This window comes from Neobacillus sp. NPDC093127 (assembly GCF_044754175.1).
In the GTDB taxonomy this organism is placed as follows: Bacteria; Bacillota; Bacilli; order Bacillales; family Cytobacillaceae; genus Neobacillus.
Genome location: NZ_JBIVOP010000017.1, coordinates 1 through 57,671 on the forward strand (window position 1 = coordinate 1; position 57,671 = coordinate 57,671).

Consider the following 57,671-nt stretch of genomic DNA (forward strand, 5'->3'; position numbering starts at 1 on the left):
TGACTGATACTAATCGTTCGAGGACTTAACCATTTTTAAAAGCGAACTCGTTTTTACTTAAACTTCTTCTGCATTATCTAGTTTTGAGGGAATGATACCTCAAATGAATATAGTCTGGCAGTAATGGCGAGAAGGTCACACCCGTTCCCATACCGAACACGGAAGTTAAGCTTTTCAGCGCCGATGGTAGTTGGGGCATGCGCCCCTGTGAGAGTAGGACGCTGCCGGGCTGTTTCTTTAAAACTATTTGTAACAGGAAAATCACGTTGTATTTTGGCGGTGTAGCTCAGCTGGCTAGAGCGTACGGTTCATACCCGTAAGGTCGGGGGTTCGATCCCCTCCGCCGCTACCAAAATTGATCTTTTTTTAAAATATTGGAGGAATACCCAAGTTTGGCTGAAGGGATCGGTCTTGAAAACCGACAGGCGGGTAACACCGCGCGGGGGTTCGAATCCCTCTTCCTCCTCCAGTTTTATTTATTCTTTAATATGTGGAGGGGTAGCGAAGTGGCTAAACGCGGCGGACTGTAAATCCGCTCCCTCCGGGTTCGGCGGTTCGAATCCGTCCCCCTCCACCATTTTAGGGGCATAGTTTAAAGGTAGAACTAAGGTCTCCAAAACCTTCAGTGTGGGTTCGATTCCTACTGCCCCTGCCAAATATACGCAAATTTTGATTTCATAGTTCAGGCTATGGGATTTTTTTGTTTTAAGGACCAACTGCAGGAAAATTTCATTTACAAATACCTAAGGAAAATCCCGCCATTGCAGGCGGGATTTTTTTTGCACTGGAATTTTTAAAATAGTTTGCTAATTTGTCAAAAAAAAATAAAAGTAATTGTTTCGGATTTTGTTTAAATGTAATATACTATATAATAATAAGTATAGCACATTTATTTTAAACACTAATAAATATAGCATATTAAACCGAAACGAGGGGGTGATAATGATTAAACTTACAGAACGGCAGGATAAAATCCTCCAAATTGTTAAGAAAAATGGACCAATAACCGGACAAGAAATTGCAGAAAAGCTTTCTTTAACAAGAGCTGCGCTGAGACCAGACCTCGCGATTTTAACCATGTCAGGCAAATTAGATGCCAGACCGCGCGTTGGTTATTTTTTCAATGAAAATTATGAAGTTAAGCGTCAAGCTGAAAAGTTTCTCCATCAAAAGGTTATCGATTATAAGGCACATCCAATTGTCGTCGATAAATCAACCGCCGTTTATGATGCGATTGTCCAGTTGTTTTTAGAGGATGTCGGTACGCTTTACGCAGTAGATTCTAGGGGCCATTTAGCCGGGGTAGTCTCACGTAAGGATTTGCTCAGGGCATCACTAGGAAATAAAAATCTCCATGAATTACCTGTTAGTGTCATTATGACGAGGATGCCTAATATTTTCACCATCCAGCCTGATGCAACCTTGCTCGAAGCAGCGAAGAAAATGATTGATAATCATATTGACTCCCTGCCTGTTGTGAAGGAAGTGGAGGAGCAGGAGAATACATATTTGCTGTTAGGACGGATCACGAAAACCACGATCACACGCGCTTATTTAGAAATTATGGAAAGATGAGACGAAGAGGAGCTGCTGCCATTTTGGTACAGAAAGAAGTTGTTTATGTTATATCTGATTCGGTTGGGGAAACTGCTGAGTTTGTCGTAAAAGCAGTCGCCACTCAATTTAACGGCGGCCAAGTTGACATTCGCCGAAATTCATATGTGGAAGATATTGAAGATATTGAAGATGTCATTCTATTGGCAAAAAAGGAACACTCCATCATTGCCTATACAATTGTTATTCCCGCTTTAAAGGATTACTTAGATAGAAGAGCACTAGAGGAAGGGATATTAGCAGTCGACCTGCTAAGTCCCTTAATGAATGCTTTCGTCACTAAGTTTAACAAGCCGCCCCATCATCGTCCAGGATTAATGAGAAAACTAGATGAAGAATATTTTCGTAAAATCGAAGCAATCGAATTTGCTGTTAAGTATGATGATGGCCGCGATCCAAGAGGGATTACCAAGGCAGATATTGTTTTAGTAGGAGTATCAAGGACGTCTAAAACACCGTTGTCAATGTACTTAGCACATAAACGCTTTAAGGTAGCGAATGTCCCGTTGGTTCCAGAGGTGCCGCCGCCGGATGAATTATTCGAAATCCCAAGGAAAAATTGTATTGGCTTAATCATTTCGCCTGATAAATTAAACGAAATTCGTAAGGAACGCTTAAAGGCATTAGGATTAGCCTCACAGGCAAATTATGCAAGCTTTGAGCGCATTCTAGAGGAACTTGACCATGCTGAAAAAATTATGAAGCGTGTTGGCTGTCCGGTCATAGATGTCTCAAATAAGGCAATAGAAGAGACGGCTGGGTTAATTTTAGACATATTGAAAAAAGAGAGGAGCTTTTGATAATGGATAAATTGGTCTATTTATTTCACGAAGGTCATGGAGATATGAAAGAACTGCTAGGGGGAAAGGGTGCTAACTTAGCAGAAATGACGCGAATCGGCCTCCCGGTCCCTTATGGATTTACGATTACTACACAGGCATGTAATGCTTACTATGAAGCTAGCAAAACAATCCCTGCTCTAGTAGAGAAACAAACCTTAGAAGCGCTTACCAGTTTAGAAGAAAAAATGGGCAAGAAACTAGGTGATCCGCAAAATCCATTACTTGTCTCTGTCCGTTCTGGTTCTGTGTTCTCCATGCCTGGAATGATGGATACGATTTTAAACCTTGGAATGAATGATGAAACCGTGGCCGGCTTGGCTAATTTAACAAATAACCCGCGGTTTGCATATGATTCCTACCGCCGTTTTATTCAAATGTTCAGTAATGTCGTTCTTGAAATTGATACCTATTATTTTGAGCAATTTTTAGAAGAAACACGTGAACATAAAGGCTATTCCTCTGACCCGGAAATGAGTGCGGCGGATTGGCAAGAGGTGATCATTGGCTACAAAGCAATTGTTAAAAAGCACACAAGAAAAGAGTTCCCGCAGGATCCGAATGAGCAGCTTTTCCTTGCGATTAATGCTGTCTTTAATTCTTGGAATAATCAGCGTGCGATTGTTTACCGCCGCCTGAATAAGATTCCCGACCACCTAGGTACTGCCGTTAACATTCAAAGCATGGTATTCGGAAATATGGGAAATGATTCCGGCACTGGCGTTGCCTTCACGCGAAATCCTTCGACGGGCGAGCACGTTCTTTACGGTGAATACTTAATCAATGCTCAAGGGGAAGATGTAGTTGCAGGGATTCGCACGCCGCAGCCAATCGCCGCCTTGAAGGATGAAATGCCGGATGTATACCAGCAATTTGCCGATACTTGCAAACGGCTCGAGCAACATTACCTAGAAATGCAGGACATTGAGTTTACGGTGGAACGCGGTCAGCTGTTTATCCTGCAAACTCGTAATGGCAAACGCACAGCGCAAGCGGCCATCCGCATTGCCGTTGAAATGGTCGAAGCAGGAATTATTGATAAAAAGACCGCACTGTTACGTGTGGATCCGGATCAATTAAATCAATTGCTGCACCGCCGCATTGATGACTCGTTTGAAAAAAGAATTTTGGCAAAAGGCTTGCCGGCATCACCGGGCGCTGCGACAGGTCAAGTCGTCTTTGACGCGGATGAAGCGGAGCTTTTAGCCACTGAAGGCAAAAAAGTGATTCTTGTTAGGCCGGAAACAACACCGGATGATATTCACGGCATTGTTGCTTCGCAAGCTATTTTGACTAGCCGCGGCGGTATGACCAGCCATGCAGCTGTTGTCGCGCGCGGGATGGGAAAAGCATGTATTTGCGGATGTGAAGCCGTTAAGATTGATTTAAAAGCAAAACAATTTGCTGTTGGTGACACGGTTGTTAACTATGGTGAAATCATCACACTTGATGGTTCTACTGGTGAAATCATGCTAGGGGAAATTCCGATGATTGATCCAGAGCTTTCGGATGAGTTCCAGCTGTTGCTTGCATGGGCAGACCAAGAACGGAAATTAGGTGTCCGTGCTAATGCCGATAATCCGGAAGATGCAAAAAAGGCGTTTGAATTTGGTGCCGGCGGTGTAGGGTTGTGCCGGACTGAACATATGTTTATGGATTTAAAACGAATTCCGATTGTCCAAAAAATGATTCTTGCGGAAAATTATCCGGAAAGAATGAAAGCACTTGGAGAGCTTTTACCGATGCAGCAGGGTGATTTTGAAGGGATTTTTGAAGCAATGCAAGGATTCCCGGTAACGATTCGGTTATTAGACCCGCCGCTTCATGAATTTATGCCAGATAAAGAAGAACTTTTAGTGGACGTAACGAAACTGCAAATCTTAGATCCAGAGTCAGCGGAATTGAAGAAAAAAGAGCAATTGCTGAAAAAGGTTCGCCAATTAGATGAGTTTAATCCAATGCTTGGCCATCGCGGCTGCCGTCTGGGCATGATTTACCCTGAAATCTACGAAATGCAGGCGAAGGCGATTTTCTATGCCGCGGCAAAATTAGCGGAAAAGGGAATAGATGTACAGCCGGAGATCATGATTCCACTTGTTGGCCATGTGAATGAATTGAAACAAATGCGTCAGTTGGTTATTGATGTGGCTGTACTTGTCCAGGAAGAAACGGGTAAAAGGATAGAGTACACGGTCGGAACCATGATTGAAATTCCTCGTGCCGCCCTAACAGCGGATCAGATTGCTGAGGAAGCTGATTTCTTCTCTTTTGGAACGAATGATTTAACACAAACAACGTTTGGCTACAGCCGTGATGATGCGGAGGGCAAATTCCTGCAAGCATATATCGAAAATAAAGTGCTTCCTGAAAATCCATTTGCGGTGCTTGATCAAGAGGGTGTTGGTAAGCTAGTAGAAACAGGTGTGAAACTTGGCCGCACGGCAAAGCCTACCTTAAAAACAGGTATTTGCGGTGAACATGGCGGAGAAAAGAGCTCAATTGATTTCTGTTACAGAACGGGCTTAGATTATGTCAGCTGCTCACCATACCGAGTGCCGCTTGCTCGTTTGGCTGCAGCACAGGCAACGATTCGCCATGAGCAAAAGAAAGAAGAGGTTTATACAACAGCTTAATTTCTTAGTAGGGGACGGTACTAAAAAGGTGCCGTCCTCTTTTTTAATGGTAAATTTCGATTCGCAAATAAAACCATTTTTCCGCCGAATTTTTAGCGATAAAGGTAAAACGCGTTTAGCCTTTCGTCGGATTAGCTTCCAAATTTCTGCTTATACTATAAAAAAGTGAAAAAGGGGACTCAAAATGGGGGCTATTGAACGCAGCGGATATCGGTTTGTACCGGAATACAGTGTCATTCAACAAAACGGGGCTGTCCACGTCTACAACAAAGATCAATTTATCGAAGAAATAAAATTTCAGTTTTCAGGAAAATTTCCTGAACTAGACCAAATCGAAGACCTAGTAGACCAATATTGCAATCAACATGATATTTAAGACCGAATACTTGTTCGGTCTTTTGCTTTGTGATAGAATAAAGTCAAGAAAATTTGAAAAGGAGGGACGTTCATGAGTAAATTAATAACCATTTACCCTCAAGCGATCGAGCATACAAAAACGAAAATATATGAAGATATTGACCGGTATTTAGAAACGAAAGAATCGCTGCCAAGCTTTGAACAATACATAGTCGACCGGAGCCATTACATTGAACAAATTTGGGTGAATGTTTGGCTGAATAAAGCGACGAACGATGTTCCCAAAAATGAAAAAAAACAATTTTTAAGCGAAAAAGGGTTTGAAGTACAAGGCGTGGACCGAAAATTACTGAATAAGCTTTTCCGCGATGAAATGCGGACGTATCAGCCCTTCGATACAATGGGATGGATAAAGGAAACTTTCGCAGGATATGAAGAAAATTGGGGAAAACGGTATGTTGATGCAAAGAATCACTTATTAAAGCGCGAAGAACAGAAGCAGCTTGAGGAACAGAAGCAAGCAATTAGGAGCGAAATTGAAGATACTGCTGTTGGTATTTTGGAAGAACAATATGACCTTTTCTATTTATATGTACGTCACTTCGTTGCCCAACAACTAGCGGCCGACTTGCAAAATAATATTAAGTTTCAAGCGGTCGATCCCATTGCCCTTGAGGAGAAATTAGTGGATCAGGGTGCCTTTAATCCTTCTGCTTATACAACGGTGTCCGCTTTTTTTGAAGAACTAACAGGTGATATTCATAAAACACTAAACTGGGGCCGGAGCACCTATGAATATCAAACCTATTTCTTTGTCTATGAAAGCTTAATTTCTGATTACATGTCAGAACTAATACCAGAGAAAGTATTAGCGGAACTGCCACCAGAGCTTAAAGATATGTTTGTAAAAACCTTTAATGAAAAATTATCGCCTTCTTTTGTAAAGGGCAGCATTGCTCAGCTTCTTTATGATGTTGAGGGGTTCATGATAGAGGATATTCAAGCAGAATATCTTTCTGACTTAATTAGTTTAGCTGAAATCCCATTTGATCCGATGGTGCATAAAGCTATTTTCGAAAAGGATTTAGATGAGCGGGAAAGAAAACAAAGAGAAGAGCATGCTGAAATTAAGCGAAAAAAAGAAGCAGAAGAACGGATGATGAAAGACATATTTGGTGCGGAGTACGACCCTTCCTTACAACGCCATGTTCGCTTTTGTCTTCACATTGGCGAAACGAATACAGGAAAAACGCACCACGCTCTTGAAAAAATGAAGGCAGCAGCCAGCGGCCTGTATTTGGCACCGCTGCGGCTATTAGCCCTTGAAGTTTATGATAAGTTAAATGCAGAAGGCACACCTTGCTCGTTGAAAACGGGTGAAGAGGAAAAAATCGTCCCTAATGCTGCCCATATCTCCTGTACGGTAGAAATGTTCCATGAAAAAGAGGTTTATGATGTGGTGGTCATTGATGAAGCACAGATGATCACCGATAAGGACCGCGGCTTTTCCTGGTATAAGGCAATCACGAAGGCGAATGCTGAAGAAGTACATATTATTGGCAGCAAAAATTCGAAAACGATGCTGCTCGAGCTTTTAGGTGATTCAACTATCGAAATTCACGAGTACAGCCGTGACACTCCGCTTGAGGTCGAAACGAAAGAATTTCATATAAAGCATATTAAAAAAGGAGATGCCCTGATTTGTTTTTCCAGAAGACGTGTGCTTGAGACTGCATCAAGGCTGCAAAATGACGGCCATTCTGTAAGCATGATTTACGGCAGCATGCCCCCGGAAACGCGGAAAAAGCAGATCGAGCAGTTTAATAAAGGAAAGACAAAGGTCATTGTCGCGACCGATGCGATTGGAATGGGCTTAAACCTGCCGATTCACCGGATTGTTTTTCTAGAAAATGAAAAATTCGATGGAACCCGCAGGCGTCTCTTAACCTCCCAAGAAGTAAAGCAAATTGCCGGTCGTGCCGGTCGTAAAGGGATTTATGATATCGGAAAAGTTGCCTTTACAAGTGATATCAAAAAAATGCGGAATTTGCTTGTGCAGGTGGATGAACCTGTTCATACATTTTCGATTGCCCCTACCAATTCTGTTTTTGAACGGTTTCAACGCTATTACCGTGATTTAGGAACCTTTTTTGAGTTATGGGGAAAATTTGAAAGTCCGAAGGGAACAAAAAAGGCCTCGCTTTCAGAGGAGAAGTCTCTATATCAATTAATTGCCGGAACAGAAATTGAAGCACGGATGCCGTTAATGGATTTATATGGCTTTTTACACCTGCCTTTTTCGAAAAATGAGCCAGTATTAACGAGGCAATGAGAAGAAACGATGTATAGCATCATTCAGGAAAAAGAACTGCCTGAACCGATTGTAAAAGACCGGAGCTTGGAAGAATTGGAACTGAGCTATAAAGCCGTTGGACTTCATCTCTTATTTTTATACCGATTAGGGGAACGAACGGAAGCGATTTATTGGGAACGGCTCCGGGAGGAAATCAGCGATCAGGTCCAGGAGCGGTTAAAGACCGACATTAAAAAATTTGTTAAGAAATGCAAGACCTGCGGCAAAAAACTGCCATGGGATCATCCATTCCCAACTTGTGAATCGTGCTATCGGGAAAAGCATAGAAGGTATCGGTATGATGAGTATGATTTTTAAAAGACTGCATGAACCTTGGATTTTCTATACATCCAAATTCATGTAATTATGGTAAAATAGGTCTTAAAAATCTTCTCCCAATGAAAGTGAAGTGAAAATGATGCAGTTATCATTAACCGTTAGGGGACAAGGAGCCGAAGCAGTTTCCTATTTAGCGGCTAAAAACCCCAACAATTTATATGAACGCGATGAAAAGGGATTAACAGTCCGTCTTGTCTATACCGCTTTTTCAAGCGAAGAAGTCCAGTTTCTACTTTATGTAAAGACTGACCCGATAAACTTAGTAAAAAATTCACCAGATTATTATGATATTACCCATTATATCAATGATCGTGAGTTTGCTGCCAGCAGCATCTTTGTTTCCGCCATTCGGAAGGCATTGGGGACAGCATTAAATGGAAAACCGAATGAAGAATATACGGCATGGGTCGGGCACCCATTTGAAATGGAATTTATCTTCGGCCCGATTGCCTCTGATTTGCGTGACTCAGAGCTTGAAGCGTTATTCACGCCAATGGGATATAAAGTGGAAATTGAGAGCGGGAAGAGCTTCATCCGGGAAAAGAGTTCGGCTAGATTCATTACTTTAAAGGGGAACCAAACCATTCAGAACGCCTTAAAGCATGTTTCAATCTTAATTCCGGTTATTGATAACTATAAACATTATTTTATCGATGAAAGAGAAATCGAGAAGTTTGACCGTTACGGGGAAGGATGGCTCGAGAATCACCCCTTAAAAGCCTTGATTGTAAAACGATCTTTACGTTTCCAAAACATGATTTCGCAATCAAAATTCTTTGAAAAAGTGGCAAAAACTGAAGAGATGAATGTGGCCCCAAAGGTTCGGTTAAATGACCTGCGCTATGAAGCGATTTTAAACTATATCGAGGCATTACCAAAAAGAGAAACCATTGTTGACCTTGGTGCAGGTGAAGGGAAATTATCGGTTCAACTCGGGTTTATTGAAGGAGTTAAAGAGATTCTTTCCGTGGAGCCGGCTAACAAATCGAGGTTGCGGGCAATGGAGAGATTCGAGCAAGCAAAGGGAAAACGTGGTTTCATCGAGCCCATTTCTATTGCAGGTTCGTTATTTTATTATGATGAGCGGCTTAACAACAAGGATGTCATGGTTTTATGTGAAGTGATTGAGCATATCGATGAATACCGTTTAGCGCCAATATTCGAAACTATTTTTAAAGATTATCGGCCAAGGGTGCTAATTGTAACCACTCCGAATCAAGAATACAATGTTGTCTATGAAATGGATGATGCAATGCGCCACAGCGATCATCGTTTTGAGTGGACAAGGGATGAATTTCGCCAAAAAGTTCAAGAATGGACAAAGGGTTACCCTTATCAAGTGAGCTTTCAAGGGATTGGTGAAGAACATCAACCATACGGACATCCAACGCAAATGGCTATTTTCAGAAGGGAGCAGGAATAATGGTGACCATAAATTTGCCTCATGCGGGTATCGTATTACTCGTGGGCCCTTCTAATTCTGGTAAAACAACATTATTAAATCAATTAATTCAAGAAAAGCAAATTCTTGCATCTGAAGTGGTAAGCTCCGACCAATTTAGGATTCTGGTTAGTGATGTTGAATTTATTAACTGGAATCAGCGTTCAAAGCTTGAAGCGGATGCCCTTTTTGATGAATACCAACAAATTTCGAAAGAAGCATTTGAAGCGATGGACTATTTAGTCGCTAAACGCTGTCGCCTCAATAAATTAACCTTCATTGATGCTACTCATTTACGTGATAATGAACGGGAGAAATATCTGCAAATGGCCAAGAAGTATCATGTTCCGGCGATTGCAATTGTGCTTAATTTGCCAGAAACGGAATTACTTAGACGCGACTTAGTACGCGATTCACCGCGAGGAAAGAACCGAATCAGGCAGCAATACCAACATTTCAAAAAGACGCTGCGCTTCATCAAAAAGGAAGATTTTCGCCGCTGCTACGTTTTTGGGGAAGAAGAATTGCAGGTATTAAATGTGAACCGACTTGAAAATCCATTATTAATTGACGTTGGCAAAGGCATTGATTTTATCGGAGATATCCACGGCTGCTATGAAGAGTTTATTGAGCTATTGAGGAAGCTTGGATATGAAGAATCCGAAGCAGGTTATTTTGTCCATCCTGAAGGGCGAAAAATTCTTTCACTTGGTGACGTCATGAGCAGGGGACCACGTTCTTTGGAGACGCTGAAATTTTTCCAAAAGCATGTTGCAGCAGGAAACGCCTATATGATTGACAGCAATCATGGCTGGAAAATTGCCCGCTGGCTTGATGGCAAGAATGTTAAACTTGCCCATGGTGATGAAAATGTCGCGGCTGAGTTTGACGAGTACGAAAGAACATTCGGTAAAGAGGAGACACTGCGTTTCAAGGACCAGGTAAAAGACATGCTGTTAGAGGCGAAATCACATTACATTATCCGGAAGAATGGTGTCAATGCTGCTGTTGCCGTTCACGCGGGAATAAAGGACTATTATATTGGCAAGCAATCGCCGCGTATTTCCGACTTTTGCCGCTACGGGGATTCGGATGGCCTCGACGAAAATGGAAAACCAATTCGAAAAGACTGGACGCTGGCACATAAATCTAATGCCCTTATTCTTTGGGGACATGATCCGAAACCGCAGCCATTATTGGTCAACAACACGCTTAATATTGATCAAGGAGTTGTGTTTGGCGGCAGTTTAACGGCCTATCGTTTTCCGGAAAGGCAATTTATTTCGGTTAAAGCGAAAGTGGATTATGCAAATGTGGCGGACAATCCTCTGAAGGAATGGGAACGGAAAAGGCTCTCGGCGCCTAATTTGGCAAAATTCATCGAGGGTTATTCCGTGTTAACCGAACAGTATGGGGAGATTTCCATTTATGCGGATGGCGCGAAGTCAGCGTTGGATGATCTTTCCCATTTCACGCTGCCGCTTGAGGAAATTGTCTATCTGCCGCCGACAATGAGTCCGACCCCGAAATCTTCGAAATTAGACGGGTACCTGGAGCATCCATTAGAAGCGTTTGAATACTATCAAGCTAATGGCGTGGAGAGGATGGTTGTTGAGAAAAAGCATATGGGCAGCCGTGGGATTTTGTTTCTTTTTAAAAACAAGGAAGCAGCAAAACAGTATATTGGCAGGGAATCATTAGGTGCGATTTACTCGAGGACTGGCCGCGCCTTTTTTCAAAAAGAACTGGAGGAACGAATAGTACATGTATTAAATGCAGACCTCAGTGGTTATTTTGAAAAATACAACACTGATTTTGTCCTGCTGGATGCGGAAATACTTCCATGGAATTTGAAAGCAAAAGAGCTAATCATGAATCAATATGCCCATGTCGGTGAAATGGCGCTGTTTGATCGGAGTAAATTGCGGGATCAACTGAAAAAGGCCCGCGAAAATGGAAAAGATGTGGCAAGCTGGATAGAGGAAACGGATGAAAAGATTGCCAATGCCACGGTTTTTAATGAAGTGTACCAAAAATATTGTTGGGAAACGGAAGGGCTGGAAGGAATACAAATTGCCCCTTTCCATACATTAGCCCACAGTACAGAGACATTTTTCACTCAACCGCATACATGGCATATGGAGAAAAATAAAGAGTTTAGCGGGTTATCGGATTTGTTTGTCGAAACGGAATACCAGGTTGTTGATGATGAGGAATCGATGAATGCAGCAATCCAGTGGTGGGAAGAAATGACCGAGGACGGCCATGAAGGCTTTGTTGTCAAACCTGAAACGTATGTTGCACGGCATAATGGCAAGCTTCTTCAGCCGGCAATTAAAGTAAGAGGCCGGAAGTATTTGCATATTATCTATGGAATAGATTATCTTCAACCGGAGAACTTGTCCCGGTTGAAGCAGCGAAATGCCGGCAAGAAACAGCGCAATGCCTTGAAGGAGTTTTCCTTAGGGGTTGAATCAGTGAATCGCTTTGTTAGACGAGAGTCGTTAGAGCGGTACCATGAATGTGTGCTCGGGGTTTTGGCGTTAGAAGCCGAACCGATTGATCCACGACTATAGAAATTTTTAAAACGAACTTGTCTGCCGGCAAGTTTGTTTTTTTACTGCAAGGTCCAAGTATATTAACTTCGTTCGCCCATATGATGGATAGAAAGGAGTGTGAGAGGTTTATGGCAGTTCATGTGGTAAAGAAGGGCGAGAACTTGGGGACAATTTCAACGATGTATGGAGTTTCAATTCAAACAATTGTAGAGATGAATGGGTTACTATCTGCAAATTCACTGGTCCCAGGACTTGCATTATTCCTTCCTGATACCTTGCTGCCAATCCGTCCTTTTCAAATAAAAGCCGGCGATCAAATTTGGCAGCTGGCACAACAATTCAATATTGACATTCCAACCATCTTAACGGCAAATCCCGGCATTGATCCGAAAAAACTTTTTATCGGCCAAATCATCAATATTCCTTCATCATTAAAATTAGAAATAGCCACACTCGGGTTTTTAGTTCCCTCGTCTGAAAGTGCAAACCTTGCAACGATAGATAATCTAGCGGGGCAGCTGACGTTTTTAGCAGTTGTCGCTTATTCGTTTACTGAGGAAGGATTTGCATTTAATGTGATAGAGGATGCACCCCTTGTTTCAAGATGCAATCAACTGAACATCACTCCGTTATTAATGATACGAAATATTGCCGGAAATGATTTTAGTGCGGAATTGGCAGGGCGAGTACTCCAAAATCCAACCTATCGTGGAAATTTGATAGCTAGTTTGGTGAATTTAACAAGAACTAGGGGTTTTGGCGGTGTCAGCATCGACCTTGAATTTATACCGCCGGCACAACGCCATGATTTTATTTCCTTTCTAACAGATTTAAAGAATGCGTTAGGCGAGCTTATCCTGCATGTGAATGTTCATGCGAAAACAGCGGATATTCCAACTAATCGAATCATCGGTGCTTACGATTATGCATCGATTGGCAGTGTGGTAGATCTCGTTGCCGTGATGACCATGGATTACGGCTATCCCGGAGGTCCGCCAGATCCGATTGCCACGATTACGTGGATAGAACAAGTTATCCGCTATTCAATCACCCAAATCAGTCCGCAAAAGCTGCAAATTGCAATGCCGCTTTATGGGTATGATAAGGTTGTTCCTACGAAAGCTGCCCATGCCCTATCGGTGCTTGCTGCTCAAAATATGGCTATTTCCACCGGTTCGACGATTGAATTTGACAACACGGCTAAATCGCCGTGGTATAGGTATTGGCATGGAGTAGAGGAGCACGTTGTCTGGTTTGAAGATATTCGTAGTTTTATAGAAAAATATCGGCTCATCGATCTCTACCAATTGGCAGGCACAACCTTTTGGCAAATCAGCCTGCCGGCACCGCAAAATTGGGCTTACCTTAATAAAAACCTTCAAGTGGTCAAGAATAGAATTTAGAAATTACATTCAATTTATCAAATATGAAGTGGAAAAGTTCTAAGGAAGGCTGGATTTAGATTGATTAAAAAGGTTAAATTTTTCATCCTAATTTTATTAATGGTAATCATCCCCTGCAGTCAAGTTACCGCAAAGAATGATCATGAGAAAATGGTTCAGCAGCTCAATCAATTGATTAAGAATGACCCGGATTTACAAGGGGCGATCACAGGTGTGAGCATTCGCTCTGCCGAAAGCGGGGAAATCATTTATGATCATCAAGGTGATGTCCGTTTGCGGCCCGCTTCAAATCTGAAGCTGCTAACGGCCGCTGCTGCTCTTCATGTTTTAGGAGAAGACTACAGCTTTCCTACGGAAATACTTACGGATGGAGCCATGAAAAAGAATATACTTCAGGGAAATCTTTTTATAAAAGGGAAAGGTGATCCGACTCTGTTAAAATCCGATTTTGATAAAATGGCAGTGGAGCTACAGAAGCTAGGTATCAAAAAAATAACCGGAAATCTCGTTGGTGATGATTCCTGGTATGATGATGTCCGCTATTCGCTCGACTTACCGTGGAGTGATGAGACGACTCATTATGGGGCGCAGATTTCTGCGCTAACAGCCTCACCGACAACAGATTACGATGCGGGTTCCGTCATGGTTTCCATAAAACCGGGAAAAAAATCTGGGGACAAACCCGTAGTAGAAATCACCCCGAAAACGAACTACGTAAAAATAATAAATCATGCTGAAACAGTTCCGGCTGACAGCAGTAAGGAAATCAAAATAGAACGGGAACACGCCAAAAACATAATAACAATAAAAGGAAACTTACCAATCAACGCAAAGGTTGAAAAAAATTGGATTGGTGTCTGGGACCCAACCCGATTTGCCCTATCCCTTATGGAACAGTCATTATCAGAACAGGGGATTACCATTACGGGAAAAATTAAAACAGGATTGGTGCCTGACACCGCAGAAACTTTGGTGACCCACCGCTCGATGCCATTATCAGAGCTACTGGTGCCATTTATGAAGTTGAGTAATAACGGTCATGCTGAAATGTTGATGAAGGAAATGGGCAAGGTGGTCAAAGGGGAGGGCAGCTGGGAAAAAGGAATTGAAGTGTTGAAAACCGAAATCGCAAAATGGGGCCTCAACCCCAAAACGATGGTTATCCGTGATGGATCAGGTGTTTCTCATGTTGATTTAATTCCTGCCAATCAAGTATCGCAACTGTTATTTGCAGTAAAGAAGGAAAAGTGGTTTCCCCACTATCTTTATTCCTTACCTGTGGCCGGTGCACGAGAAAAGATGGTCGGCGGCACACTAAGAAATCGCTTGAAAGATCAAGAAGTTCAAGGAAAAGTCCAAGCGAAAACGGGAACCATTTCTACTGTCAGTTCGTTATCAGGCTATCTGGAAACAAAAAGTGGGCAAACAATAATTTTTTCGATTTTATTAAATAATTTGCTGGACGAAGAAAAAGGAAAAAAAATTGAGGACCGAATCGTTCAGCTGTTAGCAAATTCATGATTTTCCTTGTATTGAAGGTATTTTCATCGATATTTTAGGTTTATATGTAAAAAAAAATGGAAGCGTTTTACTGCGTATGAACATTAAAATCGTCTTGGACATGACATTCGTCATACCCAGCACATGACACCTGCTACTAACAAGTCCAACTCCCTTCCTTTATAATTCGAATTAACAACACATATAAGGAAGGGAATTCGAATAAAATGACCTTACAAAACACGAAAACTTTGAAAAAGCAAATTGCACCTTTTGAAAAATCAACGACAAGGGAAAGTGTATGGCAGATCATCAACACGGTCGGACCATTTATTATCTTATGGATCCTAGCGTATATAAGCCTTTCCGTATCTTATTGGTTAACGCTTGTTCCCGTTGTGATAGCCGCAGGCTTTTTAACACGGATTTTCATTATTTTTCATGATTGTACCCATCATTCCTTTTTTAAAAGCCGCCGTCTCAATCGCATCGTTGGAACAGCCATGGGAGTTTTAACCATCTTCCCGTTTGATCAATGGGGGCATGAGCATTCCGTTCATCACGCAACAAGTGGGAATTTGGATAAGCGGGGTACAGGAGATATATGGACGCTTACAGTAGACGAATATTTAGCCGCACCACTAAGACTTCGTCTAGCCTATCGTTTTTATCGCAATCCATTCGTGATGTTTGGATTAGGACCGATTTATGTTTTCCTTTTAAAAAATAGATTTAACCGTAAAGGTGCAAAAAAGAAAGAACGCATGAACACCTATTTAACGAATGTATTAATCGTTGCATTAATTGGATTACTCTGCTGGGCAGTCGGCTGGCAGTCGTTTCTATTAGTACAGGGCTCGATTTTCATGATTTCAGGAGCTGCAGGCATTTGGCTGTTTTATGTACAGCACACTTTTGAAGATTCTTATTTTGAAGAAGATAAAGAGTGGGAGTACGTGAAAGCGGCAGTGGAAGGAAGTTCGTTCTATAAGCTTCCAAAACTGATGCAATTTCTAACTGGTAATATTGGTTATCACCATGTGCACCATTTAAGCCCTAGGGTGCCAAACTATAAACTGGAAGAGGCGCACGAGAATACGCCTCCATTACAAAACGTACCAACCATCACTCTTGCAACTAGCTTGAAGTCACTCCGTTTCCGCCTATGGGATGAGGAGAGAAAGAATTTTGTGACCTTTAAAGAAATAAAATCTTTAACTAAAAGCAGGATTTCCATTCAAGCGAAACCTGAGCTATAATCGCACCATTTTCGCAGACTCCCTTTTAAGGGAGTCTTAGCTTATAAAGTGCTGCCGGATAAGGAGAGAACTGGGATGATTCGAATTGTAATTGCTGAGGATCAGGAAATGCTGTTAGAGGCAATCGGTTCCCTCCTCAATTTGGAAGATGATATGGAAGTGGTTGGTCAGGCGAGAAATGGAGAAGAGGCCCTTGCTCTAGTGAGTCGTTTCAAGCCGGATGTTTGTATCATGGATATAGAGATGCCGGAAATGAGCGGACTTGAGGCAGCAGACGCTTTAAAGCAATTTGGGTGCAAAGTGATTCTTTTTACCACCTTTGCTAGGACCGGTTATTTTGAACGGGTATTACAAGCGGATGTAAGAGGTTATTTATTGAAGGATAGTCCAAGTGAGGAGTTAGCCTGTTCGATTCGCAGCATTATGAATGGTGAGCGAATTTACTCCCCCGAATTAATCGACAAAGAATCCAATCCTACCGAACGGGTACCGGGCGATGGGCAAGGCCAAATGGATTGCACAACACAGCAAAGTACCATCAATGGGACCGTAAAAAGCTATTTATCAACCATAATTGATAAAATAAAGTTACCAACCGGATGAAAATTCATACAATACAAAGGACTGTCCTTTTTAAAAGGGTGGTCTTTTCATTTTGTCAGCAGATGTTTTTACTATTCAAGTATTGATTTTTCTATCGAAATAATGATTAGATAATAGTAAGGAAGAAAAGCACTGAAATAGGAGCGCAAAATGAATATGAATAAAAAAGGGCCATTATTGTCAGAACGGTTTGAGGTAGCATACAACCAGGTACACGATGCTTTGAGGGATATTGTGCAAATTAATGATGATAGATTTGTAGTTTTGGTCAAGGTTGGGGCAAAAAAATATCAAATCATTGAAACCTATAAAAAAGATCTGGAGCAATATGCTAGACTACGAAATGCAATCGTCCATGAAAAAATGGAGGTAGGCTTTTATATTGCAGAGCCCAACGCAAAAGTGGTTTCCCATATTGAAAAAATCGCCAATGTGTTTAGCCGCCCTAATTACGCACTTTCCATCGCCACGAAACATGTGGTTTATTTTGATTATCATGACAGCATTTTGAAAGTGACAGCAGCGATAAAGGAACATGGTTATTCCAAATTTCCAATCTATAAAAATAAAAAATGTGTCGGGCTTTTGACGGCAGGATCGATTGTTAAATGGATGGCGCAAAATATGGAGAGCGGTCTAGTAAATCTATCCGATATCCATGTTTGGGATATAATGAATTATCAAAAAGAACTTATGATTGAAATCGTTCCAAAAGAGATAAATATTTTTGAGGTTGAAAATATTTTCGAAAAAGCACATAAAAAGAAACGGAAATTAGAAGGCGTCCTTATTACGGAAAACGGCAAAACCGACGAGGCGCCGCTAGGGATAATCACTGCTTGGGATCTGATTGAAATTGATTATACAGTTGATTAAGGAAAGGGAGCATCCAAATGGCATGCTCCCTTGTTTTCTTTATGGATTATCGGCAAAATCAAACTCGCTTAGTTGGTCCATGTGGCTGGCAATCATCGCAATAATGGTACTAGCTTCTTCTTTGCTAAAAATAAAATGGGATTCATCTCTAATCAACTCGTCTTCGGTTGTCCAGATTCGGTTGATCCGTTTAAGGACGCCGTCTCCTGTCGCTTGAACAACCCCAAATTGATAGGTAACTTCTACTTCATCTGCATGCTTAAAGGCAGTAACTTCAGGAGTGGACCAGTCAACGTCAATTTCTTCAAAAATGTCGTTATTGTTGAGTTGTTCAGCCTGATAATATTCCCCTTCTTCGTCATCGGATTCAAAAACCTCCACATCGTCGAACACATCATTTGACTGGGGGTAGACGCCATCATCTGAATAGTCGTCATCGCCGTTCATGTAATCATGAAGACTCCCATGGACTTCGTCGATAATGTCTTCAATGTCTGAAAGGATGATTTTCGCCGTAAGTCCGCTGTCAGCATCGAAGGTATCAATATAAAATTCCTCATTTTGCGGGTCAAAGAACAGCGAGCAGAAATATTCACGGTCAAGCTCTTCGGTATCGACATCAGCGGTATCGACGAAAAACTCAATCCTCGGATGTTTAGCCGCTCTTTCAATTGTCATTTGGCCAACCTGATCATATTCATCACAAATAGACTCCAGGTGTTCTTGCAATTCTCCACATACTCTGTCAAACCATTCTAACGACATCAAACATCCCATCCTTTCAATGTTAATCGAGGTTATTATTACCAACATTTAAAAATTTATGTTCATCTTGGGGTTCAAATATTGTAAATACTTGGATACATCTAGTGGAAAAAAATGATATACTCGAGACAAGAATTTAGAGATGATAGGAGGTTTCCGATGCTTTTCCTAGTAGATGAATTAAGTCAAATTTGCACTAACTTTCCCCTAAGAGAAAAAATCGTTATCGTTGATTCCCATGCCATTGGGGAACAAATCAATGAGGCGTTTATCAAGGAAGGCCATCAGGCAATCAATTTGAAGTATAAAACTGTCCATGATCTTGCCAAGAACCTAGTAGAGCTGCATACAGACCAACCGCTAAATAGTTTGGATCATACCGTCGGGGTCCATTTTACTTCAACATTGCTTACGGAACTGAAGGAACAAGGCAGGCTTCGGTACTTCCGCGAAATGGAGATTACGCCTTCCTTTTGCCATGCCATTTATACAACCATTCAAACATTACGACTAACTGGATATACAAAAGACACGTTGAAAAAGGATGCTTTCATCACAGGAGATAAGGCGGAAGATGTATATGAAATCCTTTCTGAATATGAAAAGGTCTTAACCACCCATCAATTTTCTGACAACGCAGCTCTTATAGCTAAAGCACTGGAATTCGCGCAAATCGATGAAAAGGCAACTTATATTTTACAATCCGGCCTAAATCTTTCATACCTCGAAGAACAACTCCTTCGTGAAATGATACCTGGGTCTGGATATAAACTGCCGCTCGCACCTGTTTATGGCATCAATACACCGGAGGGGACAAGCATTGGTTCGATTCGAACAGGAGAACCGACTTCGCTAAGCTTTCTCTATCAGCAGGAAGAAGCAACCGGTGAGCTGGACTTATGTATTTTTACCGCAAAAACAGAGGAAATAGAAGTTAAACAAATCTTAGAAAAAATTAAAACAACAAAGGCACCACTTGATGAGTGCGTTGTTTATTATACAAACAATGATTCTTACATAACGCTTTTTTATCACCTATCACAAAAGCTGGACATCCCAATTACCTTTGGCGAGGGACTGCCGGTTTCTTTCAGCCGCCCGGGACGGTTAGTTTCCGGATTAATAGGCTGGATTCAGTCCAATTATAGTGTCCAAGCCTTTCTTGATTTATTGAATGAGGGCTTGATTGTACTTGGTGAAGATGCTCCTTCTAAATCAAAAATCGCAAGATTACTCCGCGATTTACAAATTGGCTGGGCGCAGGAACGCTACCTAACACATCTCGAAATGGAAATCGACCGGCTGGGTGAAAAGCAGTTGCAAGTGAAAGAAAATCCTTCCTATGAAAACCGCCTGAAAGATCTTTCATGGTTAAAGCATTGGTTTGCGTCCCTTTTTAAAAAGCTTCCGCCCCTAGATAATACAATCAACTATAAAACATGCTTAACTGGATTCTCCTATATTCTCAGAAATAATAGTAAAATGAGCTCCGCTCTTGATGAAATTTCGAACGTTTCCTTGTTGGATGAAATCGATAAGATTATCCCGTATGCGGATGAATCGTTATCAAGCTACGACGTGTTTGAAAAGGTGAAGGACTTACTGCTATCCGTTCGGATTAACCAATCACGTCCAAAACCAGGTCATCTGCATGTCTCTTCCTATAGAGATGGCATTTACAATAGCCGGACAACTGTCTTTATCGCGGGCTTAGATAATAAAAAGTTCCCTGGCAATTCCAGTGAAGACCCGTTACTGCTGGACATGGAGCGGATTCAGTTAGGAAACAAGCTGCCATTACTGCGGGAAAAAGGCCAGATGAACTTATATACACTATTACAGGTTTTGGCGCAATCGACAGGTACGGTAACAGTCAGCTGCTGTAATTTTGATATCAATGCTAATCGTACCGTTAACCCAGCCTTTGTTTTTTTGCAGTGTTATCGATTAATCGCTGGCAATAAAGACGCCGAATTCAAAGAGTTAGCATCCTTGCCTTCCACCATCATTGCTAATGATATTTTTGAAGAAAAGGACTATTGGGATGAAAAATTAATCAGCTTCGAGACTGTTCAACTAACGGAAGGGATATTAAACCATTTTCAAAATGTTAAAGATGGAATGGAAGCTGAAACTGCTCGCCATACTAACAATTTTTCGGAATTCGACGGACTCGTGCAAATTGATAAAGCGCAGTATGATCCCCGCCTTAATCCGGAGAAAACCATGACTGCCGGCAAACTTGAAACTCTCGCGAAATGTCCGTATTCCTATTTTTTAAAGGAAGTGTTGAGAATAAGACCAATTGAGGATGTTTCGTTTGATGCCAACAAATGGCTCGACCCAGCGACACGGGGAAGCCTGATCCACAGCATCTTTGAAAATTTCTATAAGCAATTAAAGGGGGAAAAAGCCAAGCCTGCCTATGCCTTACATGTGGACAAAATCTTAGCGATTGCAGTTAATCTAGTCGAACAGCATAAAGAAAATCTGCCGCCGCCAAATGACAGAGTTTACATTCGTGAGTTAAACGATATTTTGGCCTGCTGCAAAATTTTTCTGAAAGAAGAGGAGCGTCACTGCGAAAATTACAATCCGCTTCACTTTGAATATTCCTTTGGCATCGGCGAAACTGTCCCAGCCATTATCACACTTCCATCAGGGAAAGTAAAAATCTCGGGAATTATTGACCGCGTCGATCAAGCGAACGATGGCAGCTACCACATTATCGATTATAAAACGGGGAGCACCTACAGTTATAAGCAAAATGGCGCATTTAGTGGCGGACGTCAGCTTCAGCATCTGATATACGCTTTAGCGATTGAACAGCACTTAAATCTTGGTGCCGGGGCAGTGGAAGAAAGCTCGTATTATTTTCCAACCGTGAAAGGGATGGCCGAGCGGTTTACAAGAAAGCAGAATAGCACCCTTAGAACAAGGGGCTTAGATATTCTTGAAAAATTAGTTGATGTCATTAAAAACGGTCATTTTGAAATGACCGATGATGAAAATGATTGTAAGTTCTGCGAGCTTAAGCTAGTCTGCCGCCGGCATTTTTATGATAAAGAAATGCTGAAATTGAAACAATCCAATCAGAAGCTAAAGGGGGTAAGAGCCTATGACTAAGGTTATTCAGGACCAGGCCGCACGCGACAAGATTATATCCAAGCTCGGCACCAATTTTTTAGTAGAAGCCGGTGCCGGTTCGGGAAAAACAACAAGTTTAGTCGAGCGAATGGTGAACCTCATCCATACCGGAACCGCTGAAATCCAAGAAATTGTCGCCATCACCTTTACAAGAAAAGCGGCGGACGAACTAAAGGTCCGCTTTCAAGCAAAATTAGAGGAAGCCTGGAAAAAGGAAACGGACCTTGATGCTGAATATCGTTTAGGGGAGGCGCTGCAAAACTTGGAACGGTGCTTTTTAGGAACTGTCCATTCCTTTTGTGCTAAACTCCTGCGCGAGCGTCCAATCGAAGCCCATTTAGATTTGACCTTTAAGGAACTTGAAGAAGCCGATGATTTGGATATTTTAGCAGAAGCATGGCAGCTCTATTTGCAGGAATTAATGGATCAGGACTCACATCATTTTAGGGAAATCGCCGAGTTAGGGATTAACGTGGATGATATTTTTCCATGGCTGAAGGAATTAAAGGAATATTCCGATGTTGCGTGGGTGGCGGAAACAGTATCGAAGCCGGAGCTGCATAAGGACTACGAATATTTCATGATGCTGATTCAGGAAGCGAAAAAGTTCGTTCCAGATGCGGAGCCGCTAAAAGGCTATGATGCCCTCCAGAAAGCCGTCGTAACTGCTTGTCAAAAGACAAGATTCATCGACTCATTGCAGGATAAGGACATCATCGGCATTTTTAGTTTATTTGCAAAAAATCTCAAGCCAACCTATAACCGCTGGCCATCAAAAGAAGACGCTCAATATTATGAAGAGAAAATCACCGCAGCCTTTGAGGTAAATATCAAGCCGCTCGTCCAGGCATGGAAAGAACATTGTCACCCGATGATTGTCAGTTTCCTAAAAGGGGCGGTACAATCCTATGAGCAGCTGAAAAAGGAACGGTCGCTATTAAATTTTCAAGATTTAATGATGCATACATCAAAATTGCTAAAAGAAAATCGTGAGGTCCGCAGGTACTTCCAAGGGAAATATCGCTTCTTACTTGTCGATGAATTTCAGGATACCGACCCGCTTCAAGCTGAAATCATGTTCTATTTAACCAGTGAAGATAGCACGGAAAAAACCTGGACCAGCTGTAAACCGAAACCAGGTTCGCTATTTGTGGTTGGCGACCCAAAGCAAGCGATTTATCGATTCCGCCGGGCGGACATTGATACATATAACCGAGTTAAGCAGTTAATGGAGGAGCATGGGGGTGAGGTATTGCAGTTGACAACGAATTTCCGCACCCTTGACACCGTGACGAAACCGTTAAATTCCGTTTTTGAAAAGCATTTACCGGTAGTAGAAACCGTTTATCAAGCAGCCTACCGTCCGCTGATTTCCTATCATGAGGATGAGGGAAATAGCTTTTCGGGGGTTAAATTACTGTCAGTGCCGGCAGATGTTAAAAAGAAGGAAGAGATTATTTTAAAGGATGCCGAGAACATTGCTTTGACGATTCACAATCTAATGATGCAAGGATATCGAGCTAAGGATTTCATGGTGCTGACAAGATACAACGACGGAGTTGCCACCTATGCGAAACTGATTGAAGATATCGGGATTCCGGTCAGTATCAGCGGTGAAGTCATCCTTGGTGAGACACGGGAGTTCCAGGATTTGTGGATACTTTTAAAATCCTTCTTGGACCCGACGGATGAAGTCGGCTTTGTAGCTGTTTTACGGGGGATATTCTTCGGCATAAGTGACGAGGAATTGTATCAGTGGAAGCATGCCAAGGGGATATTTTCGGTATATGCAGACATACCGGACGGACTATCCGCAGATGTGAAATCTAAATTTGCATTAGCCTTAAGCAAATTACAGCACTGCCAAAAGCAGATTCTTACCTTTTCACCAACCGCTGCCATCGAAAAAATCAGCGAAGAGATAGGATTCTATCCATTACTGTTAACAAAGGGCCGCGGTAAACGCATGTATAAAAGCTTGCTGCAAGTGATAGAAGCCCTAAGGAAGCAGGAGGCAGCAGGAAATACAACCTATAAACAGGTTTTAGAAACGCTTACAGAGATGATTTTTGAAAAAACCGTTGTGGCAAACCTTGAGGAAGAGGCTGATGCGGTTCGAATCATGAATGTCCATAAAGCCAAGGGCCTTGAAGCACCAATTGTCTTTTTGGCCCACCCGGCAAAAGCGGTTAGCCCTGAATCGTTCTTATCAAAGCATATTAAACGAGAGGACTTGTCCTCGAAAGGATTCTTCACGTTTACAGTCGATACCGGCTACCAATCAAAAGAGATGGCGATACCGCTTAATTGGGCAGCACATAAGGCGGAGGAATTAATGTACTTAAGCGAAGAAGAGCTGCGGATTATTTACGTCGCCTCCACCCGTGCCGAGAAGGCATTGATTATTAGCGCAAACGGCGGTAACAAGAAAAACCCTTGGAACACACTTTTGGAAATGGAAACAATCGAAGAATTGGAAATTCCAGAGTTAGATACAGTTGAAAGAAAGAACCCTCAATCGGAAATAACCTTAAGAGATTTCCAGTCCAAAACCAACAGCAAACACGTCTGGATTGATTTAAGCAGTGAAAAGAGCTATGATCTTTGGACACCGACAAAGGGCAAGGATTATAGTGAAATCACCATTGAACGGGAATCCGGCGGCGGAAAAGACTGGGGGACGCTCATTCATGATGTGTTCGAAAAAGCGGTTCAAGGCTGCGACCTGACCCATTATCTGAAAACGGCTTTGAATAAATTTAAGCTTCCGGTAGCGAGAGAAGCGGAGGTTGAAACCTATCTGCAAAATCTTAAGAAGTCAGAGCTTTGGGGAAATTTACAAACAGCAGAAGAAGTACTGACAGAGGTACCGTTTACATTAAAGGTCGAAAAGGGTCACAAACTTTATCCGCTAATTACAAAGAATCCAGAAGATAAGCATCCATTCTTTGTCAAAGGAACAATTGACCTAATCTACAAAAGGCATGGTTCTTGGACCATCGTGGATTACAAAACAGACCGGGCTAAGAATATGGAAGACTATGAAAAATTGCAGGTCTTCTATAGCAGCCAGCTTGCATTCTATAAGGGTGCTTGGGAAGCAGTGACGGGGGAACAAGTGTCGGAAGGATTTCTCTATTTCCTATTACCGGATAGGTTGACGGCTGTTGATGGCAGCTAAAAATATATAAAGAATTTTTAATAGTAATGAGGAAAGAGCACAATGGTGCTCTTTTTGTGTTTCTCTCTATCTTTTCATTAACTTTATTGTTATTTCCGATTTCACTCTAAGCAGTACGAGTTAAATAAAAGTCATAAATTAGCCATTAAATAATAGACTTTATTAATATAAGCGAATAGAAATAAGAAATGCTGCCTTGGTTGGAGTCTAGTACTGTCATCAAGGCATTTTTTTAGGAGGTGAAGAAAATGGATGTCAAACGAGTTCCGGCTTTTGCCCTTGCAAGTCAAATCATTCCCAACATTGATGATGGTTTAAGAGAGGCCTTAAAGGTACCCGCCAATATTAAAAGTTTAGGTCTCGTAACAAGTACGAGCGATGATGTCGGCTATACCGCGTTAGATGAGGCAACGAAGATGGCAGCGGTAGAGGTCGTTTATGCGAAGTCCTTTTATGCCGGGGCAGCCCATGCTTCCGGTCCATTATCAGGGGAGTTTATAGGTATTTTAGGTGGAGAAACACCTTCAGAGGTAAAAAGCGGCATTGAGGCGGCAGTTCAGCTAATCAATGAGGGACCGGCGTTTTATGCCGTTGACGAGGCAGGTGATCATGCCTATTTTGCCCATACCATTTCACGGACAGGAACGTATTTGTCAAAAATGGCAGGCATTAATCCAGGCGAACCGTTAGCCTACTTAATTGCTCCGCCGCTTGAAGCAATGGTTGGTTTGGATGCTGCTTTGAAGGCAGCCGATGTAAGGCTTTGTGTCTTTTATGGACCGCCAACGGAAACTAACTACGGCGGCGGGCTGTTAACAGGCAGCCAATCGTCCTGTGCGGCGGCAGCAGAAGCGTTTGCTGATACCGTTAAGAAAATTGCGCATTCCCCCCATAATTCATTTTAGCTTTTTAAAAAGGTGTTGAAAAAAATGTTAGAGAAAAAGCAGCGTGTCATCCAAGAGTATGTTCCCGGGAAACAGCTGACATTAGCTCATATCATCGCCAATCCCGATGAAGCATTGTACTCAAAACTTGGAATTGGGCAGGCCGGTGCGATTGGGATTTTAACGTTAACGCCTACGGAAACCGCGATCATTGCCGCAGATATTGCTACAAAAGCCGCCGCTATCGAAATTGGCTACCTTGACCGATTTACCGGTTCCTTGGTCATTTGCGGTACAGTATCCGACGTAGACATGGCCATCCAAGCCATTAATCAATTTTTAAGCAGGCATTTAAAATTTGAACCAGCGGAGATTACCCGGTCATGAAAAAAGGCAAAGTGATGATGATTGGCCCGATTGGGTCAGGGAAATCGACTTTAACGAAGCGTCTATTGGAGGATTCGTCACCTGTGCTAAAAACGCAAGCACTCAGTTACAACGATTGGATTATCGACACGCCTGGTGAATATAGCGAAAATCCGCTGTTTTACCGATCGCTGTTGGCGACATCGCTGGAGGCGCGGGTATTGCTCGTGATTCAAGATGCCACAAGGCTTCAACAGATTCTGCCTCCCAATTTTGCCCAGGGCTTTCCGATTATCCCATTAGGGGTGATTACAAAGATTGATCATCCGGATGCGAATTTGGCTAAGGCAGAGAAACTTTTAAGACAAGTTCTAGCGCAAAATGAGATTTTTCACGTATCGTCCGTTACTTTAAAGGGAATTTCAGAGCTGAGGACAGCCATCCAGAAATATCTGTAGCGGCATTGTTCAGCACCGTAACATCCATTCTTGGTGAATATTATTTGAATAGTTCGAATAACATGGTACAAACTTCATCACAACGAAGTGGGACAAATTTTCAGAGCAGGAAGGTTAACGGGAAAATCCAGATTTAATAATAATGGATATGGAAATTTCGATTCTGGATGGTAATAAAGCAGCAAAAATGAGTTGAAAAAAGTTTAGACACTGTGATTGGGAGTGAGGTGCGTTTGAGCACTGTAGTAATCAAAAGTGTTGGCATTGATATCGGTACAAGTACATCCAAATTTATGATGAGCGAATTAACGCTGGGCCGGGTATCGAGCCATTTTTCACTGCCGCAGTTCGATATCATTGAACGCAAAATCACATATGTAAGTGAGATTATTTCCACTCCATTAAAAAATGAAGAGGAAATTGATCTGCCGCCGCTGGTTTCCTGGCTTGAGAAGGAGTATCAGCAAGTTGGTCTAACACTTTCAGACATTAAATCAGGAGCTGTCATCATAACCGGAGAAACGGCAATCAAAAAGAATGCCGATGCCCTGATTCATTATTTAGCGGAACGGTCCGGAGACTTTGTGGTCGCAATAGCCGGCGCTAGTTTGGAAGCCGTGTTAGCAGGAAAAGGTTCAGGGGCGGCTAGGCATTCGCAATCATCGAGGGCGGCAATTGCGAACATTGATATTGGCGGCGGTACGGCGAATGTTGTTGTTTTTCAGCAGGGAAAAGTGCTTGAAACCATCACCTTTCATATTGGCGGACGATTGATTGAGATTAATTCACTTGGTGAGGTTTTAACGGTATCACCGTCTTTGAAACCATGGCTATTTTTAAAAAAATTTCAAGTAGAAAAGGGCATGCGCTTGTCGCTGCCGAAGCTGGTCGAAATCACATCAGCACTATGCGCCGATTTACTTGATGTGTTATCAGGGGGAAAATCAATTTCCTCACTAGAAAGCTTGATCCACAGCACATCCTGCCAGGCTTTACCGAGAATTCACGAGGTCATGGTTTCTGGGGGAGTGGGGCGGCTAGCATTGGAAGAACCACCCGCGACATTGGAGGATGTGGCAAAATTTAACGACATCGGTCCGCTTTTGGCAAGTGAGTTAATGAAGGCGGTAGAAAGGTATCATTTTAGTGTGGTGGAGGCGGGACAGACATCGAGCGCAACCGTTATTGGGGCTGGAACGCAAACTACAAGGCTAAGCGGGGCGACCATTTCCATTCAACCGGAGCTCCTGCCATTACGGAATATTCCTGTTGTGAAGGCGGCCTTAACGGAAATGGATTTTGAACTGGAGATTGAACAGGCATTTTTAAAGGGAAAGGAATGGTTTGGGGGGAATGACCGCTTGCCAATTGCAATTGGTTTAGGCGGCACACTCTATTTATCGTACTTAAAGCTCAAGGAATTCGCAGGTATGATTGGCAATCTGTATTCGAAGCATTTCCCTCGTGCGGAGGTGCTTGCTGTCGTATGTGAAAATGATATGGCCAAGGCCCTAGGGCAGGCATTACGGCTGCAAACGAAGTATCAAGTAATTTGTATTGATCAAATTGGGATCGAACATGGTGATTATATTGATATTGGCGCGCCGTTGAATGACGAATTGGTACCGGTAGTTGTCAAAACATTGGCGTTTTCTTAGGGTTTTTTAATGGGAGGTGATAATTTGAAATCGTCGATAACTTTACTCCATAAAACTTATCAATTCCGTGACTTGAAAGAAATTCTTGCTAAAGCGAATGAGGAAAAGTCTGGGGACCAGCTTGCCGGTATTGCTGCGAATGATGCCCAGGAGCGGCTCGCCGCTCGGCACCTGCTTTCGGAATTAACCCTTAGCGATATTCGCAACAACCCTGTGCTGGCACCTGAAGTGGACGAGGTTTCACGTTTGATTGAGGAATCCATCAATGAAAAAATCTTTCAATCTATCGCGAACTGGACCGTAAGCGAGCTCCGCGAAACACTCCTATCGGATAACACGACAAACATTGAAATCAGCCGTATCCGCAGAGGGCTGACGAGTGAGATGGCTGCTGCTGCCGCCAAAATTATGTCCAACATGGATTTAATCCAAGCTGCATCAAAAATAGAAGTCGTTGCCCAGTGTAATTACCCAATTGGCCACAAAGGTACTCTCGCCGGCAGGGCACAGCCGAACCATCCAACAGACAGCATCCAAGGAATCAAAGCCTCACTTTATGAGGCCTTAAGCTATGGAATCGGCGATGCTGTTATCGGCATTAATCCGGTCATTGATACGGCTGAAAGTGTGAAGCAAATTTTACAAATGACAAGAGAGGAAATAGACAGATTCCAAATCCCGACGCAAAACTGTGTCTTAGCGCATGTGACGACGCAGATGCGGGCAATCAAAAATGGCGCTCCCTCTGATTTGCTTTTTCAAAGCTTAGCTGGCACGGAGGCTGGAAATAAGGCATTTGGAATTAGTATCGATCTCTTAAACGAGGCAAATGAATTAATTCAAAAAGAAGGCACTTCCCACGGGCCGAATCTTTGGTATTTTGAAACCGGACAGGGCTCAGAGTTGTCCTCCGATGCCCATCACGGCATTGACCAAGTGACGCTCGAATCGAGATGCTATGGCCTCGCCAAAAAATATAAACCATTTATCGTGAACACGGTGGTGGGCTTTATTGGACCAGAGTACCTATACAACAGCAAACAGGTCATTAGGGCAGGACTCGAGGACCATTTTATGGGGAAGCTCCAGGGTATTCCGATGGGGGTCGATGTTTGTTATACGAACCATATGAAAGCCGATCAAAATGATATGGAAAACCTCGCTATTTTGCTGGGTTCCGCAGGGGTAAATTTCCTCATTGGTGTACCCATGGCGGATGACTGCATGCTCAATTATCAATCTACGAGTTTTCATGATATCGCCTCAGTACGCAGCGTACTCGGCCTAAGACCTGCACCTCATTTTGAGAAATGGCTCGAGAAAATGGGGATTATCGAGAACGGGAGATTAACGGAGCGGGCTGGGGACCCGACCATATTTATATAGATTGATCCGAGGTATTGGTGGCGTACTGTCGTGCAGAGTGCTCCAACTGTCGTGCAGGGTGTTAACTGTCGCCAAGATTACCCCAACTGTCGGATAAGACACCACAACTGTCGAACAAGCATAATTATCGAAAGGAGGCGAGCATTTTTGAAGGAAAGACAAATTGAATTGATTGTTCAAAAGGTAATGGAGCAGCTGCAAGCGAAATTTCCAATAGAGAATAGAGCAGATCCAGATGACAACGGACTCATATTTACCGAACAAGATTGGAAAACCTCCATTCCGAAGCCTGCTTTTCAGGAAGGAGTTTCGGACTTGACTGCTTCAACCCCGGCGCGGATTGGCGTCTGGAGAACTGGCACCCGCCCGCTGACGAAAACGATGTTAAAGCTGCAATTCGACCATGCGGCCGCCATCGATGCAGTCGGCGGCGAGGTGCTCGAAAACTATTTGCAGGAATTCGCGTTATTCACAGTGGAAACATGCTATGAGAACAAGGAAGTTTATTTGAAAAGGCCGGATAAGGGAAGGGTGCTAACCGACGCGGCCATCCAAACCATAACGGAGCGGTGCCGGCACCGGCCGCAGGTGCAAATTGTCGTCTCGGATGGGCTGAGCGCCAGTGCCGTAGAAACCAATTTAAAGGATGTCTATCCCGCCTTACTAGATTCATTGCAACTTAACAATCTGACCTGTGGGACTCCTTTTTTTGTTAAAGGGGGCAGGGTCGCGTGTATGGATCATATTGGTGAAATCCTTGAGCCGGAGGTACTTGTTCTCCTGATTGGCGAACGGCCGGGGCTGGTTTCGGCAAGCTCAATGAGTGCCTATATGTGTTATCGGCCCCGAAAAGGGATTGTCGAATCGGACCGCAATGTCATCTCGAATATTCATCCGCTGGGCACCCCGCCAGTTGAGGCTGGTGCCCATATCGGCACTGTTTTACAAAAAATGTTTGAGCAAAAAGCAAGCGGTGTGAAACTGGAATTATAGCAAAAACAATAGAAAGGAGGGGGAGTTAAATGGAGGTATTTATCGGTTTCGCTTTAGTGGTAATTACCCTTTGCGTCGGCACTGCCATTGGCTTGAATGCCAATAAAAACGTGCGTGCCTTTAAAGAAGATGAACATGAAATCTTTGTTGATAAAGATGTAAGAAATTAAACTAGAGAGGGGAGAAAGGGATGAAAAATAAAGACCAGCAAATGTTGGAGGATCGAAAGCAGCTAAACCGGTATGGCTATGCCCAAGAACTGCTGCGTGACATGGGCGGCTTTTCAAACTTTGCTATCTCGTTTTCGATTATTTCTATTTTAACAGGCGCCGTTTCCTTATACGGTCATGGATTAACCTACGGCGGACCGGGGATGATGGGCTTTGGCTGGACGATTGTCGCCTTTTTCGTGCTATTAGTTGCCGCCTCACTTGCTGAACTTGCGTCAGCGATTCCAACCGCAGGTGCCTTATACCACTGGGCCGCCACTCTAAAAGGAAGAAGGATTGGCTGGTATACCGCTTGGATTAATCTTATCGGTCAAATCGGAATTGTAGCGGGAATTGATTACTCATGCGCCTTATTCGCTGACCCACTATTAGCAACAGTCTTTGGTTATACTTCCACCGATACTACCATTCTAATTGTCTTTGGCGTAATTCTTCTATTACACGGAATCCTCAACCACGTCGGAATTAAAATCGTTGCGAAATTAAATGACTTTTCAGCCTGGTATCATATGCTTGTCGTCGCTATTTTGGTTGTTAGTTTGGCGTTTTTTACAAAAAACGGTTTGCAGCCAATTGATTACTTATTCCAGGTCGGGCAAACTTTTTCCGATAAGCCCTATTTCTTAGCCTTCTTAATTGGATTATTACAGGCGCAATGGACATTTACCGGCTATGATGCATCGGCACATACGATTGAAGAAACCGTTCATCCGCGTGTCCGTGCCCCGTGGGGGATATACAATTCAGTGGCCTTTTCCTTCGTCTTTGGCTTTATCATGCTTGCCTTCGTGACCCTTTCGATTCACGATGCGGCTGGTGCGGTTAACTCTGACAACGCCTTTATCTATGTTATCAGTCAGGCGTTGGGCGGTACCTTCGGGTCAATCGTTCTCTGGCTCGTCACTTTTGCGATGTTCTTCTGCGGTCTCTCGTCAATTACCTCATTTTCACGGATGATGTATGCGTTTTCGCGAGACAAGGGTATGCCGTTCAGCCATCATTGGGCAGAAATCAGCCGCAAATTCCGTACTCCGGCAAAAGCGATTTGGCTGGCCGTAATCCTTTCCTTTGCCTTAGCATTAATTGATTATCTCACAAAAATCCTAAACCCTAACGCCGGATATTCGACGATTGCCTTCTTGACCGGGGTCAGTGTCGTTGGCTTGTATGTGGCTTACGGCATTCCAATCTATCTTAAATTGGAAGCCGAGGCAAAAGGAATCTTTTTACGAAAGCATTACGGTCCTTGGAGTCTTGGAAAATGGAGCAAGCCGATTAATATTCTCAGTATCATCTGGATTCTCTTCATTTCCATCATGATGGTGATCCCGCCAAACCAAATGGCAGCATATGCCTTGGGCGGGATGTTTATTATCTTGATTATCATGGACTTAGGCTATTACAAGAAGCATTTCAAAGGTCCGCAAGCTGCCCTTGAAAAATCAATCGAAGAGATTCAAAGATTGGAAGATGAGTTTGAGCATGAGAAAGAATAGCATGTAAAAAATCACAAAAGTGCCCGTATGAATGTACAGGGCACTTTTTCCCGTTTTTTCATTAAGCAACTTTTCATGTTTTTCAAGCACCTTGTGTTACTATAATAGCTAACCGTAGAAAAATGAGGTGTATTGAGATGAAAATTGAAGTTTGGTCCGATTATGTTTGTCCATTTTGTTATATCGGGAAAAGAAGGTTAGAAGAGGCATTAAGTCAATTTCCAGATAAGGATAAAGTTGAAGTTGAATTCAAGAGTTTTGAGCTCGATCCAAATTCGTCAAAGAATAGTGGAGAAAATATTCACGAAGTATTAGCAAAAAAATATGGCATGAGTCTTGAAAAAGCTAAACAAGCAAATCAAGGTGTTGGTTCTCAGGCAGCAACAGTTGGCTTAACCTTCAATTTTGATGAAATGAAGCCTACCAATACCTTTGATGCACATCGTTTGGCCAAGTTTGCGAAAACACAAGGGAAAGAAGCAGTGGTCTCTGAAAAGCTTTTACATGCTTATTTCGCAGAATCGAAGCATATTGGCGATCTTGAAACCTTGGCAGACATTGCTGAAGATGCAGGTTTAAATCGGCAAGAGGTAGTAACGATCCTGAATGATAAACATGCTTTTGCCGCTGATGTCCGCCAGGATGAATCCCTTGCCCAGCAATACGGCGTTCGCGGTGTTCCCTATTTCGTTATTAATCAAAAATATGCGATTTCCGGTGCTCAGCCGACGGAAACCTTTATCGGTGCTCTTCAAAAAGTATGGCAGGAAGAATCTGCTTCTCCGATGCTCCAGGACCTTTCCACTACCGATGATGCCAGCTGTGCGGATGGGAATTGTGTGATTCCCGAGAAAAAATAGAATTCTGGAAATCATAAATTAGAAGGATATAAATGGGTGATTAAACCGAGATCAACAAAAATGGGAAAGGCTCCTCGTGTCCTTTCCCATTTTTGTCTGAATAATTAAAATGTTATCTGCTTTTCATCCTAAAATAGGACTGGTTACTGTCATCCCAACATCTTTCAATTTGCCAATTTCCTTGAATCGTGGTTTTGCAGTTTCTGCGCCTGATCGTGTTCCTTCTTGTCGTCCTGCGTCTAGAAGTTTTACGTCTAGAAGTGTTCCTTCTTGATGTGTTACGTTGTCCGGATGTATTGCGTCTGGAAGTATTTCTTCGTGAAGTCGTTCCACGGCTAGAAGTTCGTTGTCTGGTCGTTCTCCTCCGTGAAGCACCACGATTAAAGCCAGGGTCTCTAAACATGAAATCCCCAAAACCGCCGCGTCTTACCTCATCTGCTGCACTTTGAATCTTCTCCGGTGAAATCTCTTCCGGTGTAATTTCCTCCATTTTAGCACCTCCTTTAAATATAGAAAAGGGAGTACGAAAACTTAACTGACCATTTGTCTATAAAACTCACTCTTCTTTTACCAATTTACGTATCCAGTTCTGTTTTTGTATGGGACATAAGCCTATTAGCAGAAAAAATGCTCTTTCAACGTGACATCCTTCTTTTTTCTTACATACGAATAAAGGAGGAGGGATTGAAAATGGACGAGGCTGAAAAAATACCACAATATAAGCTGTTTATAAAACCCAACGATGTGAGAGAGCTGAGAAGAGATATTTGGATTGATGATCCGATTCCAGCTCAGTTAACGTTGGAGGGGAAAAGGCTTGAAATTGATTTAAGCTACCGCGGCTCTCATATCCGTGATTTTTCGAAAAAGTCATATCAAATTTCTTTCTATAAACCGACAAAATTCAAAGGAGCGAAACAAATTCATTTAAACGCCGAATTCAAGGACCCATCGTTAATCCGGAATAAATTATCATTTGATTTTTTTACGGAAATCGGCGTGTTAGCACCGCAATCACATCATATTTTTTTAACGCAAAATGGAAAAGCAGAAGGGGTCTATTTAGAAATCGAATCGGTGGATGAAAACTTTTTGAAAAGAAGAAGCCTCCCCGATGGAAGTATTTTTTATGCAGTCGATGGGGATGCCAATTTTTCACTGATGAGCGACTTGGATAAGGAAACAAAAAAATCACTGGAATTGGGCTATGAAAGAAAATGCGGGGCCGCAACAGAGGATTATTACTTACAGGAATTTATATATAAAATCAATACGATCCCCCAAAGTGATTTTGAAAAGGGAATTTTGAATTTTGTCGATGTCGACAAATACCTTCGCTGGATAGCGGGAATTATTTTCACTTCAAACTACGATGGGTTTGTCCATAACTATGCGCTTTATAGGAATGGAGATAGTGGTCTATTTGAAGTCATTCCGTGGGATTATGATGCCACCTGGGGCCGGGATGTAAACGGAAAAGTGATGGAAGCGAATTATGTCCCGATAGACGGCTTTAATACCTTAACGGCACGGCTGCTGGATGTAAAGAGTTTTCGAAAGCAATATCAAACCCTCCTTGAAGACATCATGAACCATCAATTTACCGTTGAATTTATGATTCCTAAGGTTGAAAATCTGCTCAAATTGGTTCGGCCTTATGTATTACAGGATCCCTATAAAAAACAAAATATTGGCGACTTTGACAGGGAGTCAGGAGTTATCGCAAAATATATTGAAGAAAGAAGAAGGTACCTGCAGCGGAAATTAGCAAAATTAGATTAGAAATTAATAGTTTGAGGAAATCTGAAAGGACATCTAGTCCTTTTTATTTTTCAAAAACAATAGAGAAGTTATGCTACTTCTGGTATTTTTGTAATATAGATAAAGATTTGCCGCAGCCAAATAGCTACAATAATTTACTAGTTTCATAAGACAAAAGCAAGGGGGATTATGATTGTAAGTCGGCATTATTTTGGCTATCACCTTAGGTGCTATCTAATCGTTAGATGGGCCTTTCTTTTTTTTAAACTGGAAGAAGTAGGGTTTTTGGTGAAAATGTCGAAATTCTACATAATAGGAATTTTATCAAAAATAGGTAAGAGGGAGAGCATACTAAAGTGGCGAAATTTTGTACGAATTGTGGAAAAGAATTAAAGATTGGACAAGTTTTTTGTAATGGCTGCGGAACAAAGGTGGGCGGTCAAAGGACTGAGTATCCCGGGAATGTTTCGGCAACGGAGAGAACAACTTTCGTTAAACAAACTAAAAACAAACAGAATCGCAATCTATTAATAACAGTATTATCAATTGTCGGGGTTTTAGCATTATTGGTTGGTGCCTATTTTATTGTAACGGGATTTAAAGAAACGAAACCTCAAGCTGTTTCTCATGATGTAACATCAGGAGCAAAAGATGCGGAAAGCGACTCAGTAAAGGCTGACACTAAGGAAGAAAAGGCAGCAGAAAATGATGAGGAAACGATTCTTAAAAATTATGCGAGAAAATTGAACAGTTTGAAAATCAATGCTTCAGGTTCGGATATTTCGCTTGGCAAGTGGGACATTACGAACCGGAATGGTACTTTATTTTTGGAAGCCAATAATATCCCTTCGAGAAATTTGACCCGAATTTTTGACCTCTATGATAGTGGGGAGCAATTGCCTTTAAAAGATTGGGCAAAAGAAGTGTACTTCATTGCTGATGACTTATCGGGGAAATTAAAGACAAAATGGAATATTGAAGTTGGGAATGGATGTGTGTCTGACTATCCGATTACTCTTTCCCAAGCGGATTTAATGGATTACTCTGGATCATGTGGTTATTCTATACCAGTATTATCGGGTTCAGATAAAGCAAGTTTATCATTAGTGATTCATAGTAAGGTATTTGGCTCCACTGAAAATACCACTGTTTCCGGTACTAATGAGTTTATCTTTCCTCATAGTGATGTTAGGAGGCTAACGGAAAGTGAAATTGCACCGCTTTCACTTGAAGAGCTTGGCTTGGCGAGAAATGAAATTTTTGCACGACATGGTCATGTGTTTACCAAGGAGGAGCTCCGTGTTTATTTCGAACAGAAATCGTGGTACTTCCCAGACTCATCCTATAACGACACATTAAGCCCGATCGAAAAATACAACGTAGATTTGATAAAGAGTCGAGAGGAGTACCTGAAGTGAACGCAAGAGCAGTCAAGATTGGAATTGGCCTTATCATTCTATTAGCGATGATCCCTCTCTATTATTTTTTCAATCCTGCCGTGGCAAAAGAAAAGGCTGACACTAGTAAGAATGCAAAATCCGAGTTGGCAGCGAAAGAGAGTGCAGCTTCAAAAACAGAATACGAAAAGAAAGAAACGGCAAACGTGAGCCCGAAAAAAGACCAAGAAGACACTACGGCAACAAATAAGGACGAAGAAACAGTAAAAGAGGAATCAGTTTCGACGGAAACCGCTCCTTCTATTGAAACAAAGGATATCCAAAGGGACTTTTTGGTTGTCATTGACCCTGGGCACCAAAGGCATGCTAATTTAGGAAAAGAGCCTGTGGGACCAGGGTCAGCTGAGATGAAGATGAAGGTCACAGGCGGTACATCCGGTGTTACAACGGGGAAGCCGGAATATCAGTTGGCATTGGAAGCCTCATTTATTTTAGGGGAATTATTGGAGAAACAAGAGGTTAAAGTCATTTATACACGGACCACCCACGATGTCAATTTGAGCAATAAGGAAAGGGCTGAATTCGCCAATCAAAATAAAGCTGATTTGTTCATTAGGATTCATGCGGATGGGTCAACCGATAAAAGCGTTAGCGGTCTATCTGTGTTGACTCCTGCCAATAACGACCCGTATACAAAAGCGATTTACGAGGAGAGTTTAAAGGCTTCGCAGCTGATTTTAGCTGAAACGAAAAAAAATACCGCTGTAAAGGTGAATGGAATTTCGTATCGAAGTGATTTGTCAGGATTTAACTGGTCTCAGGTGCCAAGCACATTAGTTGAAATGGGATTTATGAGCAATCCTGTGGAAGACAGAAACCTTTCAGACCCAACGTACCTAACGAATCTTCTTACCAACGTTGCTGATGGAATCTTACAATACGCGAGCCTTAAAAAGTAGAATGATCTTAGTGTCTAGTGGAGATAATTGATTGAAAAAAAAGATGCCGATTGGCATCTTTTTTTCATATAATTCCACCGTTGTCGGGGTAGATTTAGCTCCTTTTTGGCAGCCACATGTTACGGCTTCTATAATAATCTTCCATTTGGAAATTATCATTTGGTGTTGTGCTCCAGCCCCAGTTTCCTTGTCCAACATTGCTCCTGCCAGGACGATTACAACATCTGGACCGTCTCGATGTTCTATTTCTTGAAGTAATCCTTCTAGATGTGTTTCTCCGAGAAGTATTCCGCTGTCTGGAAGTGTTCCGTCTCGACGTGTTTCTCCGAGAAGTATTCCGCTGTCTGGAAGTGTTCCGTCTGGATGTGTTTCTGCGTGAAGTATTGCGGCTAGAAGTGTTCCGTCTGGATGTGTTTCTGCGTGAAGTATTGCGTCTAGAAGTGTTCCGTCTGGATGTGTTTCTACGAGAAGTATTCCGTCGAGAAGTCACCACGACCGAGGTTTGGCGGTTTCTAGAGGTATTCCGTCTAGAAGTGACGATGACGGAAGTCGGCTGCTGTCTGGAAGTAACCCGTCTAGAAGTCACCCTGAAGGAAACCGGCTGTTGTCTGGAAGTAACCCGTCTAGAAGTCACCCTGAAGGAAACCGGCTGCTGTCTGGAAGTAATCCGTCTGGAAGTCACCCTGAAGGAAACCGGCTGCTGACTGGAAGTAATTCGCCTAGAAGTCACCCTGAAGGAAACCGGCTGCTGTCTGGAAGTAATCCGTCTGGAAGTCATCCTGAAGGAAACCGGCTGCTGTCTGGAAGTAATTCGCCTAGAAGTCACCCTGAAGGAAACCGGCCGCTGTCTGGAAGTAATCCTTCTGGAAGTAACCATGATTGAAGTTTGGCGATTTCTGGAAGTATTTCGTCTAGTAGTTATCATGATTGAAGTTTGGCGGTTTCTGGAAGTATTTCGTCTAGTAGTTACCATGATTGAAGTTTGGCGGTTTCTGGAAGTTTGCCGTCTCCTAGAAGTTTGCCGGCGCGAAGTTTTCCGGTGGTGTGGTGGGTGGGGTTTCCTTTTACTATGTTTTTTGTGATGTGATTTGTGCTTTAAACCCGGATCCCTAAACATGAATTTTCCATGCCCAGATTTTTTAACTTCTTCCGCTGCCTTTTGAATATCATCTGAAGAAAAATTTCTCATTTTTTCACCTCTTTTTTTCTTGAAAAGGAATGCCGAACACTTAATAATCCTCATTAGCTCCGCACTTCCTCCTCTCCTATTAATCTACGTCGGTGCTTTTTTTTTGTATAGGGGAATTGCTTATTAAAGGAAAAAAGTTTGTCCATTCAGCGTTCTCGAGGGGGCTTTTCAACTAAGAAAGGCTCTTTTTGAGGTTTTCTATACGGTTCGTTAAATAATTATGTTAAAATATGAAGGATGAAAAACATTATCATTGGGAATCATTTAGAACTTAGTTTCAGGAGAGGATCATAATTGAAAAAAGATTGGTTACCTTCCTCACAGAAGGATGGGACAGTTTTATTAGCTAATGAGCAAAATAACTCAACCCTTTTATCTGATTTAAAAGCACTTTTCAAGGCAAATGTTTTACTTGCTAATGTGCTTCCAGTATTTACGGGCTATTGGTTAGCACTATATTTTTCGGGTACTGATTTTAGCGCAAATTGGGACGTCTTTTTGCTAACGATGATTGGAAGTACACTGGTTATGGCCGGGGCACTGGTTATTAATAACTGGTATGATGTGGATATTGATACGGTGATGGACCGAACGAAAAACCGCCCAACCGTTACAGGTACTATTTCTTTAAAGGTCGTATTAATGCTGGGAATAGCCTTTTCAGTTCTTGGCTTTATTCTGCTGCTGTTTACAACGATTGAAGCAGCCATTTGGGCTTTCGTGGGCTGGTTTACTTATGTGATCCTGTATACAATGTGGTCAAAACGCAGATATACACTTAATACTGTAATTGGCAGTGTTTCAGGTGCCGTATCGCCTCTTATCGGCTGGACGGCAATTGAATCTGGATTTCACATCGTCCCGATTATCCTATTTCTTATTTTGTTTGTTTTTCAAATGCCCCATACATTTGCCATTGCGATGCGGAAGTATCATGAATATAAAGCCGCGGGGGTAGCGATGCTTCCCGTTGTTCACGGCTTTGCCATGACGAAAAGGCAAATTTTTGTCTATGTTGCCTGTTTGCTGCCGCTGCCATTTTATTTAACGTCACTCGGTATCACATTTATTGTGATTGCCACCGTGCTAAACATCGGTTGGTTAGCTGTAAGTATTTACGGATTTTTTACGAAAGATGACCAAGGATGGGCACGAGTGATTTTTATTTATTCGGTTAATTATATAACTATCTTGTTTGTTTTAATGGTTATTGTTACCTTGCCGCTATTTGGTTAGGTTTTTTCAGTGAAAACTTGAAAGGGTCAGTCTTTTGCACAAATGTGCGGATAAGACTGACCCTTTCTGCGGCTGATAAGGACGTATACCTTTCTTATTAGGCATAAGTACCGTTCGCTATCTTTAGATTGAAGGGGTGTAAACAGGACTATCGTTTCAAGCGTTTAAGGACATGTTCTTCAAAATCTGAATGATTAATATCCAATCCTAAAATTTCATTTCTAAAGGGCTTGAACCGTCCATTTTCCACTTCTAGAGTGAAATATCCCCGCTCACTTAACAGGTTAATATCTCCGATGATTTTTTTTCTTTGGACCGGATCAAATAAATGAACTAAATTTGGGTCACTTGGATGCGCTTTAAACAAGCAACCCTGTTCGACGCATACTCTTACAATATTCCGTACCTTTGGGTGAGCGATACTCTCAATTTTCTTGCTCGTTTCAATACTGGCCATACGCATTAATCTCCTTTCCCATCATAAAACAATATGCCAAAACAAAAGGAAATATGAAAACCAGCAAATCCTCCTCTTTCCAATCTTCCATTCACTGGGTGTCACAAATTAGCCTAATTTCTACTCGATATGAATGATTTACATCACAATCACGAGCAGGAAGGAGTGTTGTTTTATTAATGAGAAATATTATCACTAGGAAAACTGCGATCCGCCAAGAAGCGTCCATGTTGTTGAGGAACTATTGGCAGACTTTAAAGCAGGGAAGAAGGATTGCGAGGATTTCTGGATTAAATTCAAAGATAAATATGATTACATTCGCTATTTTGCTGTTCGCGATGAAAACGGGAACTACATCGGCGCCCTGGAATTCACACAAAATATTAACCCAATCCAAGCAATAGACGGGGAAAAGCGAATTTTAACATCAAAATAATAGAGTTGTAATTATATTGGTGTCAGGCACTATCTTCCTGAAAATGGAATATGGTGCCTGACACCTTTTTTGCGAAAATCTGACAATATCAGCTATTTCAAGCGGTGGGGCGATAATTTCTGTCGATAAAAAAACGGGACATTTTCACAAAGGTGTAACAACTGAAAAAAAATAATGGTAAAAACAGGAGATAATAAAAGTATAAATAAATGCAAAAAAAACTTTCACAGAGGAAAGGAAGAAAATTTTTATTTAAAGGAGGATGAAAAATGAAAAATCAAAAATGGGTCGCCATGCTGTTGGCTGGTGGAAAGGGGACAAGATTAAACGAGCTGACAAACACGATTGTGAAACCAGCTGTACCATTTGGCGGGAAATTCCGAATCATTGATTTTGCTTTAAGCAACTGTAAAAATTCTGGAGTCGAGACCGTTGGGATTTTAACACAATATCGGCCGCAGGCATTGCATGCCCATGTTGGCCAAATCAGCTATTGGAACTTTTACAATCGGTACGGCAGTTTAACGATCCTTCCGCCCTATCAACGGGATAACGAAGGTCTCGAGTGGTATGAAGGCACATCACATGCGGTATTTCAAAATATTGACTTTATCGAGCAGCATAGTCCTGATTATGTTCTGATTCTTTCCGCAGATCAAATCTATAAAATGGATTATTCACTAAGGCTCCAGCAGCATATTGAAACAAACTCAGATTGTACAATTGCGGTTGTCGAAGTCCCATGGGAAGAGGCGCACCGATTTGGCATCTTAGAAATAGACGAAACGACCTATAAAATTAAGGATTTTGTTGAAAAACCGGTAAAACCGACATCGAATTTGGCTTCCATGGGCATTTATATTTTTAAATGGCCGGTTTTAAAAGAGTACTTAATTCAGGAGGAACAGAAAAAATTTACTCATCGGGATTTTGGTATGGATATTATTCCAGCCATGCTGCACGATGGATTGGGGCTGTATGCCTACTATTTTAACCGTTATTGGAAGGATGTCGGCACTGTCCATAGTTATTGGGAAGCGAATCTGGACCTATTAGATAGGCAGAAAAATATTTTCCTGCAAAACACGGAATGGAGAATTCATACCGTGGAAAATAATGAGCCGCCCTTGTATTTAGATGAAAAGGCAAAGGTGCATCATAGTTTAGTTAGTGAAGGCTGCCAAATATCGGGCACAATTGAACAATCTGTTTTGTTTAAAGGAGTTAAGGTAGGAAAGGGAGCACGGATTAAAAACGCCGTCATATTGCCTGATACGATTGTGGAAGAGAACGTGTGGATTGAAAATGCCGTAATCGGAAGCCAATCATTGATAAAACAGGGAGTGATCATCGTCTCGAGGAATCCTGCTGAGCATTTAATGGTCGTCGGAAATCGGGAAACCGTTGACATAATGATAGAAGAAGATAATCTACCGGTAAATAATTTGAAAACTGTCATATCTTATTGAAGCAAATAAAGGTGTCAGGCACTATTTTCCAGAAAGCGGAAGGAGCCTGGCGCTTTTTCGTGGTATAAATGAATGATTTTGAGGCTGTTCGAATAGAGTTTTTAAGAAAAGGACCATAACGACGAGGAAGTGGTAGAAAATGCAATCAAACCAAAATATAACCGAACGATTATCAACCATGATAAAAACCAACCAAAAGGGGGTTTTGGCTTCTGTTGTTTCAGTCCAGGGATCGGCCTATAAACGGGAAGGGGCAAAAATGATTGTCCGAGCGGATGGGGAGTATCACGGGTTGATTTCCGGAGGGTGCCTTGAGTCAGATGTCTCGGCAATAGCAGTGCAAGTTGAGGAAACAGGAATACCAATGATAAAAAAATATGAGTTAAATGAAGAGTTAGTCTGGGGGCTCGGCTTAGGCTGCCCCGGTACGGTTGAAATACTAATTGAGCCGGTTAGTTTTTCGGCTGATTGGAAACATTTGGCTGATGCCTATGTGAACGCTGAGGAAATGGTAGTTTGTAAAGTTCTTCAAACGAAAGAAACCTGCAGCCCCTTGCTCCTCGTAACCAACTCAGATGTTTTTGGCAATTGGACCGATGAGGTTTTACAAGAAATGGCAGTGTCGATTGCGCACCAGAAACTAAGACAACAAGCAGCCGCCCCTGAAAGTATTTGTTTGAAAGCAAAAAATGGAAAAGAGGTTTTTGTTTTCTTTGATGTTCACTTTCCAGCGCCGCAGCTTGTGATATTTGGGGCAGGGGATGATGCTATTCCGCTTGCCAATTTAAGTGCCATGCTTGGTTTTCAAACAACCGTGATTGACCCAAGGCCGGCCTTTAACACCAAAGAGCGTTTTCCGCTTGCAGAAATTTTGATAGCGGGACCGGAGAAATACGAAAATCTATCGGTCATTGATTCTCGCAGCTATATTGTGATCATGAACCATCAGTTTGAAAGGGATACAAATGCCTTAACCTTTGCATTACAATCAGCTGCCCCCTATGTGGGGTTGTTAGGACCCAGAACAAGACGCGAAAAAATGATCGCTCATTTGCAAAACCAAGGAATTGTTTTTTCAAAGGAAGAGATGAAAAAATTATTTAGCCCGATTGGCCTTGATATTGGTGCTGATACATCGGAAGAGATTGGCTTAAGTATCATGGCTGAAATCATCGCTTTTCGTAATCGTCATCAAGGGGGATTTTTAAGGGAGCAATCTTTTATACACCAAAAACCTCGAATCCCCGTAAACGGGAAAAGATGAAAAAGACGTGTGCGCTGATAGTAGCGGCAGGAAATTCATCGAGGATGAACTTTCCTAAACCATTGCTTCAATGGCAGGAACAAACCTTACTGGAATTTCAAATCAATCAGCTGACAATGCTTCCATTTTCAGAAATTATTGTGGTCCTTGGCCACAAGGCAGAAACGATTATCAATCAGGTTTCGATTGCGGATTCAAGGGTTAGTTTACTCGCTTGTCCTACTTATCAGAAGGGCTTAAGTTCCTCCTTGAAATTTGGATTGGAGTATGCCTCGGAAACCCATGATGCTGTGTTGTTGATGCTGGTCGACTTGCCGCTAATCCAGTTGAAGACAATCAAACAAGTTTTTGAAGCAGGAGCTACTTTTCTACATCGTTTCTGTGAGCCGTTTGCCATTCAGCCGAGGTACGAGTATCAAAAGGGACATCCCGTGTTTATCGGCTATTTTCAGGAGTTAAACTGGAGGGATCTCCACGGAGATATTGGGGCCAAACCGCTTATCGGACAATTGAAAAATCGTGAATTCATAGATACGAATGATGTTGGTGTTATTTTTGATATTGATACGCCACAGGATTATGAGAAAGCTCTGTCCATTTATAAACGGAGAACAGGAAATCCAAAAAACTAGCTTCTTCAAGTGGCTAGTTTTTTATTTTGGTAGATTTGACCTAGGTGCACACTAGAGGAATTTAGTCCTTTGTCCTATCTCCCTCCTACTATCTTCCTCCGTCAAATTTCGACATTTATTAGGTCGTTTTAATTAGTTCGAGAATCGAAACGAATAAATAAACCTCTAGCTATCCTTCATTACTCATAGGAAGAGACCATTTCATAGAAATTCAGTCCTAGTAAGTATCGTCGTTAAGATAATTCCAACTAATCATGCAATTATGAATAATTGAAAATATACTAAGTGAGAATTAATCTAAAGGAGGTAATAATTTGAAGAAGAAACTAATTGCACCAGTCGTTTTATCTACTACGCTTCTTGCTGGGAGCATTCCATTTAGTAATGTTCTAGCGAAACAACCTGAGGAAACTGCAACAATTTCAGTAACAAATAAGTGGAGTGAAAAGGTGAATGTTCCCATTTTTGTTCGCGAGAAACAGCTAGAAAAACGGAACTCTAGTACTGCAAGTGATGCCTTAAACTATTTAGAAGAAAAGAAGAGTAAGGTAAAAATCAAGAATCCAAAAGCGGATTTAAAAGTTAAAAAAACGAATAAAGATGATCTTGGAATGACGCATGTCCGTTTTAATCAAACGAAAAATGGAATACCGGTAGAAGGTGCGGAAGTACTCGTCCATTATAACGAAAAGAATGAGATAGTTGCTGTCAATGGTGCTGTTAACGCCGATGTAGATGAACTAAACTTCAATACTAATCCTGAAGTAAATAGTGAAGAGGCCTTGGCGGCGGCAAAATCATCTGTAGATGCTCCATCTCAATTACAATACGATCCGACAACAGAACTTGTCGTCTATCCATTTGAGGGAGAAAGTAGTTTAGCCTATAAAGTAAATGTTAATTTTCATGGAGAAGAACCTGGCAACTGGTTTGTATTTGTCGATGCCCATTCAGGTAAAGTGATTGACAAATACAACGCTTTAATGGACGCAGATGAAATCAAAACACAAACCGGTACGGGTACAGGTGTACTCGGGGCACATAGACTCCTACATATCTCTCAAAGTAAAAATCCGAATACCGGTACCGTCTTTCAATTAGCAGATTATGGACATAAAAACTTAGGTGGAATTTTTACCTATGATGCTCCGACAGGTTCTTTATTTACTAGTAATAGTGCTTCCTTTAAGAAGGATTACGATAGGGCTGCCGTCGATGCTCATTATAATTCAGAAAAAGTATATCACTACTACCTTGATGAACACGGGCGAAACTCACTGGATGATAAGGGCATGGCAATCAATTCTTATGTTCATTATGGAACGAATTACAACAACGCTTTTTGGGATGGCCGGCAGATGACCTATGGCGACGGGGATGGTTCATACATGATCTCTCTTTCCGCCGGACTTGATGTCGCAGCCCATGAAATGACCCATGGTGTTACGACAAATACAGCAAATTTACAATATCGGTTTCAGCCTGGAGCCCTAAATGAAGCGTTTTCTGACATCTTCGGTGCATTAATTGATGATGCCAATTGGGAAATAGGTGAGGATATAATGGGCCCTGGCGCGAAAGCAGATGGCCGTGAATCTTTGCGGAGCTTAAGTGACCCAAGTAAATACCCAGTAGGTGCAGCGTATGTTCCATATGGGAATGGAAAAGGTAAATATCCTTCCCACATGAATGAGTTCTATGACCTTCCACGAAATTTAGATAATGGCGGTGTTCATATTAATTCTTCCATCATCAATCATGCTGCCTATACCACAGCACAAGAAATTGGACGAGATAAATTAGGAAAAATCTACTACCGTGCGCTGTCTGTTTATTTAACGCCAACATCTGATTTTAGCGCAGCTCGGAAAGCTATTATTCAATCAGCCGTTGACCTTTATGGAGCAGGCAGTTCAGAAGCTGCGGCTGCTGCAAACGGATTTAATAAAGTAGGAATTTTGGAATAATGATGCTGTATGATTGAAGAGCCTTAAATAATTGTGCTATTATCCTATCATTAACAATACTTTTAAAAATGGGGGATTATAGTGGCCAGAAAAGCTTATAATGCAGAAGGTGCCGTGTCAGTGGGACCATACTCTCATGCTGTCGATGCGGGGAAATTAGTTTATTTATCAGGTCAAACACCATTGGACTCATCTACGGGAGAACTAGTGAAAGGCGGCATTGGGGACCAAACGAAACAGTGCTTTATCAACTTATTCGAAGTGTTAGCGGCCGCAAATCTGACACCGGATGATGTTATAAAGGTAAATGTTTATTTAACAGACATGAACCATTTTTCTGCCATGAATGAGGTATATCAAACGTATTTTTCCAAACCATATCCTGCAAGGACATGTGTGGCAGTTTTAGCCCTGCCGCTTGGCGCAGAAGTTGAAATTGAAATGATTGCCAAAAGACCATAAGTGAGTCAGGGAACTTCCAAGTAGCGGAAATTCCCTGTTTTTTTAAAAAAGGAATCAATAGAAGCAAGCTGCTCCAACGATGATCAAAAGGATAAACAAGACAACGATTAAGGCAAATGCGCCGGCGCCGCCGAAACCAACACCACCGCCGTAGCCATAACCACAGCCACACCCACCAAATCCACCATATCCACCGTACATAGTATCTCTCTCCTTTTATGAATTTATTTTATTAATAGTAGCCGCCGTAACCGCCAAAGCCTCCGCCTATAAAGGAAGCACCTACGATTATTAGCAGGATAAACAAGACAACAATCAAAGCAAAACCTCCACCTGCACCATCAGACATTCCACAAACCTCCCTTGCCTTTATTTATTTATAAAATATGTGAAAAATGTAAAATGGGAAGGGCACAAACCTAGAATTTAAGACAACAGACCAAATCATTAATCATCAATTAACTGGAAAAAATCTTGTTTTTAAGTGAAATAAAATAAAACCGTCTTTAAAAATGGTAAACTATTTAATAAAACATGATGAAAGAGGTGTACATAATGATAAAAGCCATTTTTTTCGATTTAGATGATACACTCCTTTGGGATCAAAAAAGTGTCAAGGAAGCGTTTGCGGCGACCTGCAAACTTGCTGAGGACCGCTGTGGGGCAGACGCTGTTCAACTGGAAGAAAAAGTACGTGAAGCAGCTAGAAGCCTATACTCTTCCTATGAAACTTTCGCTTTTACGCAAATGATTGGGATTAATCCGTTTGAAGGATTATGGGGTAATTTCTTAGATGATCACGAGGATTTTAAAAAAATGAAAGAAATTGTACCCGAATACCGAAAACAAGCTTGGATCAGGGGGCTAAAGGCGATCGGTGTGGATAATCCTGAATTGGGATGCGAATTAGCGGAACGCTTCCCGAATGAACGCAGAAACCAGCCGTTTGTGTATGAGGAAACTATCAAAACGCTGGGCTCACTAAAATTAAATTATCAACTTCTCCTGTTAACCAATGGATCACCTGACTTGCAAAAAACGAAACTAGACATGTCACCTGAGCTTGTCCCTTATTTTGACCAAATTGTCATTTCTGGGAATTTTGGCAAAGGGAAGCCAGATCCGGCGATTTTCGAATATGCATTGTCACTGATGAACCTGGAGAAAAATGAGGTAATCATGGTCGGGGACAATTTAATGACAGATATTCTCGGTGCTAATCGTGCCGGAATCAAATCAGTTTGGATTAACCGTATCCAGAAAGAGCGAAATGAAGTGATTCCTACTTATGAAATTCAGCATTTGGAAGAGCTGTTTAGCCTATTAGAGGAATTAAAGGCGAAGGGGTAAAATATGGCTGAAAGACGAGTCTTCTTGCTCAGGAGACTCGTTTCTCAGCTCTATTAATCAATTAGTAGTTTCGCTCAATGACAAAATAGGCCAAATCACCACGATAAATTGTTTTCGAATATTCTATGATGGTTCCATCATGGAGGTACGCCAAGGTATCAAGGGCAAAGCAGGGGTTGCCTGAGCTGATTTGCAGTTTTTCGGCTGAGTCCTCATCGGCGATAAACAATTCAAGACTTTCGATTGTTTTGTTAATTTTTAAGCCGTATTGGGTTTCCAAAAGGTTATATAATGACTTTTCACATGCCTCTCTATTTAACGCAGGGGTTTTATACCACGGTAAATAGGCAATTTCATACTGGAGTGGTTCTTCATTAACAAAGCGAACCCTCTCAAGCATATTGACGGGCTCGCCCTCCGCTATCTTTAGCTGCTCACTTAGATAATCATCTGCGGGGATCACATCCAGCTGCAGAACTTTAATGAGCGGTTTTTTTCCTTGCATGGAAATTTGTTTCGAAAAATGTTCTACAGTTGTAGTTAGGATTTGTTTTACTTTGTTCGCTGCGACAAAGGTTCCGCTTCCTCTTTTTCGATAAATATAACCTTCCATTGTTAATTGTTGTAAGGCAGTGCGGACGGTTGTCCTGCTGACACCATATTTATCACAAAATTCTGCCTCAGTCGGCAGCTGCGAGTCTGGCTTATATTCCCCATCATTAATTAATTGAATGATTGCATCCTTTACCTTAAGGTGAAGTGCACTGCCATCTTTCATTTCTACTGACAATTAAAATCCCTCCCTCTTTACTATTGATAATCAAAAAAACTAAATATGATGTCTAATATATACAATTTATAAAATTTGTCATAACAAATTGATAAATTGTATTATAAATATTCTGAATCGTTAATACAATGATAATGCAGCATGTCATAACTTTATTTGGGAGGTGGACGGAGCTAAGTAATAGCAAACAATACTTTCCGAAAAAATTAGCATCCATTGTTGAATTGCTACTTTTATTGTTGCTCTTATTTTCTCTTTTGAAATCGCTTTCATTTTTAGTAGGGGGTTTATGATGAAAATTTTATTATGCTGCTCCGCCGGTATGTCTACAAGTCTTTTAGTTTCAAAGATGGAAGCTAGTGCGAAGTCGCAAGGAATTGACTGCAAAATTTGGTCGGTAGGTTCAACGGAAATAAATGAACAAATCAATCACGCCGATGTACTGCTTCTTGGGCCGCAGGTTCGCTATTTACTCACACAGCTAAAGAAAGCTGGAGAGAAAAAGGGGATTCCTGTAGATTCCATTAACCCAAGACATTATGGCCTTTGTAATGGTGAGGAAGTTTTGAAGCAAGCTTTAAATCTACTTAAAGGGGAGTGAGGGACATGATGAATTTTGTTGATAAATTTATTATGCCATTCGCAAATAAGCTTGGCAGTAACAGGCATCTTCTCGCCATTCGTGATGCCTTGGTCGGAATGATTGCGATTACGATGATTGGTTCTTTATCCGTGTTAGTAACAAACTTAGGTGCAGTTCCAGGTGTTGGAAAATATTACGAAAAGTTTATGATCTCTCTTTTTGGTGAAACTTGGAAAACACTAGGCTCAGATATTTGGTGGGGAACACTTGCTTTTATGACCATCTTTGCCGTTTTCGGGATTGCTAATCGACTGGCAAGGTCTTACGGTGATGATGGATTCGAGGCGATGCTGGTTTCCGCTGCCTCCTTTTTTGTCCTCATTCCACAAGTTGCAAATGTCTCACTTACTCCTGAGGGTGGAGAAGCAGTAACCGGATCGGCCTGGGGGGTTATTAGCTGGAATTATTTCAATTCTACTGCCCTTTTCACTGGCATTATCGTCGCCCTCGTTGCTACGGAAATATTTGTTCGGCTGGCAAAGGTAAAATTCCTTATTATTAAATTGCCTGATGGAGTTCCACCGGCAGTTTCCCGTTCTTTTGCGAAGCTCTTACCGGGCATGGTGACCATATTTACGGTTGGTTTGTTCGGATTATTGTTACGAAAATTTATCAGTGAGGGTGCCTATCTAAACGACTGGTTAAATAAGGTACTCGTTTCGCCGCTCACCGGTGCTGTTGACACGATTGCTTTTGCGATTCTAATCGTATTCTTAGTACACTGCTTCTGGATTCTAGGTCTTCACGGTCCAAATATTCTTGGAGGCATTACAACACCTTTAATGACTAAGCTGGGTCAAGATAATATCAACATGTATGCACAGCATGTAGATGATTTAAGCAAGTATCACGTTCTATCCGGATCATTCCTAGATGCGTTCGTTTATCTCGGCGGTTCAGGTGCCACATTAGGTTTAATTATTGCCATGTTTATCGCCGGGCGAAAACGCTATAAGCAATTACTCGCCTTGGGGACACCGCCGGGAATATTTCAAATTAACGAACCGATTTTGTTCGGATTGCCAATTGTATTGAATCCAATCTGGTTTATTCCCTTTATCCTCAGTCCAATTATTATGACCATTGTAGCCTATTCATCTATTAGTCTAGGCTTGGTTCACCCAGTTGTCGCTGACATTCCTTGGGTAACACCGGCGATAGTCGGTGGATTACTGGCAACAGGCGGCCACATATCTGGGGCCATTTTAGCGGCAGTGAATTTAGTTATTTCGATTGTCATATACCTGCCTTTTGTTTTTGTAACTGGAAGAATAGATGCAAGGAAAGCAGAAGATAAGCCATTAGCATAGTCTTTTTCAAATAAATTTAGCTAATAAGCCCTGGGACATTCAGAATTCCTCTGTACATTACCCAGGGTCATACTTACTTGCTCCTAGAATGTTTGTCACATATAAATTGATGATACAACCAGAGGTGTGGTGAAATGAAAACAGGTTTGAAAATTGTCACGATTGGCGGGGGCTCAAGCTATACCCCTGAACTAATTGAGGGTTTTATTAATTATCATAATGAACTGCCAGTTCGGGAAATATGGCTTGTGGACGTGGAAGAAGGGAAGGAGAAACTTGATATTGTCGGCAATTTGGCGAAAAGGATGGTGAAAAAGGCCGGAGTTTCAATTGAAATCCATTTAACGTTAGATCGAAAAGAAGCGTTAAAATCTGCAGATTTTGTCACTACGCAATTCCGGGTCGGTATGCTTGACGCGAGAGGGAAAGATGAACGCATTCCCTTGAAGCACGGCGTTCTCGGACAGGAGACCAACGGGCCAGGCGGCTTATTTAAAGCGCTGAGAACCATTCCTGTCATACTTGATATTTGCCGGGAGATGGAGGAGTTATGTCCAAATGCCTGGCTGATAAACTTTACGAATCCTGCAGGTATGGTGACGGAGGCAGTGCTTCGTTACAGTACGATTAAAAAAGTCGTTGGATTGTGCAACGTGCCGATTGGAATGGAAATGGGTGTCGCCTCGCTCTTAGGCGTTGATCCTAACAGAGTTCGCATTAATTTTGCCGGCTTAAACCACATGGTGTACGGATTGGATGTTTTTGTCGATGGGGTATCTGTGAAGGACCAAGTGATTTCGTTATTAACAGATCCGGATAAGAGTATCACGATGCAAAACATCCATGCAATGGGATGGGAGCCTGAATTTTTAAAGGCATTGGATGTTCTTCCATGCCCTTATCACCATTATTATTATAAATCAGGAGAAATGCTGGCTGAGGAATTGAAAAATTTTAAAGAAGGGGGCACACGGGCAGAGGTTGTTAAAAAACTAGAGGATGAGCTATTTGAATTATATAAGGATCCTAATTTGGCCATAAAGCCGCCGCAGTTAGAGAAACGGGGCGGGGCTTATTATAGTGAAGCAGCTGTTAGGCTGATCCACTCTATTTATACGGATAAACGAGATATTCAGACTGTGAATACACGGAATAACGGTGCGATTTCGAGCCTTCCAGCTGATTCTGCAGTTGAAGTCAGCTGCATTATCACTAGTACGGGACCAAAGCCACTGGCGATGGGCGAGCTGCCAATATATGTGAACGGTCTTGTTCAGCAAATAAAATCATTTGAACGGGCGGCTATTGACGCTGCCGTCAGCGGTGATTATCGGACGGCATTATTAGCGATGAGCATTAATCCACTTGTTCCAAGTGATCGAATTGCTAAGATTATTTTAGATGAAATGTTGGAGGCACATAAAAAATATCTTCCACAGTTTTCAATGAAGGGGGTTTAATACTAGTGGAAAACCAAGAAACAGTGATTTTTCAACTAATCCTTCATGGCGGCAATGGAAGAAGTGCCGCGATGGAGGCAATTCAGGCAGCACGAACGGGTGACTTTGAAGGTGCAAAGGATAAATTAAAGGAGTCCGCTAATGCCTTGAATGAGGCACATCATATTCAAACATCGTTGATTCAAGGGGAGATAAGGGGAGAAAAAACGGAAATAACTTTGCTAATGGTCCATGCGCAGGATCATTTAATGAATGCGATAATGGTTAGGGATTTGGCTGAAGAAATGGTTGAACTTTACCGTAGAATCAAATGATTAATCAAATGAAAGGTCCCCCTGAATATAGTGAAGGCAATCCGAAAAGGGTGATTAAATATGATTAAATTAATCATCAATGCAGATGATTTTGGGTTAAGCAGAGGTGTAAACCACGGAATCATCGATAGCTATTTGTATGGAGTGGTCAATTCAACGACGATGATGATGAATATGGCGGGAACCGGCCATGCGATTCAATTGGCCAAAAATAACCCTGGGCTAAGGGTAGGAATTCATTTAGTTCTGACAAGTGGGAAACCAATTGTACCTGATGTTCCGACATTGATTGGTGATAATGGGTATTTTAAGTCCTTGGCTGCTTTTAACAAAGGCAGTGAACTTTCATTAACTGAGGTAGAAAGAGAATGGACTGCTCAAATCGAACGATTTATCTCGTCAGGGCTTACGCCTACTCATCTCGACAGCCACCACCATGTCCATACGCTGAAGGAACTGGAGCCGGTGGCCAAGAAACTAGCTAATAAATATCGGCTTCCGGTACGCAGAAATGGCTGGATTGGGATAGATGGAGTTGAACCTTACACCGACTTGTCACTGTTCGATTTTTACGGAGAAGGGGTCGCAGAGGATTATTTTTCAACTCTATCAACACGGATTAGAGAGGGGACGACCGTTGAGATCATGTGTCATCCAGCCTATGTAGATCATACCCTTATTGCCTGTTCTTCCTATACGTTTAAGAGAATAACGGAATATAAGATTCTGACAACAGTCACTTTACCAGGAGAAATGGTTTTATTATGAAATTTTAAATGTAACTTTATCCTCCTTTTCCACGACTATAAAAATGAAACCTAATGTTGATAAAGGGGGATTAATAATGTCACATAAAAAAATGATTTTGATCATGAGTTCAGCTTTAGTAATTGGGCTATTAACTAGTTGCGGAACGGGTGCTAAAACAAATGGAAGTTCTGAAGGTATAAAAACAGAAAACCCTAAAGAGAATGAAATTGCTGCTAATTTCCTTTCCAACATTGAAACAAAAGAAGATAAACATTCCATTATCATCAAGTACAAGGTTAAAAATATATCGGGGAAAGTACAAAAGCTAACATTTTCTAGCGGGTTAGAGGCAGATTTCATTGTGTATAATCAAGCAGGGAAAAAAGTCAAACAATATTCCGATGATGTGATGTCCACGCAAGTCATGAAGGAGATACTGTTAGAAAATAATCAAGAAATATCGAAAGAGTTTACCATTTCCGATTTTACCAATGGGCACTATAAAATAGAAGTATTCTTAACAGCTAAGGAAGAGGAAGCAAAAGCAGTTACGGACTTAATCGTTAAAAATTCTTTTTCTAAAGGATCGGGTGAACTAGTCGGCCTAATAGATAACCATACAGTTGAGATTGATATCGATGGAATAAAAACAGCTTTCCAGTTAACGGAAGAAGCGCAGCAACAATATAAATCACTTAAAGAAGGCGCGCATGTTTCATTTGTTTACAAAGAAAATGAACATGAGCAAAAAGTGATTGAGAAGTTTGAGGTAGATTCTAAATAGAATAAAAGGGGAGATAGGCAAGTGTGCCTGTCCCCCGGATGATGTTTAACATTGCTATTTCAGACGGAAAAGTCTTTGTGGTCGGCCGACAGTTCCATATTGCAGGAATTCCTCAGCCATTTCCTGTTCGATTAGGTAATCCAAATAAGCGCGAGCAGTTGAGCGGCTAACTCCTGCTATTTGGGCAATTTGGGCTGCACTGCGCAGATGCTGATCATGTATTAAGGATTGTTTCACTCTTTCTAAAGTGCGTAGGTCAAGACCCTTGGGCATCTGTTCCTCAGCGTGAGGCTTTGGGGCTCGATATTTTTTCAGACCTTCCACAAAGTTTTGATCTAGCTGGCTGCTGGAAAGCAAGTGGAATTTATACTGACTGTATTTCTTTAGCGTCTCTTTCAATAAATCTAGTCTAAATGGTTTGATTAAATAATCAAATATGCCTAATCTAAATGCCTCTTCAATAATATTGATTTCAGTAGCGGCTGTAATCAATATGACATCGCAAGGAAGGTTCCTAGAGCGAATGTCCCGTAATACTTCAAGACCTGAACGATCCGGCAAATAGACATCAAGCAAGAGTAAATCAGGGCTGAGCTTGCTTGTAAGGGACATAGTTTCTTCAAAGTTTTTGGCAACCCCGATAAGCGTATATCCCTCCTGTTGATTAATATATTTGCCATGAAGATTGGCGATCATGAAATCGTCGTCAATGACTAAAACACGTTGCTGTAATCCATTCATTTCAATTCCTCCCCTACAGGCAAAGTTACCATCATGTTCGTTCCTTCTAAACAACTCTCGCAGGTAATGAATCCATTAATATTAGATAGTAAGCGACTAATAAACGCTAAACCATATCCTCGTCCTTTCCCTTTCGTAGTAATTCCATCTTTAAAAAGCGATTCTTTGATCGCTGAATCTATTCCTGGTCCGTTATCATTAACATGTATTACTAGATTATTTATTTCTTCTTTAATAAAAATGGAAACAAAAGGATGTTCATGCTGAAAACCGGATAGCTGAATTGCTTCGAACGCATTTTCGACAAGGTTCCCTAATATCGTAATGACAATCTCTCTATATGGACAGTTCTCTGACACAAAGGATTCGTTGTCTATATTTAATTGAATTCCAAGCTCCTGTGCTCGATGTGCTTTACCAACTAAGATTCCAGCAATCGCAGGGTCGCGGACCTTTGTCAAATAATACTGGATTGTATGTTGATAGTCTTCATTTTCTTGCTTAATAACCGATTCAGCCAAATCGTATTCAGACATCTGGATCAGTCCTGAAATTAAATGTAATTTGTTCATGTATTCATGTCTTTGACTCCGTAATGTATCAACGTATTTCCCAATATCGTCCAAATGCCGGTCGATTTTTTCTAGTTGGATCTTGTCCCGAAAAGTGCTGACCGCTCCAATTACTTTGTCCGACATAATGACAGGTACCCAATTAGAAACGACAAGCGTATTGCCGACAATCATCGGCTGATCGTTTAGGGGAATGCCTTTTTGGAGAACATCAGGCAAACTGCTCATCGGTAAAATCGCTGAAAGTTCGATTCCGATTAGTTCCTTATCGTCCATACCAAGCATTTTTTTAGCTTCACGATTGCACGTAACGATTTTCCCATCACTATTGACGGCGATGACTCCTTCGCGAATGGCCTCGAAAATGGAAGATTGCTTTTCCATTTCAAAGGCAATTTCATAGGGTTCTAAATTAAAAATTTGTTTTTTGACATGGCCTGATAAGAAATAGGCGCCTGTCAAACCGAAAAGAAGGGTAATTAGACCAATGCCGATAAATTTCACTAAAAATGAGTGTAATTGATGCCAAATATTTTTATCAAGAAAACCGACGGAGACAATCCCGATTTGCTGATGCATTTGGTTATAAATAGGTGCTTTTCCCCGTATCGAGTATCCGAGAGTGCCCTTGGCTTTTGTGATACTTTCTCCGCCTTTTAGGACGACGTCGTTGTCCTCGCCCACCATATATTCTCCTATTCTTTCTGGATTCGGATGGCTATAGCGAAGGGTATCCATATTCCCGACAACAATAAATTCTGCTCCGGTTTTCAAACGGATAGTCTCAACAATCGGTTGAATTTCAGCTGATGGGTTTTGTTCATCAAATGCCGTAATAATTTGCGGCAGACCGGCTACTGTTTTCGCTACAGCAAGGGCCCGTTCGCCGGTTTCTGAAAATTCATTAGATACAAATATATAGGAAAAGGCTGAAATAACTAGGATAAGGACGAAAAGAATATTGAAAGAAACAAGCCAATTGATTTTACTTCTTAACTTCATTTTTTTAATAAGCTGCATTCCATTCCCCTTAGATTAATTATGAGAAAAAAAAGAATATACAAACAGTTTAACAATAATCCTTAAAAGCAAAAAGTCTTTTTCGTTGCCAATATCGCCAAAATGGTAAAAATCGATTTTATTAAACTTTTAGCCATAATATATCCCATTTCTGAAAATTCTTATAATATCTTGGTAAGCGCTATCAAAAAGGGGGTAATGGTAGAAAATGATTGAATTAGTCGGAGCCAGCAAGGAATTTATCAAGCCTTCTGGCGAGATTCACACGGTCTTAAACAATATTAATCTTAAAGTAGGGAAAGGCGAGTTTTGTTCCATTGTTGGCCCAACTGGTTGTGGGAAATCAACGACATTAAATTTAATTGCTGGTTTTGAACAACCTTCAAAGGGAAAGGTTCAAATTCAAGGAACACAACTGCAAGGAATCAACAAACATGCGGCATGCGTTTTCCAAACTGAAAATGCCTTTCCATGGAAAACGGTTATTGACAATGTTTCTCTCGGTTTAAGATTAGACGGTGTCAAAAAAGAAGAAGCCTATAGCGAAGCAAGGAAATGGATTGAGAAAGTCGGTCTAAAAGGTTTCGAAGGACATTATCCTCACCAGCTATCAGGAGGTATGAGGAAAAGGGTTGCCTTGGCTCAGTGCCTAATCACGCAGCCTGAGATCCTCCTGATGGACGAGTCCTTCTCCGCCCTAGATGTTCATACGAGGGCACTAATGGAAAATGAGCTACTATCAATCTGGGAAGAAACCTCAGCATCTGTCATCTTCATCACCCACGATTTGGAAGAAGCGATTGCGTTAAGCGATCGAGTAATTGTGTTGACAGCCGGCCCGGCAGCAACGATAAAAGGGGATTATAAAATCGATCTAGAACGGCCGCGAAATGTATCAGAAATTCGGTTTGACCCACAGTTCATGAAACTGCATGAGCAAATTTGGAACGATCTACGAGATGAGGTGTTCATTAGTTATGCACACGCAAACAATGCTTGACAATAAACAAGATGAAGTTTTGCTTCGCAAAAAAGAACTACAAATGAAAGCGGCAAAAATCAAGATACGAAATCTAAGCTTGCAAATTGCAGTAGCAGTGATTATTTTCGGCTCTTGGGAATTTTTAGCCTCAAATCGATACATTGATCCCTTCTTTTTTTCCAGTCCAGGTGAGATTATAAATCAGATTAAGGAATGGATTTTCGAAGGAACAAGCCAAGGACCTCTATATATTCATTTCATTGTAACCTTTGAGGAGACAATTCTTTCCTTTATAATTGGCGTCATTTTAGGGGTACTTGCTGGATATGTGTTAGGAAGCAATGATATTCTTGCCGTCATTTTTGGACCCTATATTCAAATGCTAAATGCTTTGCCAAGGGTTGTTTTGGCACCGATCTTTATCATTTGGTTTGGTTTAGGAATGCCTTCGAAAATTGCACTAGGGGTAACACTTACATTTTTTATTGTCTTTTTCAATGCTTTTCAAGGAGTACGAGAAGTCGATC

The 57,671-nt window shown here is 41.7% G+C and carries 51 protein-coding genes, 4 tRNA genes, 1 rRNA gene and 2 pseudogenes (1 of these 58 running past the window's edge); 49 read left to right on the plus strand and 9 right to left on the minus strand.

Going from position 1 to position 57,671, the window contains the following annotated elements; translation table 11 throughout:
- Nucleotides 1–113: 113 nt before the first annotated feature.
- The 18 genes from rrf to ACIQCO_RS20645 all read left to right on the plus strand — a co-directional run bounded on the left by rrf (nt 114) and on the right by ACIQCO_RS20645 (nt 17,775).
- Nucleotides 114–230, plus strand: a 5S ribosomal RNA gene (gene rrf, locus ACIQCO_RS20560).
- A 45-nt stretch (nt 231–275) separates the two neighbouring features.
- Nucleotides 276–352, plus strand: a tRNA-Met gene (locus ACIQCO_RS20565).
- A gap of 24 nt (nt 353–376) precedes the next feature.
- Nucleotides 377–469 (plus strand) — tRNA-Ser (locus ACIQCO_RS20570).
- 23 nt (nt 470–492) lie between these two features.
- Nucleotides 493–577, plus strand: a tRNA-Tyr gene (locus ACIQCO_RS20575).
- A gap of 4 nt (nt 578–581) precedes the next feature.
- Nucleotides 582–655, plus strand: a tRNA-Trp gene (locus ACIQCO_RS20580).
- Nucleotides 656–942: 287 nt separating this feature from the next.
- Nucleotides 943–1,575 carry a transcriptional regulator CcpN gene (ccpN, locus tag ACIQCO_RS20585; protein WP_400431893.1) on the plus strand — a complete coding sequence of 211 codons (633 nt, stop codon included), beginning with the start codon at nt 943–945 and terminating at the stop codon, nt 1,573–1,575.
- Nucleotides 1,576–1,598: 23 nt separating this feature from the next.
- The gene (locus tag ACIQCO_RS20590) at nt 1,599–2,414 is read left to right on the plus strand and encodes a pyruvate, water dikinase regulatory protein (protein WP_400431895.1); all 816 of its coding nucleotides are present in this window, start codon (nt 1,599–1,601) and stop codon (nt 2,412–2,414) included.
- Between the two features lie 2 nt (nt 2,415–2,416).
- On the plus strand, nt 2,417–5,086 hold the full coding sequence (ppdK, locus tag ACIQCO_RS20595; RefSeq protein ID WP_400431898.1) for a pyruvate, phosphate dikinase: 2,670 nt from the start codon (nt 2,417–2,419) through the stop codon (nt 5,084–5,086).
- Between the two features lie 184 nt (nt 5,087–5,270).
- The gene (locus tag ACIQCO_RS20600) at nt 5,271–5,462 is read left to right on the plus strand and encodes a YbxH family protein (protein ID WP_066088470.1); all 192 of its coding nucleotides are present in this window, start codon (nt 5,271–5,273) and stop codon (nt 5,460–5,462) included.
- Between the two features lie 72 nt (nt 5,463–5,534).
- Nucleotides 5,535–7,775 carry a DEAD/DEAH box helicase gene (locus ACIQCO_RS20605; RefSeq protein ID WP_400431901.1) on the plus strand — a complete coding sequence of 747 codons (2,241 nt, stop codon included), beginning with the start codon at nt 5,535–5,537 and terminating at the stop codon, nt 7,773–7,775.
- Between the two features lie 9 nt (nt 7,776–7,784).
- Nucleotides 7,785–8,114, plus strand: a complete 330-nt coding sequence (locus ACIQCO_RS20610; protein ID WP_400431904.1) for a hypothetical protein — start codon at nt 7,785–7,787, stop codon at nt 8,112–8,114.
- 97 nt (nt 8,115–8,211) lie between these two features.
- Nucleotides 8,212–9,558 (plus strand): 3' terminal RNA ribose 2'-O-methyltransferase Hen1, encoded by a 1,347-nt coding sequence (locus tag ACIQCO_RS20615; protein ID WP_400431907.1) that lies wholly within the window; start codon nt 8,212–8,214, stop codon nt 9,556–9,558.
- Nucleotides 9,558–12,152: a polynucleotide kinase-phosphatase gene (locus ACIQCO_RS20620; protein ID WP_400431910.1), complete on the plus strand. Its 2,595-nt coding sequence runs from the start codon at nt 9,558–9,560 to the stop codon at nt 12,150–12,152. The genes ACIQCO_RS20615 and ACIQCO_RS20620 overlap by 1 nt, the downstream gene beginning before the upstream one ends.
- Before the next feature lie 110 nt (nt 12,153–12,262).
- Nucleotides 12,263–13,537, plus strand: coding sequence for a LysM peptidoglycan-binding domain-containing protein (locus ACIQCO_RS20625; protein WP_400431913.1), 1,275 nt, complete (start codon nt 12,263–12,265; stop codon nt 13,535–13,537).
- Between the two features lie 99 nt (nt 13,538–13,636).
- Entirely contained in the window at nt 13,637–15,058 is a 1,422-nt protein-coding gene (gene dacB, locus ACIQCO_RS20630; protein ID WP_400432173.1) for a D-alanyl-D-alanine carboxypeptidase/D-alanyl-D-alanine endopeptidase, read from the plus strand.
- Between the two features lie 206 nt (nt 15,059–15,264).
- Nucleotides 15,265–16,296, plus strand: coding sequence for a Delta(5) desaturase DesA (desA, locus tag ACIQCO_RS20635; RefSeq protein WP_400431916.1), 1,032 nt, complete (start codon nt 15,265–15,267; stop codon nt 16,294–16,296).
- 75 nt (nt 16,297–16,371) lie between these two features.
- Complete coding sequence (locus ACIQCO_RS20640; protein WP_400431919.1) at nt 16,372–16,899, plus strand: response regulator; 528 nt, start codon at nt 16,372–16,374, stop codon at nt 16,897–16,899.
- Between the two features lie 150 nt (nt 16,900–17,049).
- Nucleotides 17,050–17,775: a CBS domain-containing protein gene (locus tag ACIQCO_RS20645; protein ID WP_400431923.1), complete on the plus strand. Its 726-nt coding sequence runs from the start codon at nt 17,050–17,052 to the stop codon at nt 17,773–17,775.
- 39 nt (nt 17,776–17,814) lie between these two features.
- Here ACIQCO_RS20645 and ACIQCO_RS20650 read toward each other — a convergent pair whose 3' ends face one another.
- A complete protein-coding gene (locus ACIQCO_RS20650; protein ID WP_400431926.1) occupies nt 17,815–18,540 on the minus strand; it encodes a hypothetical protein in 726 nt (241 codons plus the stop codon).
- A 159-nt stretch (nt 18,541–18,699) separates the two neighbouring features.
- Here ACIQCO_RS20650 and ACIQCO_RS20655 point away from each other — a divergent pair, with 159 nt between their 5' ends.
- From ACIQCO_RS20655 to ACIQCO_RS20705, 11 genes are all read left to right on the plus strand, one after another.
- Nucleotides 18,700–21,666, plus strand: a complete 2,967-nt coding sequence (locus ACIQCO_RS20655) for a PD-(D/E)XK nuclease family protein (protein ID WP_400431929.1) — start codon at nt 18,700–18,702, stop codon at nt 21,664–21,666.
- On the plus strand, nt 21,659–24,868 hold the full coding sequence (locus ACIQCO_RS20660; RefSeq protein WP_400431932.1) for a UvrD-helicase domain-containing protein: 3,210 nt from the start codon (nt 21,659–21,661) through the stop codon (nt 24,866–24,868). Before ACIQCO_RS20655 ends, ACIQCO_RS20660 begins: the two co-directional genes overlap by 8 nt.
- A gap of 248 nt (nt 24,869–25,116) precedes the next feature.
- Complete coding sequence (gene eutL / locus ACIQCO_RS20665; RefSeq protein WP_400431935.1) at nt 25,117–25,773, plus strand: ethanolamine utilization microcompartment protein EutL; 657 nt, start codon at nt 25,117–25,119, stop codon at nt 25,771–25,773.
- A gap of 24 nt (nt 25,774–25,797) precedes the next feature.
- Nucleotides 25,798–26,139 (plus strand): ethanolamine utilization microcompartment protein EutS, encoded by a 342-nt coding sequence (gene eutS / locus ACIQCO_RS20670; RefSeq protein WP_400431937.1) that lies wholly within the window; start codon nt 25,798–25,800, stop codon nt 26,137–26,139.
- Nucleotides 26,136–26,576 carry a EutP/PduV family microcompartment system protein gene (locus tag ACIQCO_RS20675; protein ID WP_400431940.1) on the plus strand — a complete coding sequence of 147 codons (441 nt, stop codon included), beginning with the start codon at nt 26,136–26,138 and terminating at the stop codon, nt 26,574–26,576. Before eutS ends, ACIQCO_RS20675 begins: the two co-directional genes overlap by 4 nt.
- Nucleotides 26,577–26,809: 233 nt before the next feature.
- Nucleotides 26,810–28,234: an ethanolamine ammonia-lyase reactivating factor EutA gene (locus ACIQCO_RS20680; protein ID WP_400431943.1), complete on the plus strand. Its 1,425-nt coding sequence runs from the start codon at nt 26,810–26,812 to the stop codon at nt 28,232–28,234.
- A gap of 24 nt (nt 28,235–28,258) precedes the next feature.
- Entirely contained in the window at nt 28,259–29,620 is a 1,362-nt protein-coding gene (locus tag ACIQCO_RS20685; protein WP_400431946.1) for an ethanolamine ammonia-lyase subunit EutB, read from the plus strand.
- Between the two features lie 147 nt (nt 29,621–29,767).
- Nucleotides 29,768–30,613: an ethanolamine ammonia-lyase subunit EutC gene (gene eutC / locus ACIQCO_RS20690; RefSeq protein ID WP_400431949.1), complete on the plus strand. Its 846-nt coding sequence runs from the start codon at nt 29,768–29,770 to the stop codon at nt 30,611–30,613.
- A 29-nt stretch (nt 30,614–30,642) separates the two neighbouring features.
- The gene (locus ACIQCO_RS20695; RefSeq protein WP_400431952.1) at nt 30,643–30,783 is read left to right on the plus strand and encodes a hypothetical protein; all 141 of its coding nucleotides are present in this window, start codon (nt 30,643–30,645) and stop codon (nt 30,781–30,783) included.
- 20 nt (nt 30,784–30,803) lie between these two features.
- Nucleotides 30,804–32,339: an amino acid permease gene (locus ACIQCO_RS20700; RefSeq protein WP_400431955.1), complete on the plus strand. Its 1,536-nt coding sequence runs from the start codon at nt 30,804–30,806 to the stop codon at nt 32,337–32,339.
- Nucleotides 32,340–32,476: 137 nt separating this feature from the next.
- Nucleotides 32,477–33,199: a DsbA family oxidoreductase gene (locus ACIQCO_RS20705; RefSeq protein WP_400431958.1), complete on the plus strand. Its 723-nt coding sequence runs from the start codon at nt 32,477–32,479 to the stop codon at nt 33,197–33,199.
- A 112-nt stretch (nt 33,200–33,311) separates the two neighbouring features.
- Here the strand turns inward: ACIQCO_RS20705 and ACIQCO_RS20710 are convergent, their stop codons facing one another.
- Nucleotides 33,312–33,689, minus strand: a complete 378-nt coding sequence (locus ACIQCO_RS20710; protein WP_400431961.1) for a CotG/ExsB N-terminal domain-containing protein — start codon at nt 33,687–33,689, stop codon at nt 33,312–33,314.
- A 200-nt stretch (nt 33,690–33,889) separates the two neighbouring features.
- Here ACIQCO_RS20710 and ACIQCO_RS20715 point away from each other — a divergent pair, with 200 nt between their 5' ends.
- From ACIQCO_RS20715 to ACIQCO_RS20730, 4 genes are all read left to right on the plus strand, one after another.
- The gene (locus ACIQCO_RS20715; protein ID WP_400431964.1) at nt 33,890–34,981 is read left to right on the plus strand and encodes a CotH kinase family protein; all 1,092 of its coding nucleotides are present in this window, start codon (nt 33,890–33,892) and stop codon (nt 34,979–34,981) included.
- A 335-nt stretch (nt 34,982–35,316) separates the two neighbouring features.
- The gene (locus tag ACIQCO_RS20720; protein WP_400431967.1) at nt 35,317–36,378 is read left to right on the plus strand and encodes a YARHG domain-containing protein; all 1,062 of its coding nucleotides are present in this window, start codon (nt 35,317–35,319) and stop codon (nt 36,376–36,378) included.
- A complete protein-coding gene (locus ACIQCO_RS20725) occupies nt 36,375–37,316 on the plus strand; it encodes an N-acetylmuramoyl-L-alanine amidase family protein (RefSeq protein WP_400431969.1) in 942 nt (313 codons plus the stop codon). Before ACIQCO_RS20720 ends, ACIQCO_RS20725 begins: the two co-directional genes overlap by 4 nt.
- A gap of 502 nt (nt 37,317–37,818) precedes the next feature.
- Nucleotides 37,819–38,199 carry a hypothetical protein gene (locus ACIQCO_RS20730; protein WP_400432182.1) on the plus strand — a complete coding sequence of 127 codons (381 nt, stop codon included), beginning with the start codon at nt 37,819–37,821 and terminating at the stop codon, nt 38,197–38,199.
- Between the two features lie 231 nt (nt 38,200–38,430).
- On the opposite strand, the pseudogene ACIQCO_RS20735 reads toward ACIQCO_RS20730, so the two are convergent.
- A pseudogene (locus ACIQCO_RS20735) lies at nt 38,431–38,559 on the minus strand (CotG/ExsB N-terminal domain-containing protein); the annotation flags it as partial.
- Between the two features lie 240 nt (nt 38,560–38,799).
- On the opposite strand from ACIQCO_RS20735, the gene cyoE reads away from it, so the two are divergent.
- On the plus strand, nt 38,800–39,741 hold the full coding sequence (gene cyoE / locus ACIQCO_RS20740) for a heme o synthase (protein WP_400431972.1): 942 nt from the start codon (nt 38,800–38,802) through the stop codon (nt 39,739–39,741).
- Nucleotides 39,742–39,889: 148 nt separating this feature from the next.
- Here cyoE and ACIQCO_RS20745 read toward each other — a convergent pair whose 3' ends face one another.
- Nucleotides 39,890–40,198 carry a hypothetical protein gene (locus ACIQCO_RS20745; protein ID WP_400431975.1) on the minus strand — a complete coding sequence of 103 codons (309 nt, stop codon included), beginning with the start codon at nt 40,196–40,198 and terminating at the stop codon, nt 39,890–39,892.
- Nucleotides 40,199–40,397: 199 nt separating this feature from the next.
- On the opposite strand from ACIQCO_RS20745, the pseudogene ACIQCO_RS20750 reads away from it, so the two are divergent.
- The 6 genes and pseudogenes from ACIQCO_RS20750 to ACIQCO_RS20775 form a co-directional block, all read left to right on the plus strand.
- A pseudogene (locus ACIQCO_RS20750) lies at nt 40,398–40,634 on the plus strand (PAS domain-containing protein); the annotation flags it as partial.
- Between the two features lie 269 nt (nt 40,635–40,903).
- On the plus strand, nt 40,904–42,103 hold the full coding sequence (locus ACIQCO_RS20755; RefSeq protein WP_400431978.1) for a glucose-1-phosphate adenylyltransferase: 1,200 nt from the start codon (nt 40,904–40,906) through the stop codon (nt 42,101–42,103).
- Nucleotides 42,104–42,242: 139 nt separating this feature from the next.
- A complete protein-coding gene (locus tag ACIQCO_RS20760; protein ID WP_400431981.1) occupies nt 42,243–43,367 on the plus strand; it encodes an XdhC family protein in 1,125 nt (374 codons plus the stop codon).
- Nucleotides 43,364–43,999 carry a nucleotidyltransferase family protein gene (locus ACIQCO_RS20765; RefSeq protein ID WP_400431984.1) on the plus strand — a complete coding sequence of 212 codons (636 nt, stop codon included), beginning with the start codon at nt 43,364–43,366 and terminating at the stop codon, nt 43,997–43,999. The genes ACIQCO_RS20760 and ACIQCO_RS20765 overlap by 4 nt, the downstream gene beginning before the upstream one ends.
- Before the next feature lie 314 nt (nt 44,000–44,313).
- A complete protein-coding gene (locus tag ACIQCO_RS20770; RefSeq protein ID WP_400431987.1) occupies nt 44,314–45,966 on the plus strand; it encodes a M4 family metallopeptidase in 1,653 nt (550 codons plus the stop codon).
- Nucleotides 45,967–46,047: 81 nt separating this feature from the next.
- Nucleotides 46,048–46,428 (plus strand): RidA family protein, encoded by a 381-nt coding sequence (locus tag ACIQCO_RS20775; protein ID WP_400431990.1) that lies wholly within the window; start codon nt 46,048–46,050, stop codon nt 46,426–46,428.
- 54 nt (nt 46,429–46,482) lie between these two features.
- On the opposite strand, the gene ACIQCO_RS20780 is transcribed toward ACIQCO_RS20775, so the two are convergent.
- On the minus strand, nt 46,483–46,629 hold the full coding sequence (locus tag ACIQCO_RS20780; protein ID WP_400431993.1) for a YjcZ family sporulation protein: 147 nt from the start codon (nt 46,627–46,629) through the stop codon (nt 46,483–46,485).
- 31 nt (nt 46,630–46,660) lie between these two features.
- Nucleotides 46,661–46,777: a YjcZ family sporulation protein gene (locus ACIQCO_RS20785; RefSeq protein WP_400431996.1), complete on the minus strand. Its 117-nt coding sequence runs from the start codon at nt 46,775–46,777 to the stop codon at nt 46,661–46,663.
- 206 nt (nt 46,778–46,983) lie between these two features.
- On the opposite strand from ACIQCO_RS20785, the gene ACIQCO_RS20790 reads away from it, so the two are divergent.
- Nucleotides 46,984–47,778, plus strand: coding sequence for an HAD family hydrolase (locus tag ACIQCO_RS20790; RefSeq protein WP_400431999.1), 795 nt, complete (start codon nt 46,984–46,986; stop codon nt 47,776–47,778).
- 61 nt (nt 47,779–47,839) lie between these two features.
- Here the strand turns inward: ACIQCO_RS20790 and ACIQCO_RS20795 are convergent, their stop codons facing one another.
- Nucleotides 47,840–48,568, minus strand: a complete 729-nt coding sequence (locus tag ACIQCO_RS20795; RefSeq protein WP_400432002.1) for a GntR family transcriptional regulator — start codon at nt 48,566–48,568, stop codon at nt 47,840–47,842.
- Nucleotides 48,569–48,860: 292 nt separating this feature from the next.
- Between ACIQCO_RS20795 and ACIQCO_RS20800 the strand changes: the two genes are divergently transcribed.
- The 6 genes from ACIQCO_RS20800 (at nt 48,861) to ACIQCO_RS20825 (ending at nt 53,829) form a co-directional block, all read left to right on the plus strand.
- The gene (locus tag ACIQCO_RS20800; RefSeq protein ID WP_400432005.1) at nt 48,861–49,169 is read left to right on the plus strand and encodes a PTS sugar transporter subunit IIB; all 309 of its coding nucleotides are present in this window, start codon (nt 48,861–48,863) and stop codon (nt 49,167–49,169) included.
- A 5-nt stretch (nt 49,170–49,174) separates the two neighbouring features.
- Nucleotides 49,175–50,521: a PTS sugar transporter subunit IIC gene (locus ACIQCO_RS20805; protein WP_400432008.1), complete on the plus strand. Its 1,347-nt coding sequence runs from the start codon at nt 49,175–49,177 to the stop codon at nt 50,519–50,521.
- 134 nt (nt 50,522–50,655) lie between these two features.
- On the plus strand, nt 50,656–51,981 hold the full coding sequence (locus ACIQCO_RS20810) for a 6-phospho-beta-glucosidase (protein ID WP_400432011.1): 1,326 nt from the start codon (nt 50,656–50,658) through the stop codon (nt 51,979–51,981).
- 5 nt (nt 51,982–51,986) lie between these two features.
- Nucleotides 51,987–52,295 (plus strand): PTS lactose/cellobiose transporter subunit IIA, encoded by a 309-nt coding sequence (locus ACIQCO_RS20815; RefSeq protein WP_400432014.1) that lies wholly within the window; start codon nt 51,987–51,989, stop codon nt 52,293–52,295.
- 60 nt (nt 52,296–52,355) lie between these two features.
- On the plus strand, nt 52,356–53,063 hold the full coding sequence (gene chbG / locus ACIQCO_RS20820; protein ID WP_400432017.1) for a chitin disaccharide deacetylase: 708 nt from the start codon (nt 52,356–52,358) through the stop codon (nt 53,061–53,063).
- A gap of 76 nt (nt 53,064–53,139) precedes the next feature.
- The gene (locus ACIQCO_RS20825; protein WP_400432020.1) at nt 53,140–53,829 is read left to right on the plus strand and encodes a BsuPI-related putative proteinase inhibitor; all 690 of its coding nucleotides are present in this window, start codon (nt 53,140–53,142) and stop codon (nt 53,827–53,829) included.
- 54 nt (nt 53,830–53,883) lie between these two features.
- Here the strand turns inward: ACIQCO_RS20825 and ACIQCO_RS20830 are convergent, their stop codons facing one another.
- Nucleotides 53,884–54,570 (minus strand): response regulator, encoded by a 687-nt coding sequence (locus ACIQCO_RS20830; protein WP_400432023.1) that lies wholly within the window; start codon nt 54,568–54,570, stop codon nt 53,884–53,886.
- On the minus strand, nt 54,567–56,162 hold the full coding sequence (locus ACIQCO_RS20835; RefSeq protein WP_400432025.1) for an ATP-binding protein: 1,596 nt from the start codon (nt 56,160–56,162) through the stop codon (nt 54,567–54,569). Before ACIQCO_RS20835 ends, ACIQCO_RS20830 begins: the two co-directional genes overlap by 4 nt.
- Before the next feature lie 208 nt (nt 56,163–56,370).
- On the opposite strand from ACIQCO_RS20835, the gene ACIQCO_RS20840 reads away from it, so the two are divergent.
- The gene (locus ACIQCO_RS20840; RefSeq protein WP_400432027.1) at nt 56,371–57,162 is read left to right on the plus strand and encodes an ABC transporter ATP-binding protein; all 792 of its coding nucleotides are present in this window, start codon (nt 56,371–56,373) and stop codon (nt 57,160–57,162) included.
- Nucleotides 57,140–57,671: the 5' portion of an ABC transporter permease gene (locus tag ACIQCO_RS20845; protein ID WP_400432030.1), read on the plus strand. Its footprint extends 320 nt past the window's final position; 532 of the gene's 852 nt are visible here — the first part of the coding sequence; it begins with the start codon at nt 57,140–57,142; its stop codon lies beyond the right edge, outside the window. The genes ACIQCO_RS20840 and ACIQCO_RS20845 overlap by 23 nt, the downstream gene beginning before the upstream one ends.

Coding starts and splice junctions, on each gene's coding strand:
- ACIQCO_RS20800 (WP_400432005.1), top strand. CDS start 48,861: ATGAAAATTTTATTATGCTGCTCCGCCGGTATGTCTACAAGTCTTTTA.
- ACIQCO_RS20710 (WP_400431961.1), bottom strand. CDS start 33,689: ATGGAGGAAATTACACCGGAAGAGATTTCACCGGAGAAGATTCAAAGT.
- dacB (WP_400432173.1), top strand. CDS start 13,637: ATGGTAATCATCCCCTGCAGTCAAGTTACCGCAAAGAATGATCATGAG.
- ACIQCO_RS20625 (WP_400431913.1), top strand. CDS start 12,263: ATGGCAGTTCATGTGGTAAAGAAGGGCGAGAACTTGGGGACAATTTCA.
- ACIQCO_RS20615 (WP_400431907.1), top strand. CDS start 8,212: ATGATGCAGTTATCATTAACCGTTAGGGGACAAGGAGCCGAAGCAGTT.
- ACIQCO_RS20655 (WP_400431929.1), top strand. CDS start 18,700: ATGCTTTTCCTAGTAGATGAATTAAGTCAAATTTGCACTAACTTTCCC.
- ACIQCO_RS20780 (WP_400431993.1), bottom strand. CDS start 46,629: ATGTACGGTGGATATGGTGGATTTGGTGGGTGTGGCTGTGGTTATGGC.
- ACIQCO_RS20645 (WP_400431923.1), top strand. CDS start 17,050: ATGAATATGAATAAAAAAGGGCCATTATTGTCAGAACGGTTTGAGGTA.
- ACIQCO_RS20840 (WP_400432027.1), top strand. CDS start 56,371: ATGATTGAATTAGTCGGAGCCAGCAAGGAATTTATCAAGCCTTCTGGC.
- ACIQCO_RS20835 (WP_400432025.1), bottom strand. CDS start 56,162: ATGCAGCTTATTAAAAAAATGAAGTTAAGAAGTAAAATCAATTGGCTT.
- ACIQCO_RS20805 (WP_400432008.1), top strand. CDS start 49,175: ATGATGAATTTTGTTGATAAATTTATTATGCCATTCGCAAATAAGCTT.
- ACIQCO_RS20705 (WP_400431958.1), top strand. CDS start 32,477: ATGAAAATTGAAGTTTGGTCCGATTATGTTTGTCCATTTTGTTATATC.
- ACIQCO_RS20660 (WP_400431932.1), top strand. CDS start 21,659: ATGACTAAGGTTATTCAGGACCAGGCCGCACGCGACAAGATTATATCC.
- ACIQCO_RS20810 (WP_400432011.1), top strand. CDS start 50,656: ATGAAAACAGGTTTGAAAATTGTCACGATTGGCGGGGGCTCAAGCTAT.
- ACIQCO_RS20785 (WP_400431996.1), bottom strand. CDS start 46,777: ATGTCTGATGGTGCAGGTGGAGGTTTTGCTTTGATTGTTGTCTTGTTT.
- ACIQCO_RS20765 (WP_400431984.1), top strand. CDS start 43,364: ATGAAAAAGACGTGTGCGCTGATAGTAGCGGCAGGAAATTCATCGAGG.
- ACIQCO_RS20830 (WP_400432023.1), bottom strand. CDS start 54,570: ATGAATGGATTACAGCAACGTGTTTTAGTCATTGACGACGATTTCATG.
- ACIQCO_RS20755 (WP_400431978.1), top strand. CDS start 40,904: ATGAAAAATCAAAAATGGGTCGCCATGCTGTTGGCTGGTGGAAAGGGG.
- ACIQCO_RS20745 (WP_400431975.1), bottom strand. CDS start 40,198: ATGGCCAGTATTGAAACGAGCAAGAAAATTGAGAGTATCGCTCACCCA.
- ACIQCO_RS20640 (WP_400431919.1), top strand. CDS start 16,372: ATGATTCGAATTGTAATTGCTGAGGATCAGGAAATGCTGTTAGAGGCA.
- chbG (WP_400432017.1), top strand. CDS start 52,356: ATGATTAAATTAATCATCAATGCAGATGATTTTGGGTTAAGCAGAGGT.
- ACIQCO_RS20715 (WP_400431964.1), top strand. CDS start 33,890: ATGGACGAGGCTGAAAAAATACCACAATATAAGCTGTTTATAAAACCC.
- ACIQCO_RS20605 (WP_400431901.1), top strand. CDS start 5,535: ATGAGTAAATTAATAACCATTTACCCTCAAGCGATCGAGCATACAAAA.
- ACIQCO_RS20620 (WP_400431910.1), top strand. CDS start 9,558: ATGGTGACCATAAATTTGCCTCATGCGGGTATCGTATTACTCGTGGGC.
- ACIQCO_RS20825 (WP_400432020.1), top strand. CDS start 53,140: ATGTCACATAAAAAAATGATTTTGATCATGAGTTCAGCTTTAGTAATT.
- ACIQCO_RS20600 (WP_066088470.1), top strand. CDS start 5,271: ATGGGGGCTATTGAACGCAGCGGATATCGGTTTGTACCGGAATACAGT.
- ACIQCO_RS20675 (WP_400431940.1), top strand. CDS start 26,136: ATGAAAAAAGGCAAAGTGATGATGATTGGCCCGATTGGGTCAGGGAAA.
- ppdK (WP_400431898.1), top strand. CDS start 2,417: ATGGATAAATTGGTCTATTTATTTCACGAAGGTCATGGAGATATGAAA.
- ACIQCO_RS20760 (WP_400431981.1), top strand. CDS start 42,243: ATGCAATCAAACCAAAATATAACCGAACGATTATCAACCATGATAAAA.
- ACIQCO_RS20695 (WP_400431952.1), top strand. CDS start 30,643: ATGGAGGTATTTATCGGTTTCGCTTTAGTGGTAATTACCCTTTGCGTC.
- ccpN (WP_400431893.1), top strand. CDS start 943: ATGATTAAACTTACAGAACGGCAGGATAAAATCCTCCAAATTGTTAAG.
- ACIQCO_RS20700 (WP_400431955.1), top strand. CDS start 30,804: ATGAAAAATAAAGACCAGCAAATGTTGGAGGATCGAAAGCAGCTAAAC.
- ACIQCO_RS20650 (WP_400431926.1), bottom strand. CDS start 18,540: ATGTCGTTAGAATGGTTTGACAGAGTATGTGGAGAATTGCAAGAACAC.
- ACIQCO_RS20610 (WP_400431904.1), top strand. CDS start 7,785: ATGTATAGCATCATTCAGGAAAAAGAACTGCCTGAACCGATTGTAAAA.
- eutS (WP_400431937.1), top strand. CDS start 25,798: ATGTTAGAGAAAAAGCAGCGTGTCATCCAAGAGTATGTTCCCGGGAAA.
- eutL (WP_400431935.1), top strand. CDS start 25,117: ATGGATGTCAAACGAGTTCCGGCTTTTGCCCTTGCAAGTCAAATCATT.
- ACIQCO_RS20790 (WP_400431999.1), top strand. CDS start 46,984: ATGATAAAAGCCATTTTTTTCGATTTAGATGATACACTCCTTTGGGAT.
- desA (WP_400431916.1), top strand. CDS start 15,265: ATGACCTTACAAAACACGAAAACTTTGAAAAAGCAAATTGCACCTTTT.